This is a genomic window from Arthrobacter sp. AL12 (assembly GCF_029960645.1).
In the GTDB taxonomy this organism is placed as follows: Bacteria; Actinomycetota; Actinomycetes; order Actinomycetales; family Micrococcaceae; genus Arthrobacter.
Map to the genome: position 1 here is coordinate 142,890 of NZ_JASBQY010000006.1, position 56,279 is coordinate 199,168.

The 56,279-nt window shown below is 67.2% G+C and carries 51 protein-coding genes and 1 pseudogene (1 of these 52 only partly in view); 26 read left to right on the plus strand and 26 right to left on the minus strand.

Annotated features, from left to right (window positions below):
- Nucleotides 1-36: 36 nt before the first annotated feature.
- The 6 genes from QK291_RS09215 to QK291_RS09240 form a co-directional block, all read right to left on the minus strand.
- Nucleotides 37-915, minus strand: coding sequence for a 2-hydroxy-3-oxopropionate reductase (locus QK291_RS09215; protein ID WP_282381049.1), 879 nt, complete (start codon nucleotides 913-915; stop codon nucleotides 37-39).
- Nucleotides 916-1,036: 121 nt separating this feature from the next.
- Entirely contained in the window at nucleotides 1,037-1,837 is an 801-nt protein-coding gene (locus tag QK291_RS09220) for a TIM barrel protein (RefSeq protein ID WP_282381051.1), read from the minus strand.
- 295 nt (nucleotides 1,838-2,132) lie between these two features.
- On the minus strand, nucleotides 2,133-2,294 hold the full coding sequence (locus tag QK291_RS09225) for a glycine zipper domain-containing protein (RefSeq protein WP_282381053.1): 162 nt from the start codon (nucleotides 2,292-2,294) through the stop codon (nucleotides 2,133-2,135).
- A 36-nt stretch (nucleotides 2,295-2,330) separates the two neighbouring features.
- Nucleotides 2,331-3,146 carry a bifunctional allantoicase/(S)-ureidoglycine aminohydrolase gene (locus QK291_RS09230; protein WP_282381055.1) on the minus strand — a complete coding sequence of 272 codons (816 nt, stop codon included), beginning with the start codon at nucleotides 3,144-3,146 and terminating at the stop codon, nucleotides 2,331-2,333.
- Nucleotides 3,147-3,181: 35 nt separating this feature from the next.
- A complete protein-coding gene (locus tag QK291_RS09235) occupies nucleotides 3,182-4,474 on the minus strand; it encodes an aldolase (protein ID WP_282381057.1) in 1,293 nt (430 codons plus the stop codon).
- 126 nt (nucleotides 4,475-4,600) lie between these two features.
- The gene (locus tag QK291_RS09240) at nucleotides 4,601-6,010 is read right to left on the minus strand and encodes an NAD-dependent malic enzyme (RefSeq protein WP_282381059.1); all 1,410 of its coding nucleotides are present in this window, start codon (nucleotides 6,008-6,010) and stop codon (nucleotides 4,601-4,603) included.
- 265 nt (nucleotides 6,011-6,275) lie between these two features.
- On the opposite strand from QK291_RS09240, the gene QK291_RS09245 reads away from it, so the two are divergent.
- Nucleotides 6,276-7,031 (plus strand): IclR family transcriptional regulator, encoded by a 756-nt coding sequence (locus QK291_RS09245; protein ID WP_282381061.1) that lies wholly within the window; start codon nucleotides 6,276-6,278, stop codon nucleotides 7,029-7,031.
- A gap of 95 nt (nucleotides 7,032-7,126) precedes the next feature.
- On the opposite strand, the gene QK291_RS09250 is transcribed toward QK291_RS09245, so the two are convergent.
- Together QK291_RS09250 and pucL are read right to left on the minus strand one after the other, a co-directional pair.
- Nucleotides 7,127-8,629 (minus strand): nucleobase:cation symporter-2 family protein, encoded by a 1,503-nt coding sequence (locus QK291_RS09250; RefSeq protein WP_282381063.1) that lies wholly within the window; start codon nucleotides 8,627-8,629, stop codon nucleotides 7,127-7,129.
- A 169-nt stretch (nucleotides 8,630-8,798) separates the two neighbouring features.
- Nucleotides 8,799-9,707 (minus strand): factor-independent urate hydroxylase, encoded by a 909-nt coding sequence (gene pucL, locus QK291_RS09255; protein ID WP_282381065.1) that lies wholly within the window; start codon nucleotides 9,705-9,707, stop codon nucleotides 8,799-8,801.
- Between the two features lie 391 nt (nucleotides 9,708-10,098).
- Between pucL and QK291_RS09260 the strand changes: the two genes are divergently transcribed.
- From QK291_RS09260 to QK291_RS09285, 6 genes are all read left to right on the plus strand, one after another.
- Entirely contained in the window at nucleotides 10,099-10,311 is a 213-nt protein-coding gene (locus QK291_RS09260) for a hypothetical protein (protein WP_282381067.1), read from the plus strand.
- Nucleotides 10,312-10,680: 369 nt separating this feature from the next.
- The gene (locus QK291_RS09265; RefSeq protein WP_282381069.1) at nucleotides 10,681-11,175 is read left to right on the plus strand and encodes a nucleoside deaminase; all 495 of its coding nucleotides are present in this window, start codon (nucleotides 10,681-10,683) and stop codon (nucleotides 11,173-11,175) included.
- Between the two features lie 225 nt (nucleotides 11,176-11,400).
- Complete coding sequence (locus QK291_RS09270; RefSeq protein WP_282381071.1) at nucleotides 11,401-12,375, plus strand: FAD binding domain-containing protein; 975 nt, start codon at nucleotides 11,401-11,403, stop codon at nucleotides 12,373-12,375.
- Nucleotides 12,376-12,377: 2 nt separating this feature from the next.
- The gene (locus QK291_RS09275) at nucleotides 12,378-15,362 is read left to right on the plus strand and encodes a molybdopterin cofactor-binding domain-containing protein (protein WP_282381072.1); all 2,985 of its coding nucleotides are present in this window, start codon (nucleotides 12,378-12,380) and stop codon (nucleotides 15,360-15,362) included.
- Nucleotides 15,362-16,345 carry an aldo/keto reductase gene (locus tag QK291_RS09280; RefSeq protein ID WP_282381073.1) on the plus strand — a complete coding sequence of 328 codons (984 nt, stop codon included), beginning with the start codon at nucleotides 15,362-15,364 and terminating at the stop codon, nucleotides 16,343-16,345. Before QK291_RS09275 ends, QK291_RS09280 begins: the two co-directional genes overlap by 1 nt.
- 71 nt (nucleotides 16,346-16,416) lie before the next feature.
- Nucleotides 16,417-17,061 (plus strand): uracil-DNA glycosylase, encoded by a 645-nt coding sequence (locus tag QK291_RS09285; protein WP_282381074.1) that lies wholly within the window; start codon nucleotides 16,417-16,419, stop codon nucleotides 17,059-17,061.
- A 24-nt stretch (nucleotides 17,062-17,085) separates the two neighbouring features.
- Here QK291_RS09285 and nboR read toward each other — a convergent pair whose 3' ends face one another.
- The 3 genes from nboR to uraD all read right to left on the minus strand — a co-directional run bounded on the left by nboR (nucleotide 17,086) and on the right by uraD (nucleotide 18,785).
- Entirely contained in the window at nucleotides 17,086-17,712 is a 627-nt protein-coding gene (nboR, locus tag QK291_RS09290) for a nicotine blue oxidoreductase (protein ID WP_282381076.1), read from the minus strand.
- A gap of 237 nt (nucleotides 17,713-17,949) precedes the next feature.
- Nucleotides 17,950-18,291, minus strand: a complete 342-nt coding sequence (uraH, locus tag QK291_RS09295) for a hydroxyisourate hydrolase (protein WP_282381078.1) — start codon at nucleotides 18,289-18,291, stop codon at nucleotides 17,950-17,952.
- Entirely contained in the window at nucleotides 18,288-18,785 is a 498-nt protein-coding gene (gene uraD, locus QK291_RS09300; protein WP_282381080.1) for a 2-oxo-4-hydroxy-4-carboxy-5-ureidoimidazoline decarboxylase, read from the minus strand. The genes uraH and uraD overlap by 4 nt, the downstream gene beginning before the upstream one ends.
- A gap of 256 nt (nucleotides 18,786-19,041) precedes the next feature.
- Here uraD and QK291_RS09305 point away from each other — a divergent pair, with 256 nt between their 5' ends.
- Complete coding sequence (locus QK291_RS09305; protein ID WP_282381082.1) at nucleotides 19,042-19,299, plus strand: hypothetical protein; 258 nt, start codon at nucleotides 19,042-19,044, stop codon at nucleotides 19,297-19,299.
- Nucleotides 19,300-19,596: 297 nt separating this feature from the next.
- Here QK291_RS09305 and QK291_RS09310 read toward each other — a convergent pair whose 3' ends face one another.
- On the minus strand, nucleotides 19,597-19,746 hold the full coding sequence (locus QK291_RS09310; protein ID WP_282381083.1) for a hypothetical protein: 150 nt from the start codon (nucleotides 19,744-19,746) through the stop codon (nucleotides 19,597-19,599).
- Nucleotides 19,747-19,755: 9 nt separating this feature from the next.
- On the opposite strand from QK291_RS09310, the gene QK291_RS09315 reads away from it, so the two are divergent.
- Nucleotides 19,756-19,974: a hypothetical protein gene (locus tag QK291_RS09315; RefSeq protein WP_282381085.1), complete on the plus strand. Its 219-nt coding sequence runs from the start codon at nucleotides 19,756-19,758 to the stop codon at nucleotides 19,972-19,974.
- A gap of 566 nt (nucleotides 19,975-20,540) precedes the next feature.
- Here the strand turns inward: QK291_RS09315 and QK291_RS09320 are convergent.
- Nucleotides 20,541-21,386 carry an alpha/beta hydrolase gene (locus tag QK291_RS09320; RefSeq protein ID WP_282381087.1) on the minus strand — a complete coding sequence of 282 codons (846 nt, stop codon included), beginning with the start codon at nucleotides 21,384-21,386 and terminating at the stop codon, nucleotides 20,541-20,543.
- 183 nt (nucleotides 21,387-21,569) lie between these two features.
- Here QK291_RS09320 and QK291_RS09325 point away from each other — a divergent pair, with 183 nt between their 5' ends.
- Nucleotides 21,570-21,737 (plus strand): hypothetical protein, encoded by a 168-nt coding sequence (locus QK291_RS09325; RefSeq protein ID WP_282381089.1) that lies wholly within the window; start codon nucleotides 21,570-21,572, stop codon nucleotides 21,735-21,737.
- 181 nt (nucleotides 21,738-21,918) lie between these two features.
- Here QK291_RS09325 and QK291_RS09330 read toward each other — a convergent pair whose 3' ends face one another.
- Entirely contained in the window at nucleotides 21,919-22,845 is a 927-nt protein-coding gene (locus QK291_RS09330; protein WP_282381091.1) for a serine hydrolase, read from the minus strand.
- Nucleotides 22,846-23,039: 194 nt separating this feature from the next.
- Between QK291_RS09330 and QK291_RS09335 the strand changes: the two genes are divergently transcribed.
- From QK291_RS09335 to QK291_RS09345, 3 genes and pseudogenes are all read left to right on the plus strand, one after another.
- The gene (locus QK291_RS09335) at nucleotides 23,040-23,960 is read left to right on the plus strand and encodes a 2-hydroxyacid dehydrogenase (protein WP_282381093.1); all 921 of its coding nucleotides are present in this window, start codon (nucleotides 23,040-23,042) and stop codon (nucleotides 23,958-23,960) included.
- A 200-nt stretch (nucleotides 23,961-24,160) separates the two neighbouring features.
- Entirely contained in the window at nucleotides 24,161-24,367 is a 207-nt protein-coding gene (locus QK291_RS09340; protein WP_282381095.1) for a DUF4177 domain-containing protein, read from the plus strand.
- Between the two features lie 406 nt (nucleotides 24,368-24,773).
- Nucleotides 24,774-25,116 (plus strand): annotated as a pseudogene (locus tag QK291_RS09345) (VOC family protein).
- 53 nt (nucleotides 25,117-25,169) lie between these two features.
- Here QK291_RS09345 and QK291_RS09350 read toward each other — a convergent pair.
- Nucleotides 25,170-26,393 carry a DUF4232 domain-containing protein gene (locus QK291_RS09350; protein ID WP_282381097.1) on the minus strand — a complete coding sequence of 408 codons (1,224 nt, stop codon included), beginning with the start codon at nucleotides 26,391-26,393 and terminating at the stop codon, nucleotides 25,170-25,172.
- A gap of 308 nt (nucleotides 26,394-26,701) precedes the next feature.
- On the opposite strand from QK291_RS09350, the gene QK291_RS09355 reads away from it, so the two are divergent.
- The gene (locus QK291_RS09355) at nucleotides 26,702-28,441 is read left to right on the plus strand and encodes an ABC transporter ATP-binding protein (RefSeq protein ID WP_282381099.1); all 1,740 of its coding nucleotides are present in this window, start codon (nucleotides 26,702-26,704) and stop codon (nucleotides 28,439-28,441) included.
- Entirely contained in the window at nucleotides 28,438-30,480 is a 2,043-nt protein-coding gene (locus tag QK291_RS09360) for an ABC transporter ATP-binding protein (protein WP_282381101.1), read from the plus strand. Before QK291_RS09355 ends, QK291_RS09360 begins: the two co-directional genes overlap by 4 nt.
- A gap of 122 nt (nucleotides 30,481-30,602) precedes the next feature.
- Here the strand turns inward: QK291_RS09360 and QK291_RS09365 are convergent, their stop codons facing one another.
- From QK291_RS09365 to QK291_RS09380, 4 genes are all read right to left on the minus strand, one after another.
- Nucleotides 30,603-31,277, minus strand: coding sequence for a class I SAM-dependent methyltransferase (locus QK291_RS09365; RefSeq protein ID WP_282381103.1), 675 nt, complete (start codon nucleotides 31,275-31,277; stop codon nucleotides 30,603-30,605).
- A gap of 141 nt (nucleotides 31,278-31,418) precedes the next feature.
- Complete coding sequence (locus QK291_RS09370; protein WP_282381105.1) at nucleotides 31,419-32,927, minus strand: EAL domain-containing protein; 1,509 nt, start codon at nucleotides 32,925-32,927, stop codon at nucleotides 31,419-31,421.
- An 82-nt stretch (nucleotides 32,928-33,009) separates the two neighbouring features.
- On the minus strand, nucleotides 33,010-33,384 hold the full coding sequence (locus QK291_RS09375) for an STAS/SEC14 domain-containing protein (protein WP_282381107.1): 375 nt from the start codon (nucleotides 33,382-33,384) through the stop codon (nucleotides 33,010-33,012).
- Between the two features lie 803 nt (nucleotides 33,385-34,187).
- Complete coding sequence (locus QK291_RS09380; protein ID WP_282381109.1) at nucleotides 34,188-35,375, minus strand: TerC family protein; 1,188 nt, start codon at nucleotides 35,373-35,375, stop codon at nucleotides 34,188-34,190.
- 599 nt (nucleotides 35,376-35,974) lie between these two features.
- Between QK291_RS09380 and QK291_RS09385 the strand changes: the two genes are divergently transcribed.
- From QK291_RS09385 to QK291_RS09395, 3 genes are all read left to right on the plus strand, one after another.
- The gene (locus tag QK291_RS09385; protein ID WP_282381111.1) at nucleotides 35,975-36,589 is read left to right on the plus strand and encodes an XRE family transcriptional regulator; all 615 of its coding nucleotides are present in this window, start codon (nucleotides 35,975-35,977) and stop codon (nucleotides 36,587-36,589) included.
- A 229-nt stretch (nucleotides 36,590-36,818) separates the two neighbouring features.
- Nucleotides 36,819-38,048: an acetylornithine deacetylase gene (gene argE / locus QK291_RS09390; RefSeq protein WP_282381113.1), complete on the plus strand. Its 1,230-nt coding sequence runs from the start codon at nucleotides 36,819-36,821 to the stop codon at nucleotides 38,046-38,048.
- On the plus strand, nucleotides 38,045-39,367 hold the full coding sequence (locus tag QK291_RS09395; RefSeq protein ID WP_282381115.1) for an MFS transporter: 1,323 nt from the start codon (nucleotides 38,045-38,047) through the stop codon (nucleotides 39,365-39,367). Before argE ends, QK291_RS09395 begins: the two co-directional genes overlap by 4 nt.
- A gap of 145 nt (nucleotides 39,368-39,512) precedes the next feature.
- Here the strand turns inward: QK291_RS09395 and QK291_RS09400 are convergent, their stop codons facing one another.
- The 3 genes from QK291_RS09400 to QK291_RS09410 form a co-directional block, all read right to left on the minus strand.
- Nucleotides 39,513-39,860 carry an FCD domain-containing protein gene (locus tag QK291_RS09400; protein ID WP_282381117.1) on the minus strand — a complete coding sequence of 116 codons (348 nt, stop codon included), beginning with the start codon at nucleotides 39,858-39,860 and terminating at the stop codon, nucleotides 39,513-39,515.
- Nucleotides 39,853-41,727, minus strand: a complete 1,875-nt coding sequence (locus QK291_RS09405) for a Na+/H+ antiporter (RefSeq protein ID WP_282381118.1) — start codon at nucleotides 41,725-41,727, stop codon at nucleotides 39,853-39,855. Before QK291_RS09405 ends, QK291_RS09400 begins: the two co-directional genes overlap by 8 nt.
- Nucleotides 41,728-42,028: 301 nt before the next feature.
- A complete protein-coding gene (locus QK291_RS09410; RefSeq protein WP_282381119.1) occupies nucleotides 42,029-42,706 on the minus strand; it encodes an MSMEG_4193 family putative phosphomutase in 678 nt (225 codons plus the stop codon).
- 93 nt (nucleotides 42,707-42,799) lie between these two features.
- Between QK291_RS09410 and QK291_RS09415 the strand changes: the two genes are divergently transcribed.
- The 5 genes from QK291_RS09415 to QK291_RS09435 all read left to right on the plus strand — a co-directional run bounded on the left by QK291_RS09415 (nucleotide 42,800) and on the right by QK291_RS09435 (nucleotide 49,274).
- On the plus strand, nucleotides 42,800-44,188 hold the full coding sequence (locus QK291_RS09415) for a sigma 54-interacting transcriptional regulator (protein ID WP_282381120.1): 1,389 nt from the start codon (nucleotides 42,800-42,802) through the stop codon (nucleotides 44,186-44,188).
- A gap of 23 nt (nucleotides 44,189-44,211) precedes the next feature.
- Nucleotides 44,212-46,215, plus strand: coding sequence for a VWA domain-containing protein (locus QK291_RS09420; protein WP_282381122.1), 2,004 nt, complete (start codon nucleotides 44,212-44,214; stop codon nucleotides 46,213-46,215).
- Between the two features lie 54 nt (nucleotides 46,216-46,269).
- Complete coding sequence (locus tag QK291_RS09425; RefSeq protein WP_282381123.1) at nucleotides 46,270-47,154, plus strand: aminoglycoside phosphotransferase family protein; 885 nt, start codon at nucleotides 46,270-46,272, stop codon at nucleotides 47,152-47,154.
- 184 nt (nucleotides 47,155-47,338) lie between these two features.
- Complete coding sequence (locus QK291_RS09430) at nucleotides 47,339-48,196, plus strand: phosphatidylinositol-specific phospholipase C/glycerophosphodiester phosphodiesterase family protein (protein WP_282381124.1); 858 nt, start codon at nucleotides 47,339-47,341, stop codon at nucleotides 48,194-48,196.
- Between the two features lie 37 nt (nucleotides 48,197-48,233).
- Nucleotides 48,234-49,274 (plus strand): metallophosphoesterase, encoded by a 1,041-nt coding sequence (locus QK291_RS09435; protein ID WP_282381125.1) that lies wholly within the window; start codon nucleotides 48,234-48,236, stop codon nucleotides 49,272-49,274.
- A gap of 47 nt (nucleotides 49,275-49,321) precedes the next feature.
- On the opposite strand, the gene QK291_RS09440 is transcribed toward QK291_RS09435, so the two are convergent.
- Entirely contained in the window at nucleotides 49,322-49,582 is a 261-nt protein-coding gene (locus QK291_RS09440; protein ID WP_282381126.1) for a hypothetical protein, read from the minus strand.
- A gap of 327 nt (nucleotides 49,583-49,909) precedes the next feature.
- Here QK291_RS09440 and QK291_RS09445 point away from each other — a divergent pair, with 327 nt between their 5' ends.
- Nucleotides 49,910-50,689 (plus strand): ion transporter, encoded by a 780-nt coding sequence (locus tag QK291_RS09445; RefSeq protein ID WP_282381128.1) that lies wholly within the window; start codon nucleotides 49,910-49,912, stop codon nucleotides 50,687-50,689.
- 103 nt (nucleotides 50,690-50,792) lie between these two features.
- Here QK291_RS09445 and QK291_RS09450 read toward each other — a convergent pair whose 3' ends face one another.
- A complete protein-coding gene (locus QK291_RS09450) occupies nucleotides 50,793-51,122 on the minus strand; it encodes a hypothetical protein (protein WP_282381130.1) in 330 nt (109 codons plus the stop codon).
- 424 nt (nucleotides 51,123-51,546) lie between these two features.
- Between QK291_RS09450 and QK291_RS09455 the strand changes: the two genes are divergently transcribed.
- Complete coding sequence (locus QK291_RS09455; protein WP_282381133.1) at nucleotides 51,547-53,649, plus strand: chloride channel protein; 2,103 nt, start codon at nucleotides 51,547-51,549, stop codon at nucleotides 53,647-53,649.
- Nucleotides 53,650-53,659: 10 nt separating this feature from the next.
- Nucleotides 53,660-55,039 carry a glutamate decarboxylase gene (locus QK291_RS09460; RefSeq protein WP_282381135.1) on the plus strand — a complete coding sequence of 460 codons (1,380 nt, stop codon included), beginning with the start codon at nucleotides 53,660-53,662 and terminating at the stop codon, nucleotides 55,037-55,039.
- Between the two features lie 84 nt (nucleotides 55,040-55,123).
- Here the strand turns inward: QK291_RS09460 and QK291_RS09465 are convergent, their stop codons facing one another.
- Both QK291_RS09465 and QK291_RS09470 read right to left on the minus strand, forming a co-directional pair.
- Nucleotides 55,124-56,017 (minus strand): alpha/beta hydrolase, encoded by an 894-nt coding sequence (locus QK291_RS09465; protein WP_282381136.1) that lies wholly within the window; start codon nucleotides 56,015-56,017, stop codon nucleotides 55,124-55,126.
- 174 nt (nucleotides 56,018-56,191) lie between these two features.
- Nucleotides 56,192-56,279, minus strand: partial view of a cupredoxin domain-containing protein gene (locus tag QK291_RS09470; RefSeq protein ID WP_282381138.1) — the final stretch only. Its footprint extends 356 nt past the window's final position; 88 of the gene's 444 nt are visible here — the last part of the coding sequence; its start codon lies off the right edge, out of view — the gene reads right to left on this strand; its stop codon occupies nucleotides 56,192-56,194.

A 56,279-nucleotide genomic window follows, 5' to 3' on the forward strand; every position in this document is an offset into this window, starting at 1 on the left:
TGGGGTGGACGGACGGGTGGCCGGGGCCGCGGCTGCCTAGTGGCGGCCGCTGAGCTGCAGGACCTGCTTGAAGAGTCCGGAGTGGTCCAGTCCGCCGTCGCCCTGGTTGACGCTGGCGGCGACGAGCTGCGCGACGGCGGCGCCCAGGGGTACGGCGACGTTGGCTTCGCGGGCGGCCGAGGTGACGATGCCCAGGTCCTTGTGGTGCAGGGCCAGGCGGAAGCCGGGGTCGAAGTTGCGGTCCAGCATCTTCTGGCCCTTCTGGTCCAGGACCTTGGAGCCGGCCAGGCCCCCGCCGAGGACCTTGAGTGCCGCGTCCATGTCGACGCCGTAGGCCTCAAGGAAGGCCACGGCTTCGGCCAGGACCTCGATATTGACGGCGACGATCAGCTGGTTGGCTGCCTTGACGGTCTGGCCGGAGCCGGACGGGCCGACGTGGACGATGGTTTTACCCACCGCGGTGAGAATATCCTGGGCGGCCGCGAAGTCTGCCGCTTCGCCGCCCACCATGATGGACAGTGCGGCATCGATAGCGCCCTGTTCGCCCCCGGACACCGGGGCGTCCAGAGCGCGGATGCCGGCGGCTTTGGCGTCCTCGGCGAGGCGCTTGGCGACGTCCGGGCGGATGCTGCTGGCATCGATCCACAGGGTGCCCGGACGGGCGTGGGCGAACACCCCGTCGGGGCCGCTGACGACGCCCTCGACGTCGGGGGAGTCCGGCACCATGGTGAGGACGACGTCGGCGTCCTTGACGGCGTCGGCGATGCTGGCGGCGCCGCGGCCGCCCTCGGAGACCAGCTTGTCGGTCTTGTCCTGGCTGCGGTTGAATCCGGTGACGGTGTGGCCGGCGTTGACCAGGTTGATGGCCATGGGCAGGCCCATGATTCCGAGTCCGATGACTGCAACATTGCTCATGATGGTTCCTTTACTGAAGTCTTTTGAGTGCGGGTGTGCCGTGGAGGATGCCGGGAGCGGGTGAGGGTGGGTGCGCCCACGCCCGCCTGGCCCCCTGGCCAACTTGCGAGGTGCGTGGGGACTACCGCGCGATGCGCTGGCGGATGGCCCAGGCGAAGGCGGTTTCCGCCGGTTCCTTGTACTCGAGGCCGATGTAGCCCTCATAGCCGAGTTGGCGGCTGCGGGCGATCCATTCGCCGAGGGGAAGCTCGCCGGTTCCGGGAGCCCCGCGGCCGGGGTTGTCGGCGATCTGGATGTGGCCGAAGTCCTTGGCGTGCTTTTCGATGACGGCGGCGACGTCGTCCCCGTTGACCGAGAGGTGGTAGAAGTCGGCGAGGAGCTTGATGTTCTCCACGCCGGTTTCCTGCTGTACGCGGGCGATGACCCGGAGGGCGTCCTCGGCGGTGAGGAGCGGGTACCGGGGGGCGCCGCTGACCGGTTCGAGCAGGACGGTGCCGCCGATGCCGGCCACGCCCGCGGCGGCGGCGGCGAGGTTCGTGACCGCCAGTTCGTCCTGGGCTTCCGGGGTGTGACCGTCCTGCCGGTTGCCGTAGAGGGCGTTGAAGGAGGTGCAGCCGAGCCGTCCGCCGATGCCGGCAACGGCGTCGACGTTGTCCTTGAACTCGGAGCTGCGGCCCGTCCAGGACACGAGGCCGCGGTCGCCGCCGGGCATGTCGCCCGCGTTGAAGTTGAGGCCGGTGAGCTGGACCCCGGCGTCGGTGATGGCCTGCTCGAAGCGGGTGACCTCGGCGTCGGCGGGCACAGATGCCGCGAAGGGCCACCAGAACTCGACGGCGTCGAAGCCGGCGGCCTTCGCCGCGGCGGGCCGCTCGAGGAGGGGCAGCTCGGTCAGCAGGATGGAGCAGTTCACTGTGTACGTCATGGCGGGTTCTTTCCGGTGCGGGCGGGAGCTGGAGGAGTGGCATCCTTGCGACTCTCAACTTCCGCTTTGTGGAATAAAAATTCTGCTTTATGAAAAGTGTAGGGAAGGTGGGGCGGGTGCGTCAAGGGGTGACATAGCCCGGGAAATCAGGGTCCGTGGGAGTTCCGGGCGGGGGCGTGGCTTACCGCTTCGTGGGGTCTTTCCGGGCGGGGGCGTGGCTTGCCGCTTCGTGGGGTCTTTCCGGGCGGGGGCGTGGCTTGCCGCTTCGTGGGGTCTTTCCGGGCGGGGGCGTGGCTTACCGCTTCGTGGGGTCTTTCCGGGCGGCCAGGCCCACCAGCGCGCCGACGGCGACGCCGATCAGCAGGCCTGTGAACGGCTTGTCGACGGTGGCCACGCCGATGGCGAAGCCGAGGGCCGCGCCCAGGAGCATTCCGATCCACAGAGATTCGTACTTCACAGCCTCAGGCTAGCAAGCGCCGCCAAGCCCCCGCGCCTACGTGAGGCGGATCTGCCGGTTGACGTCCTTGTAGAGCAGGTAGCGGAACGGCCCGGGCCCGCCGGCGTAGCAGGCCTGGGGGCAGAAGGCGCGGAGCCACATGAAGTCGCCGGCCTCGACCTCCACCCAGTCATCGTTGAGCCGGTAGACGGCCTTGCCCTCGAGGACGAAGAGGCCGTGTTCCATCACGTGGGTTTCGGCGAACGGGATCGAGCCGCCGGGCTGGAACGTGACGATGTTGACGTGCATGTCGTGGGCCAGATCGTCCGGATCCACGAAACGGGTGGTCGCCCAGGCGCCGTTGGTGCCCGGCATGGGCCGCGGCTCGACGTCCTGGTCGCGGGTCACGAAGGATTTCGCGGTGAAGCCGTGCAGCGGCTCATAGGCCTTGCGGATCCAATGGAAACTGGCAGCGTCCGAGGCGCCGTCGTTGGAGACTTTCCAGTCCGAACCCGCGGCAAGATAGGCGTAGCCGCCGGACTCCAGGTGGTGGATCTCGCCGTCGAGCGTCAGCGTCAGTTCGCCCCTGGTCAGGAAGATGACGCCTTCGACGCCGGCCTCCGCCTCGGGTTTGTCGCTGCCGCCGCCCGGCGCGACTTCCACGATCAGCTGCGAGAAGGTGGTGGCGAAGCCGGCGATGGGCCGGGCAATGATCCAGGCGCGGGTCTTGGTCCAGCCGGGGAGGTTGCTGGTGACGATGTCGCGCAGCACCCCCTTGGGGATGACCGTGTAGGCCTCCTTGACCACTGCGCGGTCGGTGAGGAGCTGGGTCTGCGGCGGCAGGCCGCCTTCGGGGGAAAAGTAGTTGCTCATGGGTGCACTCCTTTGTGTAAAGGTCAGCGAAAGGGTCAGTGAAGGCTCAGCGGTCGGGGGGTGGCTGCCGGCTGTGCCAGCCGGGGGTGGGCCAGGATGGTCAGCTGGGGCAGGCCCAGGCCGGCCAGCCCGCGGACTTCCTCGGCGCCGGCGGCACCGCACTGGATGCCGCGCAGCACGAAGGCCGCGAGGGCCCTGGCCGTGGCGGGTTCGTCCATCACGCCGCCCTCGGTGCGCTCCACATAGTTGCGCAGGCGCGCGGCGGCGGCGGGAAGGCCCTGCCGGTAGAACGCGTAGGTGGCGGCGAAGCGGCTCGGCAGCTGGGCGGGGTGGAGGTCCCAGCCCTGGTAGTAGCCGCGTTCCAGCGAGCGGCGGACCAGCCGGCCGTGGAGCCGCCAGGCGTCCTGCACGCCGTCGCCGACCGGGATGACGTTCGTGGACCCGTCGGAGAGCCGGATGCCGGTTCCGGCGACCGCCAGCTGCATGACCTCTTTGGCGAAGTCCGCCACCGGGTGTTCCATCGACTGGTATTCCGCGGAGATCTGCAGCGAGGCCGAGTAGTCATACGTGCCGTAGTGCAGGGCGCTGATCCGGCCGGGGACGGCGCGCGGCAGTTGCGCCACCGGGAAGGTGCCGTCCGGGCCCAGGATCAGCTGCGGCGTTTCCACCTGGACTTCGAACCGCAGCCGGCCGGCGGGCAGCGAGTGGGCTTCCTCCAGCCGGGACACGGCGTAGTCCATGGCCTGCACCTGGGCCACGGTGGTGACCTTGGGCAGCGTGAGGATGAGCCCGTCCGGGAGCTCGCCGGCAGCGGCCAGGCCGGAGACGAACAGGTCCAGGGTGCGCAGCCCGCGGGCGCGGGTGGGCGCCTCGAAGCACTTGAACCGGATCCCGATAAACGGCGGGGCGCTGCCCTCCGCCACCGCGGCGGCCACGGCGGCGGCGGCAGCGACGGCGTCGGCGTCCTCGGCGTCGTCACCGCGGTCCCCGTAGCCGTCCTCGAAGTCCAGCCGGAGGTCCTCGATCGGTTCGCTGCCGAGCTTTTCAGCCACGCGGGCCGCGACGGCGGCGGCCAGCCCGGGTTCCTGGCCGAGCAGGGTTCCGAGCCGTTCCAGCCCGCCGTGGGCTTCGGCCGCGGCCAGCGCCTGGGCGCCCCAGACGGCGGCGAACCCCGGCGTGAAGCGGTCGGCCGGGACGTAGACGGTGTGGACCGGCTGGCGGGTGCCGTCGTCGCCCGGGTAGTTCCGTTCCAGCAGCTCATCCGTCGCCGCCAGCCGGGCGTTGATGTCTGCAAGGTCCTTGGCGCTCAATGAAGCGTTGATGACCATCTGTCAGCCCGCCAGTTCGTAGGCCGGCGGGGTGAGGACGTCCGTGTACTCCTCGGCGGGTGGGGATGAAATGGTGAGGGCCACTGTGGTCCTTCCTGTTCGGTGAATCAGGGCTGCCAATGGGGTTCAGGCGTGGGCGGGCGCGGCGGCCGTGGCCGCATGGGCCGCTCCGGCAACGGCGGCGGCGACGTCGGCGGCCACGTGCGGGTCGAAGACGCTGGGAATGATATAGCTGGCATTGAGCTCGTCGTCAGCCACCCGGTTCGCGATTGCCTCGGCGGCGGCCACCAGCATCTCGGGGGTGATGTCCGTTGCCCCGGCGTCGAGCAGGCCGCGGAAGAACCCGGGGAAGGCCAGGACGTTGTTGATCTGGTTGGGGAAATCGCTGCGGCCGGTGGCCACCACGGCGGCGTGCCGTGACGCGATGACCGGATCGATTTCCGGCGTGGGGTTGGCCATGGCGAACACAATAGCGTCCTTGGCCATGGATGCCACCTGCTCTTCGCCGATCACGTGCGGTGCGCTGACGCCGACGAAGACGTCGGCCCCCTTGAGGGCCTCATGCAGGGTCCCGGAGAATCCCTGGTCGTTGGTGTTCTCGGCGATCCAGGTGCGGTGCTCGTCGCTGTACTGTTCGCCGAAGTGGATCGCGCCCGAGCGTCCGGCGGCGATGATGTTCCGTGCCCCCTGCGCCTTGAGCAGCGCGATGATGGCCGAGCCGGCCGCCCCGACGCCCGACACGACGATTCGGACATCGGGGAGCTTCTTGCCCACCACGCGCAGGGCGTTGTTCAGGGCCGCGAGGGTGACGATGGCGGTTCCGTGCTGGTCGTCATGGAAGACCGGGATGTCGAGTTCCTCGCGGAGCCGGGTTTCGATCTCGAAGCAGCGCGGCGCGGCGATGTCCTCGAGGTTGACGCCGCCGTAGACAGGGGCGAGTGCCTTGACGATCATGATGATCTCCTCGGTGTCCTGTGTGTCCAGGCAGACCGGCCAGGCATCGACGTTGGCGAACTGCTTGAACAGCGCAGCCTTACCTTCCATCACCGGCAGCGCGGCGGCCGGGCCGATGTTGCCCAGGCCCAGGACGGCGGAGCCGTCGGTGACGACGGCGATGGTGTTGCGTTTGATGGTCAGGTTCCGGGCGGCCTCGGGGTTCTCCGCGATGGCCAGGCAGACACGCGCCACCCCGGGCGTGTAGGCGCGGGACAGGTCGTCGCGGTTGCGCAGCGCGACCTTCGGGACGACCTCGAGCTTGCCGCCGAGGTGCATCAGGAAGGTGCGGTCCGAGACGTTGCGGACGGTGACGCCGTCGAGCGCGTTCAGCGCGTCCTTGACGCGTGCGGCGTGGTCATCATCCGTGGTGTTGCAGGTGACGTCGACGACGAGGGTCTCGTGGTGGGACTCGGTAACGTCCAGGGCGGTGATCGCGGCGCCGGCGATACCGACGGCGGCGGCCAGTTCGCTGGTGGCCGTGAAGCTGGACGGTGCCTCCACGCGAAGGGTGATCGAATTTCCGGGGCTCGGATTCGCCATTGAATTTCCTCCTGATCGTCCCGCTGGCGGGCATTTGATGTTCTTACTTATTTCGTATTATGGATATTATTATTTGCTCTATGGAAATACAAGCCCTCGAGAGGCGGCGTCCCCGGCGTGTCGAGGCCCCGCGGACGCCCCGCGGACGCCCCGTGGGCGGCGCGTCGACGGCGCGCCGACGGTGCTGTATCTTGGGTTTACCAGGCACTTTTTTCACGATGCGGATAAAACTTGTCGCTAGCCAACCACTCAGGAGACCCAAGTTATGGCGGAAAAAGCCCCCGGAGGCGTGCAGTCCGTTGAGCGCGTTTTCGAACTTCTGGAACTGATCACTGATGCCGGCGGGGACGTCACCCTCAGTGAACTGTCGTCCTCCACCGAGTTGCCGCTGCCCACGATCCACCGGCTGCTCCGCACGCTGGTCACGCTTGGCTACATCCGGCAGCTGCCGAACCGCCGCTACGCCCTGGGCCCCCGCCTGATCCGGCTGGGCGAGGCAGCGAACAAGCAGCTCGGCGCGCTGGCCCGGCCGCAGCTCCAGTCCCTCGTGGAGCGGCTCGGGGAAACCGCCAACATGGCGGTGCTGGATTCGGACATGGTCATGTACGTGGCCCAGGTTCCGTCCCGGCACTCCATGCGGATGATCACCGAAGTGGGCCGCCGCGGCTACATGCACGCGACCGGAATGGGCAAGGCGATCCTGGCCCAGCTGGACGATGAGACAGTGCGCGGCATCGTCGCCCGGAAGGGCATGCCCACTCCCACCCCGAAGAGCATCGGCGACGTCGAGGCCCTGTTCGCGGACCTGAAGCTGATCCGGGACCGCGGCTTCTCCATCGACGAGGAGGAGCAGGAGATCGGTGTCCGGTGCTTCGCGATCGCCATCCCCAACGCACCGACGCCCGCTGCGATTTCGGTCTCCGGCCCCGTGTCCCGGGTGGACAAGTCCTTTGCGGACCGGGCGGTGCCGCTGCTGCGCGAGGCGGCCCGGGCGATTTCCCAGGACCTCAACAAGAGCTGAGCCCCGGCCGTACTGCAGCCGGCGAGGCCCCTGTGCGGCCCCTTTTCCTTCCGGGAAAGGGGCCGCACTTGCCATCTCGGGGGTGTCCCCGGCGGTCAGTGCTCGGATGTCGACGCCGACTCGACAGGGACTTCCTTGCCGTCGCAGTCGATCAGCTTGCCGCCTTCGAAGCGGTCGCCGTCGGCCAGGCACTTGAGGTCTTCCTCGCGGATAACGCGTCCTGTCCCCGCCACAAACACCGACTGGTTCTCGGAGTTGCCCGCCTTCAGGTGGTTGAAGAGCAGGTTCAGCAGGATGGCCATGACAGCGGCGGAACTGATGCCGGAGTGGAAAATCGTGCCAAACCAGGTCGGGAACTTGTCGTAGAACGTCGGAGCCGCGATGGGGATCATGCCGAAGCCGATCGAGGCGGCGACGATGATCAGGTTCATGTTGTTCTTGTACTCGACCTTGGCCAGCGTGCGGATGCCGCTGGCGGCAACTGTGCCGAATAGGACGATGCCGGCCCCGCCCAGAACCGCCGTGGGCACGGCGGCCACGACGCGGCCCAGAACGGGCAGCAGGCCCAGCAGGACGAGGATGACGCCGCCGGCGGCGACAACGTAGCGGCTCTTGATCTTGGTGACGGCGACCAGTCCGACGTTCTGGGCGAACGCGCTCTGGGTGAAGGATCCGAAGATGGGCGCCACCAGGCTGGAGCCCATGTCGGCCCGCAGTCCCGCGGCGATCCGCTTTGAGTCCACCTTGGTGCCGACGATCTCGCCGACGGCGAGGATGTCGGCCATGGTCTCGGTCAGGATCACCAGGACCACGATCACCATGGAGATGATGGCTGCGGCTTCGAACGTGGGTGCTCCCAGATGGAACGGCGTCGGGAACGCCACGATGGGCCCTTTCCCGACGTTGGAGAAGTCGGCCATCCCGGTCGCCACAGCCACGATCGTTCCGCCCACCATGGCCAGCAGGATGGAGAGGCGGGAAATCGTGGCACTGCCGACCTTGCTGAGCAGGAGTACCAGAGCCAGTGTGATTCCGGCGAGCCCGATGTTCGCCATGCTGCCGTAGTCGGCGGCCTTCCTGTTGCCGCCCATGGCCCAGTTTGCGGCCACCGGCATCAGGGTCAGGCCGATCGTGGTGATGACCGTTCCGGTCACGACGGGCGGGAAGAACCGGACGATCTTCGAAAAGACCGGGGCAATAAGCAGACCGACCGCGGCAGAGACGATGACGGCTCCGAAAACGGCCGGAAGGCCGCCGCCGCCGGTGACGATTGCCACCATGGTTGCGACGCTGGCGAAGGAGACGCCCTGCACCAGGGGCAGCTGGGAACCGAAGAACGGGAGTCCGAGGGTCTGCAGGAGGGTTGCCAGCCCGCCCATAAAGAGCGCGGCGGCGATCAGGATCCCTATGTCGGCGGGGGACAGGCCCGCGGCCTGCCCGACGATCAGCGGGACGGCAATGATGCCGCCGTACATGGTCAGGACATGCTGGAACCCGTACGCGAAGCTGCTGGCGATCGGGAGGCCTTCATCCTCGGGCCGGGCGGACTGTCGGTGGCCGGAGCGGGACTTGGCCACGGGCTTCTTTTTCATGTTCATGGCAGACTTTCTTGGTTCATGGCAGACGTCTTTGTCTGGCTAACGGTGTCTGGCTGACAGGTGTGGCTTATGGGGTGCTGGTGGCCTGTCCCAGGGCCGGTGCTTGTGCTGGCTCTGGAACAGGCGTCTCGCTGAGCCGGTTTGCTCAAACCGGGCGGAACCGGAGGTCCTAGCAGAAGCCGGCGATGCCGGACCACGCGGCGTCGGCCGGTGCTGCGTCCTCGCGCTGGACCGTCGCTTCGATCAGGCCGTACGGGCGGTCGGCGGCGAAGAACACCTCGTTGGGGTTGTCGAGGCCAAAGGGCGAGAGGTCCACCAGGAAGTGGTGCTTGTTGGGCATCGAGAACTTAATCTCGTCGATCTCGCCGTGTGCCTTTAGGACCTTGGTGCCCATGTCGAACAGGGTCTGCTGCAGGGCGTGGGAGTACTTTTCGGTGAAGCCCTCCAGCAGTAGCGCCCTGACGTCCTCGTAGCTCTTGTTGAAATCGAGGGAGCTGAAGTCCGTGCCGGCGCTGTAGCGCCAGCGGGCGGAAACATCCGTGGCGAGGATCCGGTCTGTGGTCTCCGGCAGGGTGGTGTATTTGTCCCGCGGGTAGCCGGCGAAGCCCGACTGCGTGGACTTGAGGACCGTGAGGTCCTTGAGCCCCGAGATGAGGTGCCGGTCGGCGCCGTCGCGGACCAGCACGGCGGTCCGGACTTCCTGGCCGTTGCGCACGAACGAATGGTCATGGGCCGCGCCGTGGGCCTGAATGCGGTCCCAGCTGTAGGACTCTGCCTCCCAGCGGCCGCCGGTCACCCAGTCGAAGCCCGTCGTGAAGTGGTCGCCGAGCCGGAGGAGGAAGGCCTCCGGGGAGCCGATGCCCTCCCGGGCGAAGGCGTAGATGGTGTTCTTCTGCGTGTCCGTGGCCACCACGTGGCTGTTGTCGCCTTCCAGGTGGGCCGCGGCGAAGTCGCCGCGGAGCTGCGAGGTGACGTTGAGGTCTTCGATCTCGTGGCGCTCCGTGTCGCGGGTGATCTTCACTACGCGGACTTCTGCCTTACCGTACTGGTTCTGTCCGAGGACGATCTTGTTGTTCATGGAGGGGTTCCCAACTTCCGGTACGTGGAATCAAACTCCCACATAGAAATTTCGGACGCATTTCGCGTTCGTTTCTTTCTCCGCCGACCCATAAAAAAGAGCCGACGTCAGTTGACGCCAGCTCATTACAACCCTGCCTGCTGCTCCCAGGTTACGTGACCTACGCCACGAGTTACTTTCAAGGCTAGCCCAGTCCGCCGGTGCTGTACATCACAATCTGAAATTCCCGATTGTGACCGGCGGCGCTGCGCGACGGCGGGCCCGGGGCCTTGACTGCCCCCGGGGCCACCTCTAGTGTTTTCCATATAGCAATAACTAAGTTCCGTATAATGAAAAATGCCGAACGAGCCTGAGGGTCTAGCCGTCCAGTGACAAGCCAGAGGAGCGCAAGATGCAGCAGCAACCGGCAAGCACCCCGGGAGGGGGGCCGGCGACGGCTCCCGCCGAGTTCTATCTTCCGCGCGGCGGCACCGATCCGGATTTCCACTTCCCGGCCGACCGCGGGCTCCGGCCCGGCCGGGTCTCGCGCTGGATGTCCCGGCTGGTCGCAGCCCGCTCCCGCAGCCTGCCAGCTGCCGCGCCCAACTCGGGTGCCCCGCAATAGGCCCGGCAGCGTCATCGCCCGACCACCTCCGGCCCGAATCCCCCGGCCCGGACTCCTCTGGCCCGAACCCCCAGCCCGGACTCCTCCGCCCCCAACTCGACGCGGCCCGGCCCGAACCCCCCGGCATCCGCACTGTGACAAACCGGAAATCTGGATTTCACATCACGAAACTATGCTTCCAGCTGACTCTGGCGCGGCCCCCGTTCCGCTGCTAGTCTCGCTGGTGTCAAAGGCGGGCACCCGGACCCGGGAGGCTATCTACCAGGCGCAACTGAACCTTCATCGCACGCTGAAGCCCGGTAACCGACGCCACTGGCCCACCACGTTCCGGCACGGAAACCGGCTTCCCCAGCACCAGGGAGTCGCATCATGACTGTCAATGTCACGGCCGAGGCGTATCTCGCCCGGTCCATCGCGCTGGCCACGGCCAATGTCATGAACAGCGGAGGGCCTTTCGGCGCCGTCATTGTCACCGCGGACGGCCAGGCGTTCGACGGCGTCAACCGCGTCACCGCCACCAACGATCCCACCGCCCACGCCGAGGTCGCGGCCATCCGCCGGGCCTGCGCCGAGCTGGGCCGCTTCGAACTCAGCGGGGCCACGCTCTACACCAGCTGCGAGCCGTGCCCCATGTGTCTGGCCTCCTCCCTCTGGGCCCGCGTGGACCGCGTGATCTTTGCCGCCGACCGGCACGATGCCGCCTCCGTCGGATTCGATGACGCCGTGTTCTACGAGTTCTTCGAGAACAACCAGCCCCAGGCCGTCCTGTCCGTGGTCAAGCTGGAGCTTGACGGTCCGGAAGCGCCGCCCGTGCTGCAGCCCTTCACGACCTGGCGCAGCTTGCAGACCCGGACTGACTACTAGCACCCGTAGCCGACATGCGGATTTCGCTGCACTTTCGGCCAACCGCGGCGCGGATCCCGGGTGCGGAAGTCCGAAACCGCAGCGCATTTCCCACGCGCCCGGCCGGGGCGCCGCTTCCCCCGGACGGGGGAGCGGACCGATCCACCAGTTCGCCGGGCCGGGCCGGACCAGCACCCCGGAAGCCCCGACCCCGGACGCACTGACCCCGCAACACCAGGAGATGCCATGGACATGAACACCATCGAGGCCGTGGTCCGCACCGAGGATCCGGCCGACTGGCGTGCCGGCGACGCCTGGCTGGCCGGCGGGACCGTGCTGTTTTCCTCCGGCAGCTTCGCCTTCGGCGAGGAACCGCTCCGGCGGCTGCTGGACCTCGGCTCCACCGGCTGGCCGGCTGTCACCGTGTCCGACGCCGGGATCGAGCTCGCGGCCACCTGCACCGTCGCGGAACTCTACGCACTTCCCGGCAGTGAAACCGGCCGGGCACACGCCGGCACCTGGCCCGCGCTGGAGCTGATCCAGCCATGCTGCGATTCCTTCGTGGCGTCCTTCAAAGTCTGGAACATGTCCACCGTGGGCGGCAACCTCTGCACCTCCCTGCCGGCCGGACCCATGATCTCGCTCTGTGCGGCCCTGGACGGCGTGGCCACGGTGCTCGGCCCGGGCGGGTCCAGCCGCACGGTCCCGGTGGCGGAGTTCGTGACGGGGGACGGGCGCAACTGCCTGGCGCCCGGCGAACTGCTCCGCAAAGTCCAGCTGCCGGCGTCGGCCCTTGCCTCCCGGGTGGCGTTCCGCCGGCTCTCGCTGAGCAACCTCGGGCGGTCGGGGGTGCTGCTGATCGGCAGGCTCGACGCCGGCGGCAGCCTGGTCCTCACGGTCACCGCCGCCACAAGGCGCCCCGTGCAGCTGCGCCTCGCGGCACCTTCCGGCGCCCCGACGTCGCCGGCGGCGCTGTGCGACGCGCTCGACGCCGCCATCCCGAACGGGCTCTACCACGATGACATCCACGGCCTGCCCGCGTGGCGGAAGGACATGACCTACCGGCTCGCCGAGGAAATCCGGGCAGAACTGGCATCCCCGGCAGGAGTTCCGCCCGTCCGCGTCTCCGGGGACTTCTGGCCGCCGCAGGGCAACTTGTCCTTTTCACAGCCACCAGTTTCTTCGCAGCACACAGTTTCGCTGCAGCAGGAAGGGGCCTGAGCATGGTTATCGAGATCAATGGGACCCCGGCGGACGCCGAACCCCGTCCCGGGCAGTGCCTGCGGACGTTCCTGCGGGAGAAGGGCAACTTCGGCGTCAAAAAGGGCTGCGACGGCGGCGACTGCGGCGCCTGCACGGTCCACGTGGACGGCACCCCCGTGCACAGCTGCATCTACCCGGCCGTCCGCGCCGAGGGCCACGCCGTCACCACCATTGAGGGGCTCGCCCGCACCTGCGGACCGTCCGAGGGGACCGCCACGACCGGGACCCCGTCCGGCACCGGCGGCACGACCGGGACGCCGTCCGGCACCGGCGGCACGACCGGGACCGCGTCCGATGCGACCGGCACGACGGGGACCGCGTCCGGCGGCGCCCTCCATCCGATGCAGCAGCAGTTCCTGGACCGGCAGGGCTTCCAGTGCGGGTTCTGCACCGCCGGCATGGTGATGACGGCGGCCACCTTCGACGACGAGCAGAAGGCCGACCTGCCGCGGAATCTCAAGGGTAACCTGTGCCGCTGCACCGGTTACCGGGCCGTTGCGGACGCCGTCTGCGGCCTGGCCGCGCACGGCGAATCCAGCCACCCGGACCCCGCGGGGCCGGGCTCCGGTGTGACCGGCGAGAGCCAGCCCGGGCCGCGTCCGGGCCAGCTCGGCGACGACGTCCCGGCCCCCGCCAGCCGGGCCATCGTCACCGGCACGGCGCGCTACACCCTGGACGTGCCGGCGTCGGAGCTTCCGGGGCTGCTGCACGTGAAGCTCCTGCGCTCGCCGCACGCCCACGCCCGGGTGCTGTCCATTGACACCACGGACGCGCTGGCAATTCCCGGCGTCGAGGCGGTCTTCACCCACGAGGACGCACCCGCGCAGCTGTTTTCCACCGCGCAGCACGAGCTCTACACCGACGATCCCGACGACACCCGCGTGCTCGACGACGTCGTCCGGTTTGTCGGGCAGAAGGTTGCCGCCGTCGCCGCCGACACCGTGGCCGCGGCCGAAGCCGGCGTCCGGGCGCTGAAAGTCGAGTACCAGATGCTGGACGCCGTCTTCACCCCGCAGGACGCGTTGCGCCCCGGCGCCCCGGCGATCCACGGGGACAAGGACGCCGCTGCGGCGCGCATCGGGCGGCCGGAGCGGAACGTCGTCGCCGAACTGCACTCCGAACTCGGCGACGTCGCGGCGGCCTTCGCCACCGCGGACTTCATCCACGAGCAGACCTACCGCACCCAGCGGGTGGCGCACACCGCGCTGGAGACCCACGCCGCCATCGCCTCGATCGACGACGACGGCCGGCTGCAGGTCCGCACCTCCAGCCAGGTGCCGTTCCTGGTCCGGCGAACGCTGGGCCGGGTCTTCGGCCTGGCGGAGGACCGGATCCGAGTGGTCGCGGGCCGGGTCGGCGGCGGCTTCGGCGGCAAGCAGGAGGTCCTCACCGAGGACATCGTCGCGCTCGCCGCGCTGAAGCTGCGGCGCCCGGTGCAGTTCGAATTCACCCGCACCGAGCAGTTCACGGCAGCCACCACCCGGCACCCGTTCACCATCCGGCTCAAGGCCGCAGCCAGCACCGCGGGCCAGCTGACGGCCCTGCAGCTGGAGGTGCTGACCAACGCCGGCGCCTACGGCAACCATTCGGTGGGCGTGATGTTCCACGGCTGCGGTGAATCCCTGGCCGTGTACAACTGCGCCAACAAGAAGGTCGACGCGCAGGCGGTGTACACCAACACCGTGCCCTCCGGCGCGTTCCGCGGCTACGGGCTGAGCCAGACGATCTTCGCGATCGAGTCCGCCGTCGATGAGCTCGCCGCCGGGATAGGCATGGACCCGATGGAGTTCCGTCGCCGCAACATGGTCCGCGAGGGCGACGACATGCTCTCCACCCACCCCGACCCGGAGGCGGACGTGCTCTACGGCAGCTACGGGCTGGACCAGTGCATGCGGCTGGTGCAGGACGCTCTGGCCCGCGGCCGGGAACGCCACCGCGAGGCCGGGCTGGCGGACCTCGGCCCGGACTGGGTCACCGGGGAGGGCTCGGCGCTGTCCATGATCGCCACCGTCCCGCCGCGGGGACACTTCGCGCATTCCCGGCTCCGGCTCCTGCCGGACGGGAGCTACCAGGCGGACGTGGGGACCGCGGAGTTCGGCAACGGCACCACCACCGTGCACGCCCAGCTCGCCGCCACCGCGCTGTCCACCACCGCGGTCCGGATCACCGTTCGGCAGTCGGACACCGACCTGGTCGACCACGATTCCGGCGCCTTCGGCTCGGCCGGGACGGTCGTGGCCGGCAAGGCCACTCTCGCCGCGGCCGAGGAACTGGCGGTGCGCATCCGCTCCTTCGCCGCCGGCATCCGGCAGGTCCAGGCCTCCGGGTGTGTGCTGGAGGAGGACGCGGTCCTCTGCGAGGGAACCCGGGTGCCGCTGGCGGAACTCTTCGACGCCGCCGCGGCGGCCGGCGTCGAGCTCTCCGGCGAGGGGCGCTGGGGCGGGACGCCGCGGTCGGTGGCGTTCAACGTCCACGGTTTCCGGGTGGCCGTGAACACCGGGACGGGGGAGCTGCGGATCCTGCAGAGCGTCCAGGCCGCCGACGCCGGCGTCGTGGTCAACCCGAGGCAGTGCCGCGGGCAGATCGAGGGCGGCATCGCGCAGGCGCTCGGCGCCGCACTGTATGAGGAGGTCAGGGTTGACGACGCCGGACGGGTCACCACGGACATCCTCCGGCAGTACCACATCCCGTCGTTCGCCGACGTGCCGCGCAGCGAGGTGTACTTCGCCGACACGTCCGACAAGCTGGGCCCGCTGGGGGCCAAATCCATGAGCGAGAGCCCTTTCAACCCGGTGGCGCCGGCACTGGCCAACGCCATCCGGAACGCCACCGGCATCCGGTTCACGGAGCTGCCCATCGCCCGGGACAAGATCTACCTGGCCCTGAAGGAAGCAGGCCGCACCCCCTCCCCTCCCGCGTTGCTGTTCCGGCCTATAGTCGAATGATGGAAAAGCGAATCTTGGGCAAGACCGGACGGACCGTCTCCATTGTTGGGCTGGGGACCTGGCAGCTGGGCGCGGACTGGGGCAATGTGGACCCCGCGCAGGCCCAGGCCATCCTGGCCGCCTCCGCCGAAGCCGGTGTCACATTCTTCGACACCGCGGACGTGTACGGCGACGGCCGCAGCGAGCAGGCGATCGGCAAGTTCCTGGCCGACAACCCGGGCCTGGACATCACGGTGGCCACGAAGATGGGCCGCCGGGCGGAGCAGCTGCCGGAGAACTACAACCTCGCCAACTTCCGCGAGTGGACGGACCGGTCCCGGCGCAACCTGGGCACGGAGCAGCTGGACCTGGTCCAGCTGCACTGCCCGCCCACCGCGGTGTACAGCAACGCCGAGGTCTACGACGCGCTGGACACCCTGGTCGCCGAGGGGGCCATCCGGAACTACGGCGTCAGCGTGGAGCGGACCGACGAGGCCCTCGAGGCCATCCGGCACGCGGGCACCGCCACCGTGCAGATCATCCTCAACGCCTTCCGGCTCAAGCCGCTGGACGAGGTGCTGCCCGCGGCGGAGGCGGCCGGCGTCGGCATCATCGCCCGCGTGCCGCTCGCCTCGGGGCTGCTCTCGGGCAAATACACCGCGGACACGTCCTTCGCGGCGGACGACCACCGGAACTACAACCGCACCGGCTCGGCGTTCGACGTCGGGGAGACCTTCTCCGGCGTGGACTTCGGGCAGGGCCTGAAGGCGGTGGCCGAGTTCCAGGATCTGGTGCCCGACGGCGTCAGCACCGCCCAGGCGGCCATCGCCTGGATCGCGGCGCAGGACGGCGTCAGCACGGTGATCCCCGGCGCCCGGAACGTGGACCAGGCCCGCTCCAACGCCGAAGCGGCAGGGGTCAGCGGGATCGACGCCACGTTCGACGTCGGCGTCCGCGAGATCTACGACAAGTACTTCCGCGCATCGATCCACCCGCGCTGGTAGCCCCTCCCCAAAGCAACGTGGGGTCAGCTGCGGCCCATGACCCGACGAGCTGCCAAGGGAACGGGCCCGGAATGACTTCATCCTCCATCGACGGCTTTGTTGACCGGCTCGCGGCTGTGCCGACAGGGCCGGGGTGCAACAACTTCTTCGACCACACCGTGCCGGGAAATGCCCAGCGCCGCCAGAACCTGGCGATTTACCTGCGGGAAATGCAGGACCGCTCCCCGAAGGTGCTACTGCTGGGGGAAGCCCCGGGCTTCAGGGGCATGAGGATCACCGGAGTCCCCTTCACCAACCGCACCATGTTCGAGGGTCCCGCCAACGGGTTCGGGCTGTTCGGGCCCGGAAAGGGCTACGTCCTGCCCGCGGAAGCTGCCGGGGTGGCGGCGGAGCCGACGGCCACGGTGATGTGGGCGGTGCTGGCCGAGCTGGACTTCCTGCCCCTGCTCTGGAGTGCCTGCCCGTGGCATACCCATGTGCCCGGGCGGCCGCTGTCCAACCGCACCCCATCGGCCTCCGAAGCAGACCTGGGAAGCCCGTTTTGGCAGGCGCTGACGGAGGTGTTTCACATCGAAACGGTGGTGGCCGTGGGGAACGTGGCGCACCGCAGCCTGCAGCGGAGCGGCCTGGACGTGCCGAAAATCAGGCATCCCGCCCACGGCGGCCGGGCCGGTTTCAAGCGGGGGCTGGAAGAGCTGTTCGTCCCCTCCCGCTGAATCCCCAGCGCGGTGCGCCTGGCCCTAATCGAGGAGGTGCAGCTGGTCGGGGGAGTCGAGGTCCTCGCCGCCGGAGAGGTCGCTGCAGTCCACAAGGTCGATCAGCTCCGGGTGGGCCTGGAGAAAGAAGCGTGCCCCGGCGTCGCCCGCTGCCGTTTCCACAGCCTCAGCGCGGAGGCCGGCGTCCAGAAGCAGCGGATGTCCCCGCTGCAGCTTCCCTTCCGGGCCGCGGTAGGCGGCCGCCGTCACGCGGGCGGGCCGGTGGGATGCCAGCAGGCGGGCGACGGTCGCAGCCGTGAGCCCGGGCTGGTCCACCAGCGCGATGAGCACATGGTCCCCCGGGGCGGCCGCGGCGACTCCGAGCCGGAAGGAGCTGCCCATCCCGCCGGCCCAGTCCGGGTTGTCGATGACCCGGTGCCGGCTGAGGTCGGTGCCGGCGCGGACGGCTGCCGCGTCCGCGCCGAGCACCGCCACCACTTCCTGGCAGCCGCCCGCGAGCAGCACGTCCGCCAGCACCTCCACAAGCGTGCGGCCGCGGAACCGGAGCAGCGCCTTGGGCCCGAGCCCCAGCCGCGTCCCGGCGCCGGCGGCCAGCAGCACCGCCGTCGTGCGTGGTGCCCGGCTCTGGCTCGGTGCTCCGCTGTCGCTCATCTGCCCACCCTAACGCCGCGGCGTCAGGCCTCGCCCCCGGTTCCGCCGGTGGTCCCGGCGTTGACGTCCAGGAGCTTGTAGCGGTCCATCGCATCGGCGGGCACGCCGCCGTCGATCTCGCCCCGCGCGGTCAGCCGCTCCAGGGTCTGACCCCGCGTTGCAGTTGTGATTGTGGAAAAGGCCCGCGGCGGCGCCGGGGGCCCTTCTCGCCTGGCGCGTGCTGCAGGTTTGCGGCGCTTAGCTTCCCCGGTAGGTGGAGTAGGCGAACGGGCTCAGCAGCAGCGGCACGTGGTAGTGCCCCTCGGACTCGACGACGCCAAAGGTGAGGGTGACTTCGGGAAAGAACGTGTCGGTGCCACTGGCGGCGAAGTACTTGCCCGTGTCGAAGGCCAGACGGTAGGTGCCTGTCGGCAGCCGGTCGGGCCCCAGTTGTTTGATGCGCCCGTCCGCGTCGGTGGCGCCCTCGGCGATCTGGACCCAGCGTTCGCCGTCGAGCAGGTGGAGGGTGACCGGGACGTCCGCCGCTGGCTTGCCGGAACCGGTGTCGAGTACATGGGTGGTGACGTGGGACATGCTCATTTTTCCATCAGTCCTTCGAGCCGGAGCACCGCGATTTCCCGCAGTTGCTGGCCAATGATTGCCTGTTCTTCCTCGGGTGTATGGCCGAGCCTGGTATTGAGTGCGGCCAGGATTTCCTTGCTACTGCGGCCGGCTGCCCGAATCAGGAACACCTGCCCGAACTTCGCTTCGTAGGCATGGTTGCCTTCCGCCAGGGCTACCGCGAGGGCCGCGTCGGCCTCGCCGAGCCCGGCCTGTTCCGACTGGGAAAGCCTGGCCTCCGCGCTGTTTCCCCGGGCCCGCTCGCCGATCCGCGGGTGGTGGGCGAGTGCCGCCTCGATCTCTGAGGGCGTGAACGGGTCGGCCGCGGCGCGGCCTGCCTCCAGAAGTGCTTCGAGGCCGGGATAGGGCCGCGCGTCGGCCAGGGCGTCGATCCAGCGCTGGATGTCCAGGCAGGGCCGCAGGGCATCGGCGGCCTCCGTGCGGCTGGCCGCGTTGAACTGTTCAAGGTGCATGAGGCAAGTCCTCGCGTTGTGATGCTGGCATCCACGGTGTGGGGCTATGCGGACGAATCATTCCGCATCATGGAACTGTTATTTCAGCATATGCAAAAAGTGAACCGCACCCGCCTGCCGGTGTCAACTTCCCGGTAGGCGGCCGACGGCTGAGAGCCTTTCGGAGCGCCCCAGGGTGCAGGCGAAGCGGCCCGGAAGCGATCCGCTCCCCACGTTAGTGTGGGACGAAGCCGATCCACGGACGAAAGGCAGTGTCATGAGTGATCCGAACGAACCGAGCACCGATCCGGCCGGCCAGCGGGGGCCCGGCGACCCGGACGCCGTCGAGTCCCGAGAGGCCGTCGAAGTCCGCCAGCCGCATGCCGAACCCGGCCAGGCCGGCAACATCCGCGAGGAACAATTGACCCAGGCCGCGGGAACGGTGCCCGCCGCATACGTCGGATCCGGCGACCCCGAGGCGGAGGAGAAGCCGGAAGACGCCGCCGACGCCGGCATGTGGGACGACGAAACCTAGACTCCAGGCCCTGCGGCCGGGTGACAGCGGGTTCGTAGCTCCGGCATGGCTGGCGCGGCTGGGCATCGTCGTTGATGCGTCCTGCGGTCCGGCGGTCCGGGGGCACTTTGCGGCCGCCCGGCGTCGGACTGGCCGACGGCGGCCCTGCGTTGCGTATCAATGTGCCCCCGGACGGCAGGGGGCGAACCCGGACGGCACCCCGAGGCGGCACATCACCCCAAAGTTCCCGGGGCAAGAGGGAGCCAGAGGACAGGTCCCCTGGCTCGGTGCACGGTCGCACGGACCGCTAGATGATCACTAGTGGATCCTGGCCACCTCGCTCTTTTCCCAGCGGGTCCAATCGGACCAATTGTCGCCGTTGCCGCTACGGACGCGGAAGGAAACGAGTTGGTAGACCTCCTCGCGGCCTGGGCCGTTCCACACGTGGTCGTAACTGTGAATCCTCACGGCGTCGTTATGGCGATCGAAGGACTTCCAGAACGTGGACCTGCCGAGGAAATCATCGTGCCTGCCGCGATCATTCTCAAAGCGCAACTGCCGGATCTGCACGGTTTTGTTGCCGTTGCAGTCCACATGGATCCGGAAGTCCACTGTGGTTCGGTCTCCACCCCTGCGCCAGTTGTCTTGCTTGACGGGCTTCAGCGGATCCACTGTGCAGCCGCGTTCGGAGGTTGACGCAACGGCCGGCCCGGCCGCTGCAATGGGTCCCCCGATGAGTCCCAGGGCGACAGCAGGGATCAGTGCGAACCTGGCCGCCCGGGAGTGGGTCTTTCTTGGTGAGTTGGTGATGGACATTGTCTTGGTTCTTCTGCTTGGAGGTGCGAATCTGTAGGTTTGGACAGCGTCTGCCCGCCATCATCGCGCCGCGGTAGAGCTGCAAATCAGGCGGCGGCAGTCCGTTGCAGTTGAATTAGCTCGCCCGTACTCTGCGGGGAGTCCGGCCGGCGTCCGCTCCTGGTATGCGGGACCCGGTGCTTTAATCCTCCGTCTGCCGCGTCCCAAGATCAATAGGCGCAGTTCCGGGCTGACCAGCGGTATTCCCCCAGGCGGCCCGGGGCCACTTTGGGCCGGGCCGGCGTCGAAATGGACGACGCCGGCCCGGCGTTTCGTGCCAAGGTGCCCCCGGGTGGCACAAGCTCGCCCAGGGTTGAGCCAAGCCGTGCCCCGGGCGGCAGAGGCTGGCTTGGGACTGTGCCTGAGTGCCTCCGGCCGGGCCCCCGAGCGTCCCCGGCCGGCCGGGGCTACGCCTGCGGCTTCGCCAGGAACCCCAGCAGCACCTCGTTGACCTCGGCGGCGTGGGTCCAGAGCATGCCGTGCGGGGCACCCTCGATCTCCACGTACTCGGCGCCGGGCAGGGCCTTGGTGAAGCGGCGGCCCGTGACGTCGATCGGCAGGATCCTGTCCGCGGTGCCGTGCACGATCAGCGCGGGGATGTCGATATTGGGGATGTCGGCGCGGAAATCAGTGAGCCAGGTGGGCTGTGCGGCTGCCGAGGCCGTGGGCCCGCCCGAGGTCGCCAGGTTCCAGCCTGCCCGCATGACTTCCTCGCTGAGCCGGGGCGTGCCCAGGAAGGTGTCGCTGTTGTAGAAGTTCTTGAAGAACTCGGTGAAGAAGGCGTAGCGGTCGGCGGTGACAGCCTCCATCAGGCCGTCGAACACCGACTGCGGGACGCCGTCGGGGTTGTCCTCGGTCTGCAGCACGTAGGGCTCCAGCGAGCCGAGGAACACAGCCTTCGCCACCCGGGCTGAACCGTAGCTGCCGAGGTACCGGCCCACCTCGCCGGTTCCCATCGAGAAGCCCACCAGCACGACGTCGTTCAGATCCAGGCTGGTCAGCAGGGTGTTGAGGTCGGCGGCGAAGGTGTCGTAGTCGTAGCCGTCGGTGGGCTTGCTGGACTGGCCGAAGCCGCGGCGGTCGTAGGTGATGACCCGGTAGCCGGCGCCCAGCAGGGCCGTGGTCTGCTTCTCCCAGGAGGAACCGTCCAGCGGGTAGCCGTGGATCAGGACCACCGGCTGCCCGTTGCCGTGGTCCTCGTAGTAGAGCTCGATGTCGGTGCTGTTCTCGGTTCCAGCCTTGATGTAAGCCATGTCAGCGGTCCTCTCGGTACGGTTCGGACGTAGTTCGTGCAGGAGTGGCGCAGCGCTGGTGCCACTGTACGGAACCAACGCCGCCAGGCAACAGGGTGTTCCCGCGGGGGTGTGGCGCGCGTATTTTGACCCGAATACCCCAGGGGGTATAGTGGAAATAGACCCACCAACAAGGAGAACCAGATGTGCCGACAGGTTGCATGCAAGAAGTGCGGTAAGACCACGTGGGCCGGCTGCGGCCAGCACGTTGACTCGGTCATGCGGGGCGTCAAGAGTGCCGACCGCTGCGAGGGTCACGAGGGTGAAGTCAGCACCAAGACCGGATTCCTCGCCAAGCTCTTCGGCCGCTAAACCGGTTCTCCGACTGGATCGCAGGGCCCCCTTGCGCCCTTGCGCATCGTGCAGCGGGGTTCCGCGCATTAACGGCCCGGGTATTCACGGCCTCCCGTGAGCGCCCTCCGCGCTGGCGCCCTCCGCGCTGGCGCCCCCGCGCTGGCGCCCCCGCGCTGACGCGCCGCGCGGGCCGCCGGCCTTACTCCAGCAGCGCCTTCGTGACCACACCCGTCAGATCATGGATCATGGCCAGGCGCTTCTCGCTCCCGCCGTCCTCGCCCCAGCTGTAGATGGTCAGCGCGTAGGACCGGTCGCCGGAGCTCAGGATCGCCGCGTCGTGGAGGTAACCGTCCAGCTGGCCGTACTTGTGCTGCACCGTGATGCCCGGGCCGACCGCCGCCGGAATGAGCCGTTCGTTGTTCGTCTGCTGCATGTAGCCGAGCAGCTCCTGCGTGTGCTCCGCGTTGAGCAGCTTGCCCGTAGACAGCTGTTTGAGCAGGTCCGCCATCTCGCCCGGGGTCAGCAGGTTCTGCTCCGGGTCGTAGCTGATCCCGATCGACGCGGCGTACTCGATCAGCCTTGGGTAGCCGATGTCCTGCATCAGCAACAGCCAGGCGTCGTTGCTGCTCGCATTGACCATCGCCTGGATCTGGAACGCGGCGTTGTAGCTCCCCAGCGGGACGTCCAGCGTCTTCTCGCCGGCCTCCACCAGACGGTAGTAGGCGGCCGCCGTGAGGATCTTGGCGGTGCTGGCGGCCACAAACTCGGACCCGTCACCGTAGCCGCGCGGCTCCCCGCCGTGCGTGTCGGCGAGGACGACGCCGATCCGGTAGTCGGGGTTTTCGGCCAGGACCCGCCGCACCTCGGCGTCGAGGGCGTCGAGGTCGACGGCGGCCCGCGGGGCGTCCGCCGCCGGGGTCTCGGCCGCGGGCTTTTCCACCTGCTGGTCCTGCCACAGGTCCTCCGGGCCGGCGAGGAAGTCCGTCCCGGGAACCGGCCCGGTGCGGACGACGGCGAGGGTCACCATGCCCACCAGCAGCAGGGCCGTGGCCGCCCAGACCAGGAGCAGCTTTGCCCGGGCGGTGAGGGACTTGGCGGCCGGACGCGAGGGTCCCGAGGTGTTCATGGTGCAGGACCTTCCAGGTCAATTGAGGGAGAGGGGTTTCCTGCAATGTATGCCCGGGGAATGGGCATGTCCAAATGCCGCGCGGGGCAGCGCGAAGGTGAGGGCAAACTCCCAGCCGGAACGGTACCGGACGTGTGACACGGCCCACGGCGGAAGCCCCATCCGGGGGCTCCGGCACCACTAGGCTGGCAGTTATGCCGAGGAATATAACCGTCAGCCTGCCGGATCCAACCCTGCGGGAGTACCTTCAGCCCCACCCCGACGTCACTCTCCTGGAGTGGGACCTCACCGGGGAACCGCCGCGGCCGCGCCTCGACATCGTGGTCCAGCCCTATATGGGCAGCACGGAGGTCCTGCGCGCTCTGGAAGCGGTGGACACCGGGCTCGTGCAGAGCCAGTCGATCGGGTACGACGGCGTCGCGGACTCGCTGCCGCCAGATCGGGTGTTCGCCAACGCCGCGGGCGTCCACGAAACGTCCACCGCCGAACTGACCCTTGCCCTGATCCTGGCCAGCCAGCGCGAGTTCCCGCGGCTGCTGCAGAACCAGCAGGAGGGCCGCTGGGAGACCCGGCCCACCGCCAGCCTCGCGGACCGGCGGATACTGATCGTCGGCTACGGCGGCGTCGGCAAGGCGATTGAGGACCGTCTCCTGCCCTTCGAAACCACAGTCACCAAGGTGGCCAGCAGGGCACGGACTGACCCGCGCGGCCACGTCCACGGCATCTCGGAACTGCAGACCCTGCTGCCGGAACACGACATCGTCATCGTGGGCGTTCCGCTCAGCGACGCCACCCGCCACCTCATCGACGACGCCTTCCTGGCGGCCATGCCCGACGGCGCCCTGGTCGTCAACGTCGCCCGCGGAGCGGTCGCGGACACCGACGCCCTGGTGAAGCACACCGGCACCGGCCGGATCCGGGCCGCCCTGGACGTCACCGATCCCGAGCCACTCCCGCAGGACCACCCGCTGTGGCGTACCCCCGGCGTCATCATCAGCCCGCATGTGGGCGGGGCGAGCTCGGCCATGCGACCAAGGATGGGAAAGCTCATACAGCGGCAGATCGAGCTCATGCTGGCGGGCGAACCGCCGGCGAACGTGGTGCTGAACGGCTAGGCGCCAGGCCGCTAGGAGTGCGTCGCCGTGTTGCCGCGCGGCGTCGTATCGTGACGCCGCTTGTTAAGTGTCGCTGGCGTGATGTTGACACCACGGGCCATCGATACCCTCGAGGCGCCGTCGCTCACGCCCCGGAGGAGCGCCCCGCCGCGTCGAGTAGCATTGCTCCCAATTGGCCAGCAACGGAAGGAAGTCGTGTCATGCGGTATGTCGTCTTGCAGGTAATTCTCAAAGAAAAATTGTGGGGAACCGGTTCGGGCAATCTGACCTCCTTGGAGAAGGCCATCAACGATCAGGCCGCGAAGGGCTTCCGACTCCACACCATAACCACAGCGAGCAGCGGGAGTAAGGGAATGATCGGCGGCGGTGACCGCATCCAGGCAACGCTGGTGTTCGAGAGCCTCTGATAATCGCATATCGCGAAAGGAGCTGCGGCGTCTGGATAGCCGGCTCATTCCGAGGAGACAGTTAGCTGTCCTAGGTGCCCAGTAAACGATCGTCTTACGGACGCCGGTGCGACAGTTGTTACGGCGTCGAGGTCGACAACACGCATGGTTCAACAGATGGGTCCGCACACGACATCGCGCGCCAGCTCGCGCTTGAGGCCTTCGCCCGCTAATGGATCGGCTGGCGGGCATTGGTTTCGCTTCAACGGCTTGTCCATTGTTTCCGCACCTGAACAGCAATCTGGCATAGCCGAGGTGCTCGATTGGTTGCGTGCCGTGCCGCAGCTCCTGATGGCTCCCGGAGCTCGTTCAGTCGAGTCTGGGCTTGCGACTGGAGCTAACCGGTCGGCCTTGGTAGCTTCAACCCATGGCCATCAAACTTGAGAACGTCGGTATCGCCGTTCGCGACCTCGAAGCAACAATCGCCTTTTTCACCGAGCTCGGGCTCACGGTCGTCGGCCGTGACACGGTCAGCGGCGAGTGGACCGCCCCAAACGAACGAGTCGAACCCAACTCGTCCCAATGACATCGGCATGCACCGCGTGGCCTTCTCGGTCGACGACATCGACGTAGCCCTTGAGATAGCTGCGAAGCACGGATGCCATCCGCTGCGCGGCGTGGCGACCTACCGCGACGAATACAAACTCACGTACCTCCGCGGTCCCAGCGGAATCATTGTGATGCTCGCCGAGAATCTCAAGAAAGACTGACAGCCGGATCGGCCTCAGGCTGCCTTGTTCACGGCGCTTGAGAGTGCTGGGGCCTACCCCTTCGGCTGGACCAGGCTCCAACCGGTCACGGCCACATACCCGCCGCTGATCATGTCCAGGTCGGCCGGAAGACGGGTCCGGGCGGCGCCGGAAAAGGGCGCGACCAGGATCGCACCCACCCTGGTATCACCGGCACCGGCCATGGCGTTCCAGCCCAGGGCCGCCTGGGCGGCGGCACCCGGGGCGACGGTGATAGCGCGGGGGCCAGGGTCCGTGGTCATAAACGAGCCGCCGCGGACCGTCAGAATATCCATGGCCCACCCGCCGGTGTCGTCGAAGGCGACGTCGGGATAGGCGTTGAGCACACACGGAACCGTGCCGGAATTGACGAGCCGGATGGGCATGCCGCGATGGCCGGTGGCGGCGTCCGGTTCGCCAAGGGAAATAGCCACCTGCTCGCTGCTGCACCAGCTCGGATCCGGAGTTTGTTGCAGGGGGCCCACGGTTGGCGAGCCGTACACGACCGGCTGCTCGGTGGGCGACGGCGAGGGCGCTGGCCGCACCTGGGCGGCGTTCGCGGCGGCGCGGGTTGCCGCTCCGGACAGCGGCGCGGCGGCTACCAGCAGGACGGCGCAGACGGCCGTGGCAGCGAGGAGGGCCCCGAGCCGCGCCCGTGGCCGCCGCGGGCCAGTGGCTGCTGTCCGCAGAGGGTGCAGACCATCCTGGCCGCCGCCCGAGACGGCGTTGTCACCAGCGTCGCCGTCCAAGCTGCGGGCCGCCACACGGATCCAGACCAAGGCAGGAATCCAGCCCCACACAACGCCCCAGTAGCCGGCGGCCAGCAGGGCCGGTCCCGCGCTGTCGAACACCATCGCCATGCGAGGTGGCGGCCACTGCGCCGTGATGCTCCCGGCGGACCAGAGCACGCTGGTGAAGAAGGACGCGAGCACCACGCACAGCCAGACGCTCATCATGGCCGTCCGGTTGTCGATGCGGTCCGCCGGTCGGGAAACCAGCAAGCGCAGCAGGAGCAGCAGCATGCCCAGCAGCGTCAAAACGGAGAGGGCGGGAATGAGGATAGGCCAAGGCGCGACCGCATGCCAGCTGGAAGCAGCCACCGTTTCCGGGACCACCAGCCGGGTTAGCGAAACCGGAAAGACGCTGAACCAGCTCAGTGCCGCGAACAATGCCGCGCTGATGAGCCAGCCGATTCCTGCCGCCGCTGCCGCTGCTGCCGTCGCTGCGCCGCGTGGCGTACCCCCAAAACGATTCCCCATGCCGGCCAGCCTAATGCAGCCCGCGGCAAGGAACGGCGACGACCGCTGCTGCGGCAATGCTCCGGTTCCCGCGGAATGCGGTGGGTCCTCCGCGGCCGTCCCGTGCCCCCGGACGGTGACGCCAGGCGAGCAGGGAACGCCGCCAGAGAGCGATCAAACCCACAGCCCCGGCCACAAACCGGCCCGCACGCGCACAGCGCCGCAGCAGAAACAGCGGATTCGCCCTGAGAGGAACCAGGCACACCCCCGGCCCACGGACGTAAACTGACCTTCGGATCACTCGGCGGAACGCACGGCTGGGAGTACGGATGCTCTGGAAACTGCTTGTCGAATACCTGGCACCGCAACGCAGGCTGCTGCTCGCCGTCGTCGTCTTCCAGCTGGCGCAGTCCATCGCCTCGTTGTACCTGCCCACGCTGAACGCGGACATCATCGACCAGGGCGTGGCGAAGGGGGACACGGACTACATCCTGCGCGTCGGCGGGGTAATGCTGCTGGTGACCCTGCTGCAGATTGCCTGCGCCATCGCGGCCGTATACTTCGGGGCGAAGGCGGCGATGGCGATGGGCCGGGACGTGCGCGGGGCGATCTTCGGCCGCGTGGCGGCCTTTTCCGAGCAGGAGGTCACCCGCTTCGGCGCGCCTAGCCTGATCACCCGCTCCACCAACGACGTCCAGCAGGTCCAGCAGCTGGTGCTCATGTCTGCGACCCTGATGGTCGCCGCGCCCATGCTCAGTGTCGGCGGGGTGATCATGGCGATCCGGCAGGACGTGCAGCTGTCCTGGCTGATCGCGGTCAGCGTGCCGGTGCTGCTGGGCGCGGTGGGGCTGATCATCACCCGGATGGTGCCGCTGTTCCGGCTCATGCAAACCCGGATCGACACCGTGAACCGGGTGCTGCGCGAACAGCTCACCGGCATCCGCGTGGTCCGCGCCTTCGTCCGCGAGGACGTGGAGACCGCCCGCTTCGCCCGGGCCAACGAGGACGTCACGGACACCGCCCTGCGCGCCGGACGGCTGATGGCGCTCGCTTTCCCCACCGTGATGCTGGTGCTGAACGTCTCGTCCGTGGCCGTGATCTGGTTCGGCGCGTTCCGGATCCAGGACGGCTCCATGCAGGTTGGCACCATGATCGCGTTCCTGAGCTACCTGATGCAGATCCTGATGTCCGTCATGATGGCCACCTTCATGGCGATCATGATCCCGCGCGCGGCGGTCTCCGCGGACCGGATCGGGCAGGTGCTGGGCACTGAATCCAGCGTCCGACCGCCGGAGCACCCGTTGGACTTCTCCGGCCGCACCGGCCGCGGTGAGCTTCAAATGAGCGACGTCGGGTTCGCCTACCCGGGTGCCGAGCAGCCGGTCCTGTCCGGGATCAGCTTCACCGCCCGGGCGGGGCAGACGACGGCGATCATCGGCGCCACCGGCTCCGGCAAGACCACTCTGGTGAACCTGATGCCGCGGCTCTTCGACGCCACGGCCGGCTCGGTCCGGATAGACGGCGTGGACGTCCGCGAGCTGCACCCGGACCTGCTCTGGGGCCACATCGGCCTGGTCCCGCAGAAGCCCTACCTGTTCTCCGGGACGGTGCGCAGCAACCTGCTCTACGGCAAACCCGACGCCACCGAGGACGAACTCTGGCAGGCGCTGTCCATTGCGCAGGCGGAGGACTTCGTCCGGGAGATGGAGGGCGGGCTGGACGCGCCGATCTCGCAGGGCGGCACCAACGTCTCCGGCGGGCAGCGGCAGCGGATCGCGATCGCCCGGGCCCTGGTGAAACGCCCCGAACTCTACATCTTTGATGACTCCTTCTCCTCGCTGGACACCGCCACCGACGCCCGGCTGCGGCAGGCGCTCCGGCAGCACACCGCCGGCGCCACCCTGGTGATCATCGCCCAGCGGGTCTCCAGCATCGTGGACGCGGACCAGATCCTGGTGCTCGACGACGGCCGGCTCGTCGCGCACGGCACGCACCAGGAGCTGCTGGAGACCTCGGAGACGTACCAGGAGATCGTGAACTCCCAGCTCGCGGCGGAGGAGGCGGCATGAGCGCCACCAACCGCACCGGGCCGGCCGCGCCGGCGGACGGGCGTGTGCCGCACGGCGGGGGAGCCGGGGCACCCGGCGCCGCTCCCGCCGTCGAACGCATCCCCCGGCCGCGCGGCGGCCCCGGCCACGGCGGGCCGTTCGCCGGGATGAACGTGCCCGCGGAGAAGGCGATGAACTTCGGGCCGTCGGCCAAACGGCTGCTGGGCCAGCTCCGGCCCGAGCGGCTCTGGCTGGTGCTGGTGCTGATGCTCGCGGTGGTGAGTGTGGCGTTCTCGGTGATCGGTCCGCGGCTGCTGGGGGAGGGCACCAACCTGATCTTCGCCGGCGTCGTGTCCAGGGAGCTGCCGGCCGGGGTGAGCCAGGAGCAGCTGATCGCCCAGCTGCGCGCCGCGGGCGAAACCCAGCAGGCGGACATGCTCAGCGCCATGACCCTGACGCCGGGCGAGGGGATCGACTTCGCGGCGCTGGCCACCGTGTTGCTGTGGGCGCTGGTGCTGTACGTGCTGGCCTCGGGCTTTATGTGGATGCAGGCATATATCCTCAACGGCGTGGTGCAGCGCACCATGTTCCGGCTGCGCGAGGTGATCGAGGCCAAGATCAACCGGCTGCCGCTGCGCTACTTCGATACCGTCCAGCGCGGGGAGCTGCTCAGCCGGGTCACCAATGACGTGGACAACATCTCCCAAAGCCTGCAGCAGTCCATCAGCCAGGCGGTCACGTCGCTGCTGACCGTGCTGGGCGTGCTGGTGATGATGTTCATCCTCTCGCCCACGCTCGCGCTGATCGCGCTGGTCACCGTGCCGCTGACGCTGGTGACGACGGCGCTGATCGCCAAGCGCTCGCAGAAGCTGTTCGTGGCGCAGTGGAAGCACACCGGGGAGCTGAACGGGCAGATCGAGGAGACGTACACCGGGCACGCGCTGGTGAAGGTGTTCGGCAGGCAGCGGGAGGTGGAGGAGCGGTTCCGGCAGAAGAACGCGGAGCTGTATGAGGCCAGCTTCGGCGCGCAGTTCGTGTCCGGCCTGATCATGCCGGCCATGACGTTCATCGGGAACCTGGTCTATGTGGGGATCGCCGTGGTGGGCGGCCTGCAGGTGGCCGCCGGGGCGATGCAGCTCGGGGATGTACAGGCGTTCATCCAGTACTCGCGGCAGTTCACCCAGCCGCTGGCCCAGCTGGGGTCGATGGCGAACCTGCTGCAGTCTGGGGTGGCTTCGGCCGAGCGGGTGTTCGAGCTGCTGGACACCGAGGAGCAGTCTCCGGATCCGTCGCCCGGGGTGGCTCCGGCGGCGACGCGGGGGAAGCTGGTGTTCGAGAACGTGTCCTTCGCCTATTCGCCGGACAAGCGGCTGATCGCGGACCTGAGCCTGGTGGCCGAGCCGGGGCAGACCGTCGCGATTGTCGGCCCCACAGGGGCCGGGAAGACCACGCTGGTGAACCTGATGATGCGGTTCTACGAGCTCGACGCCGGCCGGATCACTCTCGACGGCGTGGACGTCACCGCGATGACGCGCAACGAGTTGCGCTCGCGGATGGGCATGGTCCTGCAGGACACCTGGCTGTTCGGTGGGACCATCCGCGACAACATCGCCTACGGCCGGCCTGCTGCGACCGAGGACGAAATCCTGGAGGCGGCGAAGGCGACGTACGTGGACCGGTTCGTCCGGTCCCTGCCGGAGGGCTACGACACCGTGCTCGACGACGAGGGCTCCAACGTCTCCGCCGGGGAGAAGCAGCTGCTCACCATCGCCCGGGCGTTCCTGGCGCGGCCGTCCGTGCTGATCCTGGACGAGGCGACGAGTTCGGTGGATACTCGGACCGAGGTGCTGGTGCAGAAGGCGATGAGCGCGCTGCGCTCGGACCGGACCAGCTTTGTGATCGCGCACCGGCTCTCCACCATCCGCGACGCCGACCTCATCCTGGTGATGGAGGCCGGCCAGATCGTGGAGCAGGGGACGCATGCCGAACTGCTGGCCGCAGGCGGCGCGTACTCCGCGCTGTACGAGGCGCAGTTCGCGGCTCCAGTGGCGGAGGTTTAGGCATGTTCGGGTGGCGCGCCCGACTGGACATGGGGGTCGACAGCGGTGGTGCGACCGGGCAGATCCGTTTCCTGAAGGTTTACATATCGGCCTTTATCGGGCTTTTTGTTCTGGAGTTTCCTCTACTTGTTGGGCGGGCGGGATGCCGGGGCCAAAATGGCGAAGTACCCGGGCACACGTTGCTGGTTCCCGACCGGGTTCATGGAGACCACTTCGATCTCCACGGAGTCGTCGATGATCAACCGCCAGCGGTCGGCGGGGAACTGGCGGCTGCGTTCCTGCGCTCCGAAGTGCCCGGGCCTCGGGAGGTTTTCCAAGGCACGCTGCAGTTGACTTGGCATGCCTGCGCGGGTGGCTCCGAGGGCTGCAAGGTACCCGAGGCTGTTGCCGCGGAAGTTCGTTTCGGCCAGGAATAGGTTGCCTTGTTCCCCCAACACGATGTGAAGGTTCGCGGCGAGCGATGCTTGTCTGTTGGGCTTGAGGACGTGGAAGACTCCCCGAACAAAGACATTGGCCGGCCCCAGCCGCTCCAGGAGGAGTCTTCCAGCGCCAGCAGCAGCAGCGTCTAGTACCGCGTACTCAGCGTTGGGAATGTCTGCGCTTTCATGCCGGGCCCGTTCGACCGCACCGGCCGACACATCGACACCGAGCACACTCGGGAAATGCCCGGCAAGCCAGCGGGTGTGGGTTCCGTTGCCGCACCCAATATCGACTACGGGAAGTGCGGGGTCCAAGTGGGTCAGGAGTTCGTCAGCGTACTGGGTGCGCTCAAACTGGGAACCGGAGTCCCAGAGCACATCTCCTGCGTGCCCGGTGGAACGAACTCCGCGCCAGTAACCTTCCCATGCTGCGTCTGGGTTCTTTGGTGCCCTCGAAGCTAGACGCACCACGGAGGGTACGAGCTGCATCCGGTCCCAGAGAGTCGACATATACCAACCTTACCGAGGCAGTGCAGAGCTTCGCACGTAGTGGAGTGCTGCCGCGGGCGGCAACGGGCGGGCATAGAAGTAGCCCTGCCCGTAGAGGCAGCCCATGGCACGGAGCTGGTCGGCCTGTTCGGCGGTTTCGATTCCTTCCACGATCGCGTTCAAGCCAGCAGCGGATATCAGCTGCAACACGGCGGCGACAAAAAGTTGCCGCTGGGGATCCTGGCCCATTGTGCTGATCAGGGACTGGTCAACTTTGACGGTGTCGGCGGGAAGCGAACCGAGATAGCTGATGGATGAATATCCTGTTCCGAAGTCGTCGATTTGCAGCCCAACACCAAGTTGCCGCAACTCCTTTAGGACCTGCTGTTCGCCGGTCCCTCTGGTCATCAGAACGGTCTCGGTGATTTCCAGGACCAGCCGCTGTGGATGGACACCGTGGATAGACAGAGTGTTTCTGACGTCGTCCAGGAGGTCGCCCCGCAGCAGTTCCGTCGCAGATAGATTGATGTGTAGACGAAAGTCGACGAGGTCCGGGGCAGCTTGGTTCCAGCGATGGAGTTGCGCGATGCCTTCATGCAGAACCCACCGGCCTAGTTCATAGATAATGCCCGTTTCCTCCGCGATCCCGATGAAGCTGTCCGGCATGATGGTCCCTCGAACCGGGTGGTTCCAGCGCAGCAGCGCTTCCATGCCCACGACGTTGCCGGAAGTCATGTCAACCACCGGCTGGTACTCCAATGCCAGCTGTCCACTTCCAGTTGCTTTGCCCAGTTCAGCAGTTGTGCGCGACCGTTCACGAACAGCTTCTAGCATGTCGGGGTGGAAGACCTGAACGTTGTTGTTGCGGCCCCCTCCCTTGGCTTGGTACATGGCAATGTCGGCATCCCGCATCAATGCCTCGGCCGGATACCCGGGTGCGCCGATGCAGACTCCCATGCTGGCCATGGCCCAGACCGCTTCCGTGCCGATACGGACACTGTCCCGAAGGGACTCAGAGGCGCGGTTCGCAATCTGGAGGACCTCTGCGTGGGTGGCCTCCGTGATGAGGATCGCGAACTCATCACCGCCCAGGCGCGCAACCGTATCGGAATCTCTGACGGCTGAACGCAGGCGGTTGGCAACTTCCACCAGGGCGGCGTCGCCGGCACTGTGACCCAAGGTGTCGTTAATGACCTTGAAGGAGTCAAGATCCAGGACCACCACAGCGGGAGCCCGCCGCCCGTTCGTGCACGCGAGGAGTGCTTCGCGGATCCGCTCCTTCAGCAGAGTCCTGTTCGCTAGGCCGGTTAAGGCATCCGTCTTGGCCATCTTTTCCAGCTCGACCTGCGTCCGCCGGAGCATCGCGGTTCTGGCCGCGACCCGCTCTTCCAGATCCGTATGGATATGGCCAAGTTCTTCCGCCAGCAGGTTCACGCCAGTGATGACAGCATCAATCTCATCCCCGCGCTCTGAAGGCTCAATCCGCGCGTCCAGGTCACCGGCCGCCAGCCTCACGACTCCATCGACAAGCAGCTGCAAACGTGGATCCCCGGCGCCGCTACCTGCTTGCGTGACGGGGCACCCTGCAGGGGTAGCCTCTTCAAGGGAAAAGTCCGGAGACTCACCCATCAACGCCGAGCCAGTCCAGAGCCTCGCTGCGGGATGTAAAGAAGCGTGTCGGACATGGCGGAACGTGCACCCCAAGAAAAAAGTTCGCCAGCACCCGATCGACGGGAGATTTGCCCAGCAGGGCGATGCGCGAAGCGCCGCAGGGAATGGACCAAACACCCCTGGCTTCCCTGCTCACCGAACCGACTGCGGCCATGTCGACAAGCATCGGATGATGCTCCTGCCGGCAGACCTCGTTTACCTTCGCCATCGCCGCGTGAGCATCCTCAACCTGGATGTGGGCTCCCCGCTGCCAGCGCAGATGTAAAAAGCCGTCCTCGCGCAATTCAACGCTCGCCTTGCCTCCGTCCGCAATTGGCCCTGCCACCTAAGCAACCTCCCAGCGTCCGCGCCGAGACGTTCGACGACTCCTCAAAGATACCGTCGGATCCCTCATATTCCGGCGAATCCACACCTCCACGTCGCCGAGGCCTGCGAACCTGCGATCCGTCATTGTGTCCAGTACCAGCCACGGCGCCTAACTTGGCTGATCATCGGGTTCGCTACTTGTTCTCTTCCGATGCCGCACCGACCCGGACCGCCCCTGGGCGTCCGCGTCGAGCGGATCGGACAAATCCTTGAACCACCGGTGCACAACAACATCGGAGCGGAGTGGCTAGGGCAGAGGGACGCGTGGCTCATCTGATGAGACACGCCGGGTGCCGACAGACGTAATGTCCGCAATCGGACGCTGAAGCAGACTCACAGACTTCCGTAGTGACAGACTTTCAAGCTGGGGACCGAAGTCGCTCGCTTGTGCCAACACTGACTGCAAGACGGCCCGGTTCCTGACGTGCTCCGGTGCCAGCACCATGACGAAACCATCGGAATCCTCATCTGCGGCACCAATAACGACCGCAGCGTCCGGTGCGGCCTGGGGCGCTCGACCTCCCCCATGGCTGTTGCCGCGTACGCCTCCGACAAACTTCCGCCGAAGCCGGCCCGGAGTCCGAAACCGAGCGGAGGCCTGACGTGCGCGGCCGATAGGGTCGTTGCCTCGTGTTCCCACGGAGAAGCGTTCTCCGATCCGCCTGCAGGGGCGCAGAGCCGCCCTGGCACCTACCGCTCCCGGCCATGGTCACTCGACCGGCGGAAGGGGCCCTGATCCTGAATGGATCAGGGCCCCCGAGGCTAGCGGGTCAGGTATTGCTCGTGCTGGCGGTGCGCTTCAGCTACCTCGACGCGGATCGTGTCCACGTCCTTGGCCTTGTTGCGGTACTTCGGCTCCATCTGTTCGATCTGCCGTTCTTCTTCCAGCAGGGCCTTGTAGATCCGTTCGCGCTCGGCGGGGTCCGCGGTGTATTCGAGGTCCAGGTAGCTGACGGCGTGCCGGCGGGCATTGTTGATGGCAGTCTGTGCCTTGCCGGCCTTGCTCACCAGCGATGCCACCACCGTGAACACCAGAACGCCGATGATGACACTCAGGGACAGGCCCGTGCTGATCTCCACGACCGGGACCGGCTCGCCGTCGTTGACGAACGGCAGGTTGTTCTCATGCAGGGCATGCAGGATCAGCTTGACGCCGATGAAGGCCAGGATCGCTGCCAGGCCGTAGGCGAGGTAGATCAGGCGGTCCAGCAGGCCGTCGATCAGGAAGTACAGCTGGCGCAGGCCCATCAGCGAGAACGCCGTGGCGGTGAACACGATGTAGACGTTCTGGGTCAGGCCGAAGATGGCCGGGATCGAGTCCAGCGCGAACAGGAGGTCCGTCCCGCCGATGGCCACCATGACCAACAGCATCGGGGTCAGGACCTTTTTGCCGTTTTCCATCGTGAACAGCTTGTCGCCGTCGTAGTGGTCGGTGGTGTGGAAGAGCCTGCGGGCCAGGCGGATGATGAAGTTGTCGGCCGTGTCCTCGCCCTCGGGTTCGGGCTTGAGCAGGTTGCCGGCCGTGATCAGCAGGATCAAACCGAAGGCGTAAAAGACCCAGGCAAAGGAATTGATCAAGGCCGCGCCGAGGAAAATGAAGCCGGTGCGGGCAATCAGCGCGAACACGATGCCGAAGAGCAGCACCTTTTGCTGGTCCTCGCGTGGAACGCGGAAGCTGGCGATGATGATCAGGAAGACAAAGAGGTTGTCTACCGAGAGCGCCTTCTCCGTGATGTATCCGGCGAAATACTCCGAGCCCATATCCGGGCCGCCGAAGATCAGAACGAGAATGCCGAAAACTACGGCGATGCCCACATAGAGGGCGGACCAGAAGGCCGCTTCCTTCAGCGTGGGGACGTGTGCCTTGCGTATATGGAAGAAGTAGTCAAAGGCTAGCAGGGCAAGAATGACAACAATGGTGATGCCCCAGATCAGGGGAGAAACAGTCAACGGAGTTCCTACTTTCGTAAGGTGGGTACCAGAGAGCCTCATAAGTCTCTCCGCCCGCCGTCCGGCTGGCCGCTGCACCCGGCCAGGCAACGGTGCCTGACGTGTTGACGATTGCAGCGCTTCGGAATACTCCCCTACGCATCTTCACCCTATCCGGGATCTCCGCTGGAAACGAATCAGCCAGCCCGGCTCGCCCCCGGCACGTACCCCACTTTCGGCCCCGAAACGAAAACCGCAGCCGCATCCGCTGCGTTGACGACGGCACCAACTTCAACGGCGCCATCCTCGCCTCCGACGGCGGCTGGTCTGCACTGTGCGGAGGGCAGGGATCAGGCTGTGGAGCCAGGACCAGACCCCTATCGTCGGAAGCGCCCGGCGTTACGATGCCCTGTGACCCTCAGCCGCGGCCACGCGGACAACCACGGAATTCGCATGTGATACGAGGTCCACGGCAGACGAAACCACCTGCTCAGCATGTGTGGCGGGACGCTGGCTGTGCCCTCGCGTGCGCGGCCGTAGTAGGCGTGCACCAGCGCGTCCCTGGCAACCCTAAGATTCATTATCTTGACGATATCTTCACCATGACGGACGATCATGAAATGGAGAATCGCGACGACCGCCTTGGCGCAGGACGGGAAATCCCCGGGGTGGAGGATCAGGCCGAGCGTGCGATGACCGCCGTGGGGGCCCTGGTCCTGCAGCTGCGGCGCGAGGCGGGGTACAGCATCGGGAGCCTGGCGGCAGCGGCCGGCCTGAGTCCCGGCCTGCTCAGCCAGATCGAGCGCGGCCAGGGCAACCCGTCGCTGACCACGCTGATCAAGCTGTCCCAGGCGCTGAAAGTGCCGGTCGGACGCTTTTTTGACACGAAGGACCAGGGCGGGGCGCTGGTGCGGCGCGACGAGAGGCGGCGCCTCGAAGTTGCCGAGGACAACCTCATCTATGAGCTCCTGACACCCCATATGAGCGGCCAGTTGGGCATGCTCCGGGCGCAGATTGCGGCCGGATGGGACAACGAGGATGCTCCCTTCAAGCATGCCGGCGAGGAGTGCGTGACCATGGTGCAGGGTCGCCTTCATGTCTGCGTCAACGGCGTGGGGTACGACCTGGAGGAAGGCGATTCGCTGACCTACGACTCCTCGCTGCCGCACTGGTACCGCAACTCAACATCGGAAGACGCGGTGCTGATCGGGGCCATGACGCCGCCGTCGTTCTAGTTGTGGCATTGCGTAGCGACCGGTGACGCAGCCGTCGACGGCGCTTGCTGCTCGGACGGCGAATACAAACCCGGGTATTCAATTTAATGAATAAATCGCGCCCAAAGTGTTGACATGGGCGGTAGGTCGACCAAATACTGATGGGAAACGCGGGGAGCCACTTGGCTGCCATGCCTGCTGCAGCCGCCCGGTCATCCCCGGCCCGGCTACCACCCCAAGGAACCTGCCCATGACGCCCAGTACCGCACCGGCCGCCGCCGATCCAGCCACCCTAGCCCCCAGCGCAGCCGCGCTTGCCTGGGCCAAGAAGCTGGTCGCCTTCGACACCACCAGCCGCAATTCCAACCTTGCGATGATTCACAGCATGGCGGACGAGCTCACCGCCCACGGACTCACGCCGGTGATCGTCCCCAGCCCGGACGGCCGCAAAGCCAACCTCTTCGCTACAATTCCGGCCCAGGACGGCACCGTCACCGGCGGCATCATGCTCGCCGGCCACACCGACGTCGTCCCCGTGGACGGCCAAGCGTGGGACAGCGACCCGTTCACGCCGGAGGTCCGGGAGGGGCGGCTCTACGGCCGCGGCACCACGGACATGAAGGCCTTCAGCGGCGCAATCCTTGGCCTCCTGCCCGAGTTCCTGTCCGTTCCGCTGGCGGAACCGCTGCACTTCGCCTGGACCTACGACGAAGAGGTCGGCTGCCACGGCGCCGTCGTCCTGCTGGCCGAGCTCGCCGCCCGCGGGATCCGTCCCCGCCTGGGCTTCGTCGGAGAGCCCACCAGCATGCGCCCCGTCTCGGCGCACAAGAGCAGCCAGCTGTTCCGCGTCAGTGTCAGCGGGATCGCCGCCCACTCCTCGATGACGACCACCGGCGTCAACGCCATCGAGTACGCGGCCAGGTCCATTGCCTTCATCCGCTCCCTCGCCGATGAGCGCCGGCTGTCCGGCCCGTTCGACGAGACCTTTGTGGTGCCCTTTACTACGGCCAATGTGGGCGTGGTCAGCGGCGGGGCAGCGGTGAACACCGTTGCCGAAAGATGCGACTTCGAGTTTGAGTTCAGGACTATTCCGGGCGACGACCCGGAGGCAGTGATATCCCGCATCAAGGACAACCTGGCCGGGTTGCGGGCGGAAATCCAGCAGGAAAACCCCTCCGCGGACATCCGCATGGTCCCGCTGGGCACGGTCCCGGGACTCAGCCCCGAGGGCCCGCGCGTTGCACTGGGACTGGCCCAGGACCTCACCGGCCAGACTGTTGAAGAATCCGTGGTCTACGCCACCGAGGCCGGTCTCTTCCAGCGGGCCGGCATCGACACCGTGGTGTGCGGGCCCGGGAGCATGGACCAGGGCCATACGGCCAACGAATACATCGAACTGACCCAGATCGCCGCCTGCGAGCGTTTCCTCCAGGCTCTCGCCGCCAACCTCACCACGACTGAACGGACTGCACAGCCATGAGCCATCAAACCGCCCCCAGCCTTGGTTCCAGCGACCAGGTCGCCGAACCGCGTTCGCCGGCCGCCCTGGCGCTGGAACAAAGCAACGCCCGTAAGGCCGTCGTCGCAGCTTCCATCGGCAACGGGCTCGAATGGTTCGACCTCATTGTCTACGGCACGTTCGCTGTCACCATTTCCAAGCTGTTCTTCCCGACGACGAATGAAACGGCGTCGCTGCTGTTGGCCTTCGCCTCATTCGGGGTGTCGTTCATCATGCGCCCGCTCGGTGGCATCATCATCGGCCGCTACGCCGACAGGGCCGGCCGCAAGGCGGGCATGCTGGTGTCCATCCTTGTCATGTTCGTCGGCACCCTGCTGATTGTTGTGGCACCCACGGCGGCCGCCATCGGGGTCACGGCGAGCATTCTGGTGCTGGTCGCCCGGCTGCTGCAGGGATTCGCCACCGGCGGGGAATTCGGCACGGCCACCGCCTACCTGATCGAGTACGCACCCAGCCGGAAGGCGTTCTACGGCAGCTGGCAGGTTGCTACACAGGGCGGCGGCATCCTGCTGGCCGGGATCTTCGGGTTCGTGCTGAACACCTATCTCAGCACCCAGGCACTCGACTCCTGGGGCTGGCGGCTGCCGTTTATCTTCGCGCTGGCCATTGGACCCGTGGGCTGGTACATCCGGTCCAAAATGGAGGAAACGCCCGAGTTCCTGGCCACGGAACGGTCCACGTCGCCCCTGCGGGAGACGTTCATCGGCAACGGCGGCCGGCTCTGGGCCATCGTCGGCGTCGTGTCCCTGGGATCCGTGGGCGTCTACATTGCCCTCTTCATGCCTACCTACGCGATCGTGAATCTCGGGATGCCGAAATCCGTGGCATTCCTCTCCACCCTGATTTTCGGTGTGGTCATGAGCGTCGGGTCCCCATTCATCGGCATGCTTGCCGACAAAGTGGGGCCGGCCCGAATCATGACGTGGGCTGCCATAGGGTCCATGATTGTCGGGATTCCTGCGTTCATGCTGCTCATTGCGGCGCCTGCACTGCCCACCATGATCGTGGTCGAACTGGTGCTCTCCGTGCTGGCCACGGCCTACTTCGCGCCGCTGCCGGCCATCATGTCCTCGATGTTCCCGGCCCGCATCCGCTCAACGGGACTCTCCCTGGGGTACAACATCGGAGTCACCGTCTTCGGCGGTTTTGCTCCCTTTATCCTGACGTGGCTGATCGGCAGTACCGGTTCTCTTCTGGTGCCGGGCTTCTATCTTGTTGCCGTCGCGGTGATCGCCGCGGTCAGCCTGGCCATTTCGCGGAAGGTGTACCGGCAGGCCTGAGGACGGCGTGTCTGGGTACCCGCCCAAAAGGCGGGTACCCAGGAAGTCGAGTGCCTAATTCCTGCCGAAGAATTTCGTAAGGTTGGACGAGCGCAGTCTGATGCCTTCGACGTGCTCGTTCATTGCGGCCATTGCGGCTTCGGCGTCATGCGCGGAAGGCGTTGATGGTGGCTTGCTGCTCCCGAACGGTATGTTCGCCGCTCATGTCGTTATGCACCATGAGCCGGAATCGCTGGATGTGGCCCTCAATGGAGCTGTAGGCCCCCAGCAGGAACTCATTGTCGGTGGCTTCCGCGATGCGACGGTGAAAGCTCTCGTCCGCCTTCCAGTAGGCGCGGTAGCAGGCGAAAGTGTCTCCGCCAGGACGAGGCGCGTCGAGGTCCCGGTTGAACTGTTCGAATTCGGCCACCAACCCATCCGTCACGTTGGTGCAGGCGATCGCGTGATGGCAGGCCCAAGAACCTGCCTCGAGGTCAGCAATGCCGTCATCCAAGCAGATCGTCCTGATAGCACCAGCGCCAGTCTTCGCCCGGCTCGATGCTCCGCATGACCGGGTGCCCGGTGGCTTCGAAGTGCCTCGAGGCGTGGCTTCCGGGTGAGGAATCACAGCACCCCACTTTGCCGCATGCCAGGCACATCCGCAGGTGCACCGTCGTCGTGCCTTCCCTCCGGCAGTTCGCGCAGAAGGGGTCCTCGGGCACCTCCGGAGACCGGGCCGACTCGAGGTGGGCACATACCCCGCCCGGCCTCGCGATCCCTTCCCCGCCGCCCTCGCCGGAGGTGTCCACCTCGTCCAACGCCATGTCCAACATGGATTCCTCAACATCCAGCTGGTCCAGCACGCCACTGAGGACCTCGTGCGCGTACTCGCCGCCTCGCCTCAGTTCCAGTACCTTGGCCCGTTCCGCTTCCAGCATGGCCAGCCGCAGCCAGGCGTAACGCGCGCTGGGGGTCGCCGTTTCCGCCAACGGGCGGCCGAGCCGTTCCCAAGCAGCCAGCCCGCGCTCCTGGGTGCGCCGTTTCAGCATGGCCACCACCTCTGGCGGATCGTTCTCCGTCCGCAGCTCCTGCAGGCGTGCCACGCCCGCAACCGTGGCCAGCTGCATCAGCGAAGCCTGGTTCAGCGCGTCTTCGCGCTGGTCTGGGCCCTGCACCTTCAGGAGCCGGACCAGCCCCGGAAGAGTGAACCCCTGCAGCGTCAGCGTGCCGCCCACCACCACCAGGGCGGCCAGAATCAGCACCGAACGGTGCTCCAGATCTGCGGGCAGCACCAGCACCGCGGCCAGGGTGACCACTCCTCGCATCCCCGCCCACGAGACAACCGCCGCGACCTGCCACGGCGGCGCCGGGTCATTCCGCCGCACGGCCGGAATCAGGCGGGGCAGGTACGTTGCCGGGAAAACCCACACCGGCCGGAGCACCAGCACCGCCAACAGGATCAGAGCGCAGCCGGCCCAGATCCGCCCGGCGCCCAGGGAGTCTCCTTGGACGCCGTCGATGATGGTCCGCACCTGCAGCCCGATCAGCAGGAATACCGCGTTTTCCAGCAGGAACTGCACAGTGCTCCAATTGCTGCGCTGGCTCAGCCGGGCGGCGCCGTTGGGCATTGATGGCGCCTTGGTGCCCATCACCAGCCCGGTGACGACGACGGCGAGGACGCCGGACGCGTGGATCGCCTCCGCGGGAAGGTACGCGACGAGCGGGGCTATCAACGATGTCGCCGTGTTGATGGCGACGTTCCGGGTCCGCTTGCGGAGTTCGGTCAGCACATAGGCGGCTGCCATGCCCACCACCACCCCGCCCCCGGCCGCGAGCAGGAAGTCCGCGGCGATCCCCGTCACGGACACTGACCCCGAGAGGGCGGCGATGGCGGCGCGAAGGCAGATCAGGGCGGTGGCGTCGTTGACCAAGGATTCACCCTCCAGGATGGTGACGATCCTGCGTGGCATCCTCACCTTCCTTGCGATGGCGGTCGCCGCCACAGCATCAGGGGGCGCCACGACCGCGCCGAGAGCGATGGCGGCAGCCAGCGGGATTTCCGGGAACAACCACCAGACCACAAAGCCCACTGCGAAGGTTCCGAAGATGACATAGCCCACCGAGAGCAGTCCGATGGCGCGGCGGTTGGAGCTGAAATCGAAGAGCGAAGTCCGCAGCGCCGCGGCGTACAGCAGCGGCGGCAACAGCCCCACGAGGACCACTTCAGGGTTCAGCTCAATGGGCGGAACGAAAGGGAGGAAGGAGCCCGCCACGCCGGCCAACACCAGCAGCAGTGGAACCGAAATGTTGAGCTTCCGGCCCAGCGCGCTGCCGGCACAGACCACAGCGACGAGAACCAGGAGTCCCAGTGCGATGTCCATTGGAACATTGTCTCAGCTGGAGGAAAGGGTGTCTGGGCCAACCACGCATTTTCTGCGGCTTACGCCACGCCCCTCGCTCGGCCGGAGGAATCGGGCTAGCAATGACGCGCCTGGCCCAGATAGCTTGTAGACCGCATAAGCAGCGTCGTCCCCGCAGGAAACTTGGACGAAGAACGTCTCGTTGCTGCTGCGGGGAATGCGTCCGAGCAGCTCGACGCGGCCCTCGGTGAGCAGAGTCAGCTCCCGGCCGGACACCGTCTGCCCCGTTTCACGGTCTGTCCCAAGTCACGCTGCACCGACCTCACTGTGCCCTCAGCCCGCTGAGAGGTTCGGCCGTCGAATTCACCATCAGCACGGCAGGATCCTGTCCCTCCACAAACGAGATGGCCGACACCGAGCCCGGGCTGATAACGATCCGCTGGAAGAGGTCCAGGGGCGTGCCCAAGGCGTGGGCGACGGCGGCCTTGATGGGATCGGCGTGCGAAAAGCACACGAGAACGCCGCCGGCGTGGGCTGCGCACAGTGCATCCAGCGACCCGACGATCCGGGCCTGCATCTCCGGAAAGCTCTCACCGCCCGGGAAGCGGAACTCAGACGGGCTGTGCTGCACGGTCTGCCATTCCGGCAGGCCCGACAGCTCGGCAATCGCGGCGCCGGTCCACTCGCCGAAGTCGCATTCGAGCAGGCCGTCGTCGTTCTTCACGGCCAGCCCGGTGCGGGCTGCCGTCGGCTCCGCCGTCTGGCACGCCCGCTCCAGCGGCGAGGAATAGAGGGCATCCACCGGAAGACCAGAGAGCCGTTCAGAAACCCGTTCGGCCTGGACCCGGCCGCGGTCGGACAGATGCAGTCCCGGCGCCCGCCCCGGCAGCACCGTGCCCGTCGTCGGCGTCTCTCCGTGGCGCACCAGCAGCAGGAGCGTGCCCTGCCGCTCGGGTGAGGTTCCGGGTGCCGGCGGTGCCGGCGGCGTTGCTGCAGTCATCAGCATCCAGCGTAAGTCGCACGGCTGCCCAGTGAGCAAGGAATCTGAAGAAATTCCTCGATTCACGGCACAGTCGAGGACTACCTTAGAGGGGTGAGTGATCGCCCCGATATCTTCACTGTTGGTGAACTGCGTGCCTCCGGCCACGTCCACAAGGACCTGCGCCGCGAAATCCGCGACAACCTGCTCGCCGCGCTCTCCGCCGGCCGCGACCCGTGGCCCGGGATGTTTGGCTTCAGCCGGACCGTGCTGCCCCAGCTCGAACGCGCCCTGCTCGCCGGGCACGACGTCGTCCTGCTCGGCGAACGCGGTCAGGGCAAGACCCGTCTGCTTCGCACCCTGGCCGGGCTGCTGGACGAGTGGTCGCCGGTGATCGAGGACTCGGAACTGAACGAACACCCCTATGAACCCATCACCGAGCACTCCCGCGCCCTGGTCCTCACCGAGGGGGACCGGCTGCGGGTGGCATGGCGGCACCGCTCCGAACGGTACGTCGAAAAGCTCGCGACGCCGGACACCTCCGTCGCGGACCTGATCGGCGACGTCGACCCGATGCGGGTGGCCGAGGGCCGCCGCCTGGGCGACCCGGAAACCATCCACTACGGCCTGGTCCCACGCTCCAACCGCGGCATCATCGCCATCAACGAACTGCCCGACCTCGCCGAGCGGATCCAGGTCTCGATGCTCAACGTGATGGAGGAACGCGACATACAGATCCGCGGCTACGTGCTGCGGCTGCCGCTGGACGTCCTCGTCGTCGCGTCCGCGAACCCGGAGGACTACACGAACCGCGGCCGGATCATCACACCCCTGCGGGACCGCTTCGGCGCCGAGATCCGCACGCACTACCCGATCGAGCTGGACGACGAGATCGCCGTCATCCGCCAGGAAGGCCACCTGGTGGCCGGCGTCCCGCCCGTCATCCTGGAGATCTTGGCCCGCTACACCCGGGCGCTGCGGCAATCCCCGGCGGTCAACCAGACCTCCGGTGTGTCCGCGCGGTTCGGCATCGCCGGCGCCGAAACCGTCGCCGCCGCGGCCCTGCGCCGGGCGAGCGTGCGCGGGGAGGACGAGGCCGTCGCCCGGATCATCGACCTGGACGCCGCCGTGGAAGTCCTCGCCGGGAAGATTGAGTTCGAATCGGGGGAGGAAGGGCGGGAACAGGACATCCTGGACCACCTCCTGCGCGTGGCAACCGCGGAAGCCGAGCGGGCGCACTTCCACGGCATCGACATGGGCCCGCTCGTGGCGGCGCTGGACGGCCGCACCTCGGTGACCACCGGGGAACTCGTCACCGCGCGGGAGTTCCTCGAAAACCTCCCGGCCCTCAACGGATCGCGCCTCTACGACCAGATCACCGAGCGGCTGGGCGCGACCAGCGACGGGCAGCGGGCCGCCGCCGTCGAACTGGCACTGGAAGGTCTCTACCTCGCCCGGCGGATCTCCAAGGAGTCCGACGACGAGACAACGATCTACGGGTAAGCAGGCCAACTACAGGAGGGCCCATGAGCGTTCACAACCGGTCCCGCTACGGCCGGTACACCGGAGGGCCGGATCCGCTCGCCCCGCCGGTGGACCTTGCGGAGGCGCTGGACGCCATCGCCGAGGACGTCATGGCCGGCTACTCGCCCCGGCACGCCCTGCAGGAGTACCTGCGCCGCGGCGGCCGCAGCCGGGAAGGGCTCGACGACCTCGCCGGCCGGGTCCAGCAGCGGCGCAGTGACCTGCTGGGCCGCCACCGGCTGGACGGCACGCTCAACGAGGTCCAAAAGCTGCTCGACACCGCGGTGCTGGAGGAGCGCAAGCAGCTCGCCCGCGACGCGATGATGGACAACACCGACCGCGCCCTCCGGGAGATGCAGCTGCAGAACCTGCCCAAATCAACGGCCGCGGCGGTCAACGAACTGGCCTCCTACGACTGGCAGTCCAGCACCGCGAGGGAAGCCTACGAGCGGATCAAGGACCTGCTGGGCCGCGAACTCCTGGACCAGCGGTTCGCCGGCATGAAACAGGCACTCGAGAGCGCCACGGACGAGGACCGCGCGGCCGTGAGCGGGATGCTGCAGGACCTCAACGAACTCCTCGACAAACACCGGCGCGGCGAGGACACCGACGCGGACTTTCAGGAGTTCATGGCCCGGCACGGCGACTTCTTCCCGGAGAACCCGCAGTCCGTCGAGGAGCTGATCGACGCACTGGCCCAGCGCGCCGCCGCCGCCCAGCGGCTCCTGCGCTCCATGTCCGCCGAGCAGCGCGAGGAGCTGATGCAGCTCTCCGCCCAGGCGTTCGGCTCACCCGAACTCATGACCCAGCTCGGGCAGCTCGACGACAGCCTGCGCGCCCTGCGCCCCGGCGAGGACTGGACCGGCTCCGAACGCTTCGAGGGGGAGGAAGGACTCGGACTGGGAGATGGCACCGGCGTGCTGCAGGACCTCGCCGAACTGGACGAACTCGCCGAACAGCTCTCCCAGTCCTACAACGGCTCACGCCTGGACGACCTGGACCTGGACGCCCTCGCCCGCCAGCTCGGACAGGACGCGGCGGTGACCGCCCGCACCCTCGCGGAAATCGAACGGGCCATGCACGACGGCGGCTTCCTCCGGCGCGGTGCCGACGGCGACCTCCGGCTCTCACCGCAGGCCATGCGGCGGCTCGGCAGGTCGCTGCTGCGGGACACCGCCAAACAGCTCTCCGGCCGGCAGGGCCGCCGGGACACGCGGGTGGCCGGGGCGGCCGGGGAGCAGACCGGCTCCAGCCGCCAGTGGGAGTTCGGCGACGCCGAGCCGTGGGACGTCACCCGGACCATCACCAACGCGATCCGCCGCACCATCGCCGACGGCGGCGATCCGCGCCGCGGCTTGCGCCTGGCCGTGGGGGACATCGAGGTGACGGAGACGGAGGCGCGCACGCAGGCCGCCGTCGCCCTGCTGGTCGACGTGTCCTTCTCGATGGCGGCCGAGGGGCGCTGGGTGCCGATGAAACGCACCGCGCTCGCCCTGCACCACCTCGTTTCCACGAAGTTCCGCGGCGACCGGCTGCAGCTGATCACGTTCGGCCGCTACGCGCAGTCCATGGACATCGGCGAACTCACGGCCCTGCCGGCCCTGCGGGAGCAGGGCACCAACCTGCACCACGGGCTGCTGCTGGCCGGCCGGTTCTTCCGCCAGCACCCGTCGATGCAGCCCGTCCTGCTGGTGGTGACCGACGGCGAACCCACCGCGCACCTGCTGCCCGACGGCGAGTCGTGGTTCGGATATCCGCCGGATGCGGAGACCATCCGCGTCACGGTGGCCGAGCTGGACCGGCTCGGGCGGGCCGGCACGCAGGCCACGTACTTCCGGCTCGGCGATGACCCGGGACTGGCACGGTTCGTCCTGACGATGGCCCGCCGGATCGACGGCCGCGTGGTCGCGCCCGAGGCCGGAGACCTGGGTGCCGCCGTGGTGGGGGAATACCTCCGCGCCCACTTCCGCGGACGCCCCTACGACGACGCCGACTGGGCCCAGTAGAGTTCCCGTTCGAGGGCCGGATTGTATTGCGGGAGACGGAAGGCGGGGCTCTGCATGGCGGAAATGCCACCAGCCACGACGGAAGTGAATGACGCCGTCGTCGAGTGCCTCGTCCGGCAGCAGCGGCCCGATCTCGTCGATCGTCCGCTCGTCCGGGTCGCGAATGGCTGGGACAACGCGACCTTCCGGCTCGGCAACGACCTGGCCGTCCGGCTGCCGCGCAGGGCGGAGGCCGTGCCGCTGATACTTCATGAGCAGCGCTACCTTCCCGATATAGGCCGCCGCTCCCCGGTGCCGGTTCCTGTCCCCGTCCATGCCGGCCGGCCGACGTCGGACTTTCCCTTCCCGTGGAGCATCGTGCGGTGGGTCCCCGGAGCCGGTGCGGACGACGTCGGCCCTGCCGGCCGTGGGCAAGCCGCTGAAGGTCTGGCCGATTTCCTCCTCGCCCTCCACGTGCCAGCCGAAACAGGTGTCCCGGTGAATCCTTTCCGCGGCGTGCCGCTGCTGGATCGTGACGCTTCGGTGGTGGAACGGCTCGGGGACCGCGAACGCTACCCGCAGGCAGCAGCGCTGAGAGCGGTGTGGGAGCAGACCTGTAGTGCTAAAGCCTGGGACCGTCCGCCGATGATGCTCCACGGGGACCTTCACCCGGGCAATGTGCTGCTGACGGTCGACGGCTCGCTGGCTGGCGTCATCGATTTCGGCGACGTCGGGGCAGGGGACCCGGCCGTCGATCTTGCGGTGGGATGGCTCATGTTCGACGCCGCCGCCCGCCACCGCTTTATGGACGCCTTGGGCCCCGCAGCGGAAGGGGACACCTGGATGAGGGCCCGGGGCTGGGCTCTCATCCTTTCCACCGCGCTGCTGAGCAACTCCGACGACAACCCGCGGATGTTCTCCGTGGGGGAGTTCGGGATCAAGCAGGTCCTGGAAGGCTGACCCAGGGCAACACTGGCAGGGCCTCACCCAGCCCCACCACGCCAATGATCCTTCCCGGTTCACCTGCCAGCAACCAACACGCCCTCCGGCGTTCTCCCGCGACCAGCAGTCTTTTCACGCACCCTTTTGCCCGGCACGTCCCCATGTGCCGGGCGGAGAATCCCCTGTATCTAAGGAGTACTCCTTGTTCGTGAAAAGCACCCTCGCCGCCGTCGCCCTCCTTGCCTCCCTGGCCGGGACGGTAGCAGCCCCTGCCCAGGCGGAGGCGACCAAGCCGGCTCCCGTCGTCGTCGGCCAGCCGCTCGCCCAGGCGCATGCGCACAACGACTATGAGCATGACCGTCCCCTGTTCGATGCGCTGGGCCATGGCTTCACCAGTGTGGAAGCGGACGTGTGGCTGGTGGACGGCGAGCTGCTGGTTGGCCACGACCTGGAGGATGTCCGGCCCGGCGTTACGCTCGAGAGCCTCTACCTCGATCCGCTCCAGGATCTGGTCCGCGGCCAGGGCCACAGCGTCTACCCGAATTGGGATGGCAGCCTGCAGCTTCTGATCGACATCAAGAGCGACGGCGAATCCACCTACGCCGCAATCGAGCAGGAACTGGCCGAGCACCGCGACATCATGAGCCGCTACAGCCACGGCGCCACCAAGACTGGCCCGGTCACCGCAGTCGTCAGCGGAAACCGCCCGCTGGCCACCATGCAGGCACAGGAGAAGCGCTTCAGCTTCTACGATGGCCGCTCCGCAGACCTCACCTCCGGAAAGCCTGCCGGGCTGATGCCGCTGGTCAGCGACAACTGGACCAAGCTCTTCACCTGGCAGGGCGTGGGCCCCATGCCGGAGGCCGAGCGCGCCAAACTGGGCGCCCATGTGGCCGAGGCGCACGCCAATGGCTACCGCGTCCGCTTCTGGGCCACCCCGGACATGCCCGGCACCGCACGCGAAGCCGTCTGGAACGAACTCTCCGACGCCGGCGTGGACCACATCAACACCGACGACCTCGCCGCACTGCAGCAGTTCCTGACCGCCCGCGGGGCCTAGCCCCAGCCCCTACCCCGCAACGAAGAGGAACACCGTCATGCCCTCAACGACCATCAAAACGACGACGGCGGTAGCCGTCCTCGCGCTCGGCCTCCTTGCGTCCCAGCCCGCCACCGCCGCCGACAACACCGCCGACAGCCAGGCGTTCACGTTCGGCGTGATCGGCGACATCCCCTACGGCGAGGCCGAGATCGCGAAGTTCCCCGCCCGCATCCAGGACATCAACGCCGACAGCGCGCTGAAGTTTGTCACGCACGTGGGCGACATCAAGAACGGCTCCTCGGTCTGCTCGGACGAGTACTTCGAGAACATCCGCACGCAGTTCGACACCTTCGAGCACCCGCTGGTCTTCACCCCGGGCGACAACGAATGGGTGGACTGCCACCGCACGAACAACGGGGCGTACAACCCCTTGGAACGACTCGACAAGCTGCGGGATGTCTTCTTCGACGAGCCCGGCAAGACCCTGGGCGCCACCATGCCGGTCAAGACCCAGGCGGACCTCGGTCTGCCGGAAAACGTCCGCTTCACCCAGAACCGGGTGGCGTTTTCCGTGCTGAATATCCAGGGCAGCAACAACTCGCTGCAGCCGTGGACCGGCCTGGGCGAAACCACGGCCACGCCCGGGCAGTTGGACGAAGTTGAGTTCCGCACGGACGCCGTTCTGGCACAGATCCGCAACACCTTCGCCGACGCCGGACGCCGCAACGACCGTGCCGTGGTCCTGATGACCCAGGCCGACATGTTCGACCCGTCCCTGCTCGCCGCCGCAACCGCCAACCCGGACACCGTGTCCGGTTTCCGCGAAATCGTGCAGGCCATCATCGAGGAAACCAACAGCTTCGACGCCCCGGTTTACCTCATCAACGGCGACAGCCACGTCTTCGCTGAGAACCAGCCACTCGCGGAGGGCTCACCCTGGCTGGACATCTACGGCCAGCCCGCCGCCGATCTCCTGCAGCGCATCACCGTGGACGGATCCGCCAACGCCACCAACTACGTCAGGTTCACCGTCGCCGGCAACAGGGCCGGTGGCGCGGACGTTCTGGCCTGGGAAAAGGTCCCCTTCAGCCAGTAGGTACCGGAGGGAAGCGGACGACGGCGGGAGGTCCCGCCGTCGTCCGCCTAAGGCTCAACGAGCGTCAGGATTGTTTCCGGACGGACACCGTCAAATTTCATGGCTTCGGCCGCCTCCGGGGACTCCATGATCCGCTGGAATGTTTCCATGTCGGGGACCTGGACGATCAGACCTACGCGGTGGCTTTTCGCCGGGTCGATAAACGTTCGAACCGTGATGCCCAGCGGCCCGAAGACCTGTTCCCTTTTTGGTGAGCTGAGCCAGTGCTCAACGTCGTCGACTTCGTGGAAGACCATTAATGTTGGCATCGTTGCCTCCGCTTTCTGGGGTGGTGCCAGGAGCCGGGCTGGTCAAGGGGCCGCGTCGGGACATCCTGATCACGCTGAACGTACCACGGCCTCAAAGGCCGCGGTAGCGGGAAAAATCGACAGTCCGGCACCTCGCAAAGCGGCCAGTCGAGAGGCTAGGAAAGGTGCGCCCGGTCGGCCATCAGCGCGCTGTCCTAGATGTCTGACAGGGCCGGAGGCGGCGCCTCGGGCACGGTGCCCGAACGCTTCGTTCGGGGATCAAAATCCCGTCGGGGCTGGGTGAAAAAAGTGTCGGTTACACAGCTGCTCGCGTGCCAGAATCCTCACATGACCAACGAACGCAGTGAACTGAAGAGCGTCGGATACGAGATCTTTATCGGTATCCTTTCGATCCTGTCGATCGTCAATCTCGTGCTCTTGAATGTTGTGCAGGAGAAGTCGCTCGACACCGTTCTGACGGTGATGAACGCCCTTTTCAGCGTGATCTTCGTCGCCGACTTTCTCTACCGGATCGTCACCGCGCCGTCGGCGGGCGCCTATTTCTTCCGGCACTTCGGCTGGGCTGACCTGCTGGCCAGCGTGCCTTTGGCGCAGTTCAAGATCCTCCGCGTCTTCCGGCTGGTCCGGGTGTACCGCCTGCTCCGCGCTGGCGGCATCCGCGCGGTCGGCCGCGCCCTGGTCAACGACCGGGCCGGCAGCTCCCTGTACATTCTGCTGCTCATGGGCATTTTCGTGCTGGAATTCGGAAGCCTCACGATCCTCGGCGTCGAGCAGGGCGCCCCGGGTGCCAACATCAGGACCGCCTCCGACGCCATCTGGTACACGATCGTCACGATCTCAACAGTCGGATACGGTGATCTCTATCCGGTCACCGAGGCGGGCCGGCTGATCGGGACAGGCATCATCATCGTCGGTGTCGGGATCTTCGGCACCTTCACCGGCTACCTGGCCAACTTCTTCCTCTCTCCGAAGAAGAAGTCCTCCGCACCGCCCGCCAATGAGGCTGGCTCGGGGACCGCGACGGTCGCAGGTCTCCGCCGGAGCCTCGAAGAGTCCGAAGCAAAGCTGGCCGAGATCAGAAAGCTCCTGGCCGGGCCAACCCAGTGAACGTCAGCCGGCTCGGGATCTCGGCGGGCACTCAGGGGAGCGCGTCCGCGCCGGGCGTTGTCGTGTGCGACGAGTTGTACGATCCTGGGGGCGTCCGCCAGGTTCATTCCTGGGCGCTGAGGCTCCAGTGGGCTCGGATGGCCTCAGCAATTGGGCCGGCGGTGACGTCGACCCGGAAAGCAACGGGCGCGGTCCCCGTCTCTTCGATGACCGAGTCACGGTAGACGCGGCCGCAGGAGGGGCACAGGGTGTACAGATCCTCATCAGCAGGCCATTCCGCCAGCCCCGCGGGGACCGGGCTGCTGTCTCCGATGTAGACGGGAACGCCCTGTGAGTTGGCCTGAATCAACCCGTCCTTGCTGACGGTGTTGCCGCACACGCAGGTGATGGTGGTGACATCATGATCGATGACATCGGCGGTTTCAGAGTCCATGATGACCTTCCCGGCGCTGGAAAAGACGTTCTGGTATTAGCTTATGCCTGCCGATCCGTGGCCGCACTGGAACTAGGTAACGTCAGGTGGCATGGCAGCGGCACCTGCCGCAGTGATTGGCCTAACTTCACGAGGTCTTCTGTCGGCACCAGAGGCCACCTTCTGCAGGTGTGGGATATTGAACCACCGCTCCCGGTTGCCTTTCACCCGCTTTGGGTGATGACTGCCCCGGCGTGGAGCGCTAGATTGGCGAACGTGTGATTGACCGGCCTGTATCGCTTGTGAGACCTCACTTATGGCCAGCCGTGTGTCGGATGGCCAGCGGAAGGAGAGGGATGCTCAACGGTTACCACGGGCGCACCGAACCCGTTCCCCGCGTGATGTTCTGCTCGTTGATCGTCGGTGACTCGCGGGGTTGCCGGCAATGAGCCAGCCTGCCGCGCCGCCGCCCAGTATTGATCCGGTCGCCGTGATTCGATCCCGGCCCTACATCGCTGCGCTCGTGCTGGCGGCGCTCTTGGGCGTTCCCATCTCGGTCATCGCCTACGGTTTTCTCGCCTTTGTCGCGGCGCTCCAGCAGTTCGTCTTCGACGGGCTGCCGAATCAACTTTTCGGCGGTCCTGCACCTGCGTGGTGGCCGGTTCCGTGGTTGGTGCTGTGCGGGCTGTTGACGGCCTTGACCATCCGGTATCTGCCGGGAACCGGGGGACACTCACCCGCTTTCGGATTCAAGACCGGCGGCGGTCCGCCGAGCGGCCGGGAGCTCGTGGGCATCGTTCTCGCGGCACTGACCACGCTCAGCCTGGGTGCGGTGCTCGGGCCCGAGGGGCCGCTGATCGCAATCGGTGGCGGCCTCGGGGCGCTGGCGGTGCACCTGGTGAAGAAGGACGCTCCGCCGATGTCCCTGACGATCATGGCGTCCGCCGGCAGCTTCGCCGCGATTAGTACCCTGCTCGGGTCTCCCGTGCTCGGTGCCTTCCTGATCATGGAGGCCGCCGGGATCGGGGGAATGACGCTGAGTCTGGTGGCCCTGCCCGGACTGCTCGCTTCCGGCGTCGGGGCACTGGTGTTCGTCGGCCTCGACGGCTGGACCGGGCTGGGCAGCTTCTCGCTGGCGCTGCCCGTGGTGCCGCCCGCGGTGCCGCCCGCGGTGCCGCCGACGTTGGCGACGATGGGCTGGGCTGTGGCCATGGGCGCGGCCGGTGCGCTGTTGGGATGGCTGATCCGCTTGGTCGCGCTGTCGCTTCGCCCGGTCGTGCACCTGAACCGGGTGTTGGTGACGTCGGCGCTCGGCTTGCTGATAGGTGTCACCGCGATGGCGTACCAGTTGGTCTCCGGGCGCAGCTTCACGCAGGTGTTGTTCTCGGGGCAGGACGCACTGCCGGAGCTGGTCGAACACGCCACGGACTACTCGCTTGCGGTGCTGGTTCTGCTGATCGCTTGTAAGACCTTGGTCTACGGGCTGTCGCTGAGCGCATTTCGTGGTGGTCCGGTGTTCCCGTCGATGTTCATCGGTGCGGCGCTCGGTATTGCTGCGAGCGGGTTGCCCGGAATGAATCTCGCGGCAGGAATCGGCATGGGCATGGGAGCGATGTGCGCAGCCATGCTGCGGCTGCCGTTGACGTCGACGCTGCTGGCCACGCTGCTGCTGGGTGTGGACGGTTTGGCGGTAACACCCCAGGTGGTGGTGGCTGTGGCGGTGGCCTTCGTGATCACCAATCTGCTCCCGGTCCCGGGCCCGACGGCGTCCGGCGCGCCTGCCGACGGCGGCGGCGTCCGACATCGGGGTGCCCCGGGGGCCCGCCAGGCAACTGAGATCTCGAGCGCGGGCCCGTCGACCGCACGGGACCGGTGGATCGCCTGGCTGTTCATCATTGGCTCGAGTCTGTTCGCCCTGGGGGCGGTGCCGTTCTACGCCGAGGCCGTGGGATTGCGCTGGTGTGCAGCGACATTCTTTGTCGGTTCGCTGTTCTTCACCTGTGCGGCCTTCCTGCAGTACCGCGAGGGCGTTGACGCGCTCCCGGCCGCGGGTTCCACGAGGCGCCATGTGTTTTGGGTGTGGGCGCCGCGGAATCTCGTGTGGCTCGCTGCCGCGGTTCAACTTGCCGGCACCCTGTGGTTCAACTGGAGCACGGGAAACGCCCTGCGGGACAATCTCAGTGCGGCGCTGACCGAGCAGCGGGTATGGCGACCGGACGCCCTGGGTTCCATCGCCTTCCTCGTTGCAAGCGGTGTGGCGTTGCGGGAGGCCGGTCGCGGCGCCGTTGCCGGCCGGCCCAGGCCCCGGACGTGGAAGATCGGCGTGATCAACGTTGCCGGCTCTGTTGCGTTCGGGATCTCGGCTGTCGCGGCCTTCGTCATCCCGTCTAGCGGCAATGTCTTGAATGCCGAGCTGTCCAATCTCGGCACACTCGTGGGAGCCCTGTGCTTCCTCGCCGGCGCGATCCTGATGCTGGGTCCGATCCACCGCCGTCTCGGTTCCCGCGTATCGGGGACCTCATCCGGAACCCTTTTCAACAGTCCCTGAAGGAGAAGTGATGTCACGAGATTTCCAGCCGGCGGATGCCGACGTGGCCCTGTTCGGCAACCGATTCGTCACCCAGGAGGTTCCGAGCAGGGAGTTCCCGGAGAGCGGCATTCCTGCTCAGGACGCTTTGCGGCTGGTGGCGGAGGATCTGGCGCTGGAGGGTGATCCGGCCCGGAACCTGGCGACCTTTGTGACGACGTGGATGGAGCCGCAGGCCCAGCAGATCATCGCCGCGAACCTGCACCGCAATTTCATCGACCACGCCGAATATCCCCGCACGGCCGAGATTGAGCAGCGTTGCATTCGGATGATCGCCGACCTCTTCCATGCGCCGGGCGAGACGACGGGAGCCCGAACCCAGGGATCGTCCGAGGCGATCATGCTCGGCGGGTTGTCCCTGAAGTGGAATTGGCGGAAGCGTCGCGAGGCCGCCGGCGCGTCGACGTCGAGCCCGAACCTGGTGTTTGGCGGCGACGTACATGTCGTGTGGGAAAAGTTCTGCCGCTACTTCGACGTCGAGCCGCGGATCGTGCCGCTGCAGCCCGGTAAGTACACGATCGGCCCGGAAGACGTGCAGGCCCATGTCGATGAGAACACCATCGGCGTCGCAGCCGTGCTGGGTACGACGTTCACCGGGCACAAGGACGACATCGTCGGCATTAATGACCTGCTGCTCCGGATCAAGCGCGAGCGGGGCCTTGACGTGCCGCTGCACGTGGACGGGGCCAGCGGGGGGTTCGTCTGGCCCTTCCTCTACCCGGACTCCAAGTGGGACTTCCGGCTCGAGCAGGTCCGCTCGATCAATGTCTCCGGGCACAAGTTCGGACTCGTCTACCCCGGCATCGGGTGGCTGATCTTCCGGGAGAAGGCCGATCTGGCCAAGGAACTGGTCTTCGAGGAGAACTACCTCGGCAAGACCGACTCGACCTTCACCCTGAACTTCTCCACCGGCTCGTCGATGGTCATCGCCCAGTACTACAACTTCGTGCGCTATGGCCGCGCCGGCTACACCTACATCATGAAGAACATGCAGACCAACGCCCGCGTCCTCGCTGAGAAGTTGGAGGCCATGGGCCGGTTCGAGATCATCGGCCCCGACGAGGAACAACTTCCCCTGGTCGCGTTCCGCCTCGCGGCCGACACCGGCTACGACGAGTTCGACATCGCCTGGCAGCTCTCGGCCGAGCGCGGCTGGATGGTGCCGGCATACACCCTGCCCCCGAACGCCCAAGACGTGACGATCATGCGTGCCCTGGTCAAGCAGACGATGAGCCGCGAGCACGTCGACACGCTGGCCCGGGACATTGAAGAGGCGTGCTCCACGCTGGCGAAGAAGGGCGGCGCGCATGAATCCGAACGCAACAAGATGGTGACCGGATCCGGCCACTGACCGGTGCAACGGTGACACGCGGGGCCCGGCGCATCCGGCCGGGTCCGCCGAGCTGTCGGGCTGGGGTGTGGCCCAGGACCTGCCCTAGTCGGAAAGATTCAGCACGGCCTGCGCGAACGCGTCCGGGTCCTCCTGCGGGACGTTGTGACCGATACCGGGAAGGACGCGCTGGCTGTAGGGGCCGGTGAAGTGGTCTCTTCCTGCCGTCGCTGCGGGGCCGCCGACGCCGTCGTCCCCGCTTTCGAGCACCACCGTCGGGACGGTGATGCGCGGCTCCTGCGCGATCAGTTCCTCGAACCGCTGGTACCGGGGGTCGCCGTCGGCCAGCCCGTACCGGTGGCGGTAGGAGTGGATGACGACGTCGACGAAATCGGGGTTGTGCAGGCTCGGGGCGCTGGCGGGAAACGCCTCGCGCGCGCCGCCCCAGGCCGGCGACCAGGTGCGCCAGAGCAGCTCGCAGAGTTCGTCGCGGTTTTGTTCCAGCCCTCGGCGGCCCCGTTCCGAGTGGAAATAGTATTGATACCAGTAGCTTCGCTCCCATTCCGGCATGGCCGGCTCGCCGGAACGGGCGAGGTTGTGCATGTTGTAGCCGCCGACGGTGACGAGGCCGGCGACGCGTCCGGGGTCCAGTGCCGCCACGATGCACGCAGCCCGGCCGCCCCAGTCGTAGCCGGCCACGACGGCCCGGCCGATGTCGAGGGCATCCATGAAATCGAGGAGATCCTGCGCTAGGGCGGCTTGCTGTCCCGAGCGGACCGTTGCCTGGTCGAGGAAACGCGTCGGGCCGAAGCCGCGAAGGTAGGGCGCGAGCACGAAGGCGCCCTGGTCGGCGAGGATCGGCGCGACGTCGTCGAAGGCCCGGACGTCATACGGGAACCCGTGCAGGAGGATGACCGGGGCCCCGCCCGGATCACCCGCGGACTCGTAGCCGATGTCCAGGACGGGGGTCTGGACGCGGCCGAAGGATGAAAAGCTCATGCTGCCATTCTGACCCAACGCCCAGCCATTGCCCTGGGCGTCTGCGTTGCATGGCCTAAACGGTGCCGAGCAGGGAGAAGACCATGAAGCTGACAGTGACCGACTTCGTGAGCCTCGACGGCGTATCGCAGGGCAACCCGGACGGGAACTCCAGATCAACGGCAGCGCCCGGTGTTATTTCACGGTGAGGGTGCCTTTCATGTTGCCGTGGAAGTTGCAGTGGTAGGGGTAGGTCCCTGGTTCGGTTGGGGCGGTGAAGGTG

Bases quoted from the DNA above. Each gene is read 5' to 3' on its own strand.
- QK291_RS09235 (WP_282381057.1), bottom strand. From the start codon at position 4,474: ATGGTCATCAACGCTTCATTGAGCGCCAAGGACCTTGCAGACATCAAC.
- QK291_RS09260 (WP_282381067.1), top strand. From the start codon at position 10,099: ATGCAGCAGCAACCGGCAAGCACCCCGGGAGGGGGGCCGGCGACGGCT.
- QK291_RS09320 (WP_282381087.1), bottom strand. From the start codon at position 21,386: ATGGCTTACATCAAGGCTGGAACCGAGAACAGCACCGACATCGAGCTC.
- QK291_RS09435 (WP_282381125.1), top strand. From the start codon at position 48,234: ATGCCCTCAACGACCATCAAAACGACGACGGCGGTAGCCGTCCTCGCG.
- QK291_RS09425 (WP_282381123.1), top strand. From the start codon at position 46,270: ATGGCGGAAATGCCACCAGCCACGACGGAAGTGAATGACGCCGTCGTC.
- QK291_RS09240 (WP_282381059.1), bottom strand. From the start codon at position 6,010: ATGGCGAATCCGAGCCCCGGAAATTCGATCACCCTTCGCGTGGAGGCA.
- QK291_RS09250 (WP_282381063.1), bottom strand. From the start codon at position 8,629: ATGAACATGAAAAAGAAGCCCGTGGCCAAGTCCCGCTCCGGCCACCGA.
- nboR (WP_282381076.1), bottom strand. From the start codon at position 17,712: ATGAGCGACAGCGGAGCACCGAGCCAGAGCCGGGCACCACGCACGACG.
- QK291_RS09355 (WP_282381099.1), top strand. From the start codon at position 26,702: ATGCTCTGGAAACTGCTTGTCGAATACCTGGCACCGCAACGCAGGCTG.
- QK291_RS09465 (WP_282381136.1), bottom strand. From the start codon at position 56,017: ATGAGCTTTTCATCCTTCGGCCGCGTCCAGACCCCCGTCCTGGACATC.
- QK291_RS09330 (WP_282381091.1), bottom strand. From the start codon at position 22,845: ATGAACACCTCGGGACCCTCGCGTCCGGCCGCCAAGTCCCTCACCGCC.
- QK291_RS09460 (WP_282381135.1), top strand. From the start codon at position 53,660: ATGTCACGAGATTTCCAGCCGGCGGATGCCGACGTGGCCCTGTTCGGC.
- QK291_RS09340 (WP_282381095.1), top strand. From the start codon at position 24,161: ATGCGGTATGTCGTCTTGCAGGTAATTCTCAAAGAAAAATTGTGGGGA.
- uraD (WP_282381080.1), bottom strand. From the start codon at position 18,785: ATGCACCTTGAACAGTTCAACGCGGCCAGCCGCACGGAGGCCGCCGAT.
- QK291_RS09220 (WP_282381051.1), bottom strand. From the start codon at position 1,837: ATGACGTACACAGTGAACTGCTCCATCCTGCTGACCGAGCTGCCCCTC.
- QK291_RS09450 (WP_282381130.1), bottom strand. From the start codon at position 51,122: ATGGACTCTGAAACCGCCGATGTCATCGATCATGATGTCACCACCATC.
- argE (WP_282381113.1), top strand. From the start codon at position 36,819: ATGACGCCCAGTACCGCACCGGCCGCCGCCGATCCAGCCACCCTAGCC.
- QK291_RS09245 (WP_282381061.1), top strand. From the start codon at position 6,276: ATGGCGGAAAAAGCCCCCGGAGGCGTGCAGTCCGTTGAGCGCGTTTTC.
- uraH (WP_282381078.1), bottom strand. From the start codon at position 18,291: ATGAGCATGTCCCACGTCACCACCCATGTACTCGACACCGGTTCCGGC.
- pucL (WP_282381065.1), bottom strand. From the start codon at position 9,707: ATGAACAACAAGATCGTCCTCGGACAGAACCAGTACGGTAAGGCAGAA.
- QK291_RS09445 (WP_282381128.1), top strand. From the start codon at position 49,910: ATGACCAACGAACGCAGTGAACTGAAGAGCGTCGGATACGAGATCTTT.
- QK291_RS09410 (WP_282381119.1), bottom strand. From the start codon at position 42,706: ATGACTGCAGCAACGCCGCCGGCACCGCCGGCACCCGGAACCTCACCC.
- QK291_RS09360 (WP_282381101.1), top strand. From the start codon at position 28,438: ATGAGCGCCACCAACCGCACCGGGCCGGCCGCGCCGGCGGACGGGCGT.
- QK291_RS09325 (WP_282381089.1), top strand. From the start codon at position 21,570: ATGTGCCGACAGGTTGCATGCAAGAAGTGCGGTAAGACCACGTGGGCC.
- QK291_RS09315 (WP_282381085.1), top strand. From the start codon at position 19,756: ATGGCGATCGAAGGACTTCCAGAACGTGGACCTGCCGAGGAAATCATC.
- QK291_RS09265 (WP_282381069.1), top strand. From the start codon at position 10,681: ATGACTGTCAATGTCACGGCCGAGGCGTATCTCGCCCGGTCCATCGCG.
- QK291_RS09215 (WP_282381049.1), bottom strand. From the start codon at position 915: ATGAGCAATGTTGCAGTCATCGGACTCGGAATCATGGGCCTGCCCATG.
- QK291_RS09350 (WP_282381097.1), bottom strand. From the start codon at position 26,393: ATGGGGAATCGTTTTGGGGGTACGCCACGCGGCGCAGCGACGGCAGCA.
- QK291_RS09335 (WP_282381093.1), top strand. From the start codon at position 23,040: ATGCCGAGGAATATAACCGTCAGCCTGCCGGATCCAACCCTGCGGGAG.
- QK291_RS09305 (WP_282381082.1), top strand. From the start codon at position 19,042: ATGAGTGATCCGAACGAACCGAGCACCGATCCGGCCGGCCAGCGGGGG.
- QK291_RS09270 (WP_282381071.1), top strand. From the start codon at position 11,401: ATGGACATGAACACCATCGAGGCCGTGGTCCGCACCGAGGATCCGGCC.
- QK291_RS09385 (WP_282381111.1), top strand. From the start codon at position 35,975: ATGGAGAATCGCGACGACCGCCTTGGCGCAGGACGGGAAATCCCCGGG.
- QK291_RS09405 (WP_282381118.1), bottom strand. From the start codon at position 41,727: ATGGACATCGCACTGGGACTCCTGGTTCTCGTCGCTGTGGTCTGTGCC.
- QK291_RS09275 (WP_282381072.1), top strand. From the start codon at position 12,378: ATGGTTATCGAGATCAATGGGACCCCGGCGGACGCCGAACCCCGTCCC.
- QK291_RS09285 (WP_282381074.1), top strand. From the start codon at position 16,417: ATGACTTCATCCTCCATCGACGGCTTTGTTGACCGGCTCGCGGCTGTG.
- QK291_RS09230 (WP_282381055.1), bottom strand. From the start codon at position 3,146: ATGAGCAACTACTTTTCCCCCGAAGGCGGCCTGCCGCCGCAGACCCAG.
- QK291_RS09455 (WP_282381133.1), top strand. From the start codon at position 51,547: ATGAGCCAGCCTGCCGCGCCGCCGCCCAGTATTGATCCGGTCGCCGTG.
- QK291_RS09440 (WP_282381126.1), bottom strand. From the start codon at position 49,582: ATGCCAACATTAATGGTCTTCCACGAAGTCGACGACGTTGAGCACTGG.
- QK291_RS09395 (WP_282381115.1), top strand. From the start codon at position 38,045: ATGAGCCATCAAACCGCCCCCAGCCTTGGTTCCAGCGACCAGGTCGCC.
- QK291_RS09280 (WP_282381073.1), top strand. From the start codon at position 15,362: ATGGAAAAGCGAATCTTGGGCAAGACCGGACGGACCGTCTCCATTGTT.
- QK291_RS09420 (WP_282381122.1), top strand. From the start codon at position 44,212: ATGAGCGTTCACAACCGGTCCCGCTACGGCCGGTACACCGGAGGGCCG.